This window comes from Streptomyces sp. NBC_01669, from assembly GCF_026339735.1.
Lineage (GTDB): Bacteria > Actinomycetota > Actinomycetes > Streptomycetales > Streptomycetaceae > Streptomyces > Streptomyces yanii.
On record NZ_JAPEQG010000001.1, the window covers coordinates 8,136,684 to 8,194,354 of the forward strand.

Here is a 57,671-nt window from a genome sequence, read left to right on the forward strand (position 1 = left end):
CGTGCCCGCCTGCTGGTTCGGCGCGCGCATGGTCAGGCGCGGAGAGACCGATGTCCCAGCTGCGAACGGCTCAAGTGAGTTTTCTCGAGGACCGTTCGAGGTCGTGGGAGGCGCCAAGCCCAAGCCAATACAGGGGCGGTGGTGAGGACAGACGGGTATGCGATGGGTTGGGCCTGCGAGCACATTGCCACAACCGGCAGTGGGCGAAGATCCCTTTTCGGAGCCGGTCGGGACCTTGTCCCGACGAGCTGTCGCGTGATCGACCGGGCAAGCCCTAAAGGGTCTCGCTCGCCGAGTCGATGAGGCGGCGACGTGCCGTCTTCACGGCGGGCGCCAGCGCGGCCGCGGCGCCGACCGCGGTTGCTGTGACGACCAGGGTCACCAGGACGAGCGGTGAGGGCACGTGAGCGATACCCGAGCCAATGCCGCTGGAGCGGCCCTCCTCGTCGACGAGCCACTGTCCGAGCGCCGCTCCGACCCCGGTGCCCAGGAGGGCGGAGACCAGGGTCCTGAGGGCCGCTGCCGTCACTATCACAGCGCCGATCTGGCGGGGGGTGAGGCCGATGGCCTTCATCGCCAGGAGGTCGCGTACCCGGGCGCGTACTCCGGTACTGATCAGCGTGAGCAGTTCGACGAGGGCGATGAAGGCCAGGACGGCGATGAGCGCCGCGATGACTCCGCGTGGGGTGTCCAGCCGGTCCGCGGGGGTGGGGGTCTCGCGAATCTCCAGAGCGTCGTTGGTCGCCTCGGAGACGGCGGCCGCCACCTCCCTGGGGTCGGCTCCCGGTCGTAGGACGAGCGCGTGGAAGCGTGCCCGCATCGCCGGGGCGCTGTTCCTGAGGCTGTCGAGCGAGGTGGAGATCACCCGGCCGCCCTGGTCGGGTTCGACGCTGCGGCCCACGATGTGCAGGATTTGCGGGCGCCCCTCGACCGTCATCCGGACCCACTCCCCAACCCGTACGCCCAGCAGGTCCAGCAGCCCCTGCCCGGCGACCGCCTCGTCCGGGCCGGTCGGTGCACGACCTTCGACGACGGTGTGGGGGTACGGTCGTGCCTGGCTGCCCATGCCACGCAGAGTGATCGTCCCGGTCTGACCGGGAACCAGCGCGACGAACTCCACGCAGGGGAAGGCGTCTTCGACGCCGGGGACCGAGGCAAGGGCGCGCTCAAGCGCCGGGTCGTCGGCCGGGCCCGGCTTGTCGGCGCGTACGGTCAGGGCGGCGGCGCGGCCCATCTGGGCGGGGTCGCTGCGGAACTGGTCGAGTGTCGACCAGGCGACGAGGGCCACGGTCATCAGGGCGACGGGGAGAGCGAGCCTGGTGATCGACAACAGGCTGCGTCCGCGGCCGGAGAACGCGGAGCGCCAGCCGAGAACCAGGGCCGGCGACAGGCGCAGTCCGATGGCGCGGCGGCCGAGGAGGGTGAGCGGGGCAGCGGTGAGGAGCGCCGACCTGGCGGCGGGGACGGGCGGTACGCGACCGGCCCGCCAGGCGGCGAGCCCGGTGGCGGTACCGATGAGAAGGACCGCGGTGCCAGGCAGCCCGACCACGATCGCCCGGTGTCCGGGCATCTCCGGCCACAGGACCACCGCCTCTCCGATCCTGCCCGGTATCCACCGGCCGAGCGTCAGGGTCGCCACCGTGCCGAGCCCGGCACCCAGGACCGCGAAGCCCAGGTGCTGGACGAGGAACCCCCGTATCACCTGGCCGGGAGTGAAGCCGATGGCCTTCAGCACCGCGATGTCCTTGAGCTGGCCCCGCACGCGTGCCCTGACCGCCCCGGAGATGGCAACCGCCGCCGCGAAGAGGGCAGCCAGGCCGAAGGCGGCGAATATCTGTCCGAGCAGCCGGTCGTCGCCTCCCACGTCGGCCTTGGCCTCCTGCCAGTTCGTCACCTGGTCGACCCGGTCGGCGCCCAGCAGCGTCACGGCTCGCTGGACGACGTAGTCGGTGTCGTCCGGGTCCTTGAGCCGTAGCCCGACGCTCTGTCCCGCACCGGTCGGGGCCATTCGTTCCAGTGCCCCGGGCAGCACCCAGGCGACGCCTGCTCCCTGACCGGCCCGGTAGAGGGGTTCGGCGCTCTCCGCGATGCCCGTGATCCGCAGGGACAACGGTGCGCCGTCCTCGCCGGTGACCGTCACCGTCTCGCCGGGGTCGGCCCACAGGGCACGCGCGAGTGTGCTCTCCAGAACAATCTCGTCCGGGCGGCCGTCGGTGGTCGCCGAGTTCAGCCAGCGTCCCTCGGTGACGAGGGGGCGGGCCACCGTCGGCGGCTGTGGGCCCGTGCCCCGTAGGACGACCCTCGCCCGTGCGCCGGCCACCTCGACGGTGGCGTCGGCCGTCCGGAAGGGACCGGATATCGCGGCGACTTCGTCCAGCGAGGTAAGCGCGGCCGCGTCGAGGTCACCTCGGGTGTGAAGCCAGATGTGCGCGCCCTGGGACTGGTTGAACACACGCTGCCAGGGGTTGACGGCGTAGCTGAGGAGCGCTCCGGACAGCAGCAGCGAGGCGATCACGCCGGCGCTGGCGAGCACGGCGAACAGGGCCTCGCCCCGATGGGCGCGCAGGTCGGAGTGAGCCCACCGCAGAATGGCCCGCACGACGCATCGCCTCAGTCTCTCAGTTTGAGCACGCCGGACACCCCCGGGCGTGCCGTGCCGCCGTTGCCAAGGGTCGCGTCGTCGGCGACCTGTCCGTCGAAGAAGCTGATGACCCGGTCGGCGGCACTGGCCATGCGGGCGTCGTGGGTGACCATGAGGATGCTCTGGCCCCGCCGGTGGAAGCGGGAGAGCAACCGTACGACGTCGCGGGTCCCCTTGCCGTCGAGGCTCCCCGCAGGCTCGTCGGCGAGCAGCAGCGCCGGGCTGTTGACCAGGGCTCGGGCGAGCGCGACCCGCTGCTGTTCGCCCCCGGAAAGCTCTCCCGGCATCGATCGGTCCCTGCCTTCCAGCCCCAGTTCTTCGAGGAGTTCCGCTCTGCTTTCCCTCGCCGACCGGGGCGAGACCCCGGCGAGGAGGGCCGGCAGTTCGATGTTGTCAGCGACGGTGAGGTTGGAGACCAGATTGAAGAACTGGAAGACGATGCCGATGTGGCGTCGGCGCAGCATCGCCCAGCGGGCTTCCGAGTATCCGTCGACCCGCTCTCCGCCCAGCCACAGGCGCCCGCTGTCCGGCCGTTCGAGACCGCCGACGAGGTGGAGCAGGGTGGACTTTCCCGCTCCGGACGGGCCGGTGACGGCGACGAACTCACCCGGCCGCACGGTCAGGTCCACACCCCGTACCGCCTGGACAGGGGCGCTGTCGCCGTGGTGGGTCTTCGTCAGACCCTCGGCATGCACGATCGTCTCCTGTGGGGGCGGTGCGACGGGACCTTCGGTCATTCCAGCTCCTCCTGACAACGCTCCAGCCAGTCGAGGTCGGCCTGCAGGTGCAGCATGGCACCCTCGATCAGGAGTTGGGCGATCTTGTTGTCACGGTCCTCCGAAGCGGCGAGCTTGGAGAGGGTGCGCATGGTGTTCAGGTGTTGGCGCCGCTGCCTGTTGATCAAGGCGATCGGGTCGGCGAGTCCCGACACTGGGGCCAGCGCGAGTTTCATGAAGAACCCGTCGCGTACCCTCGGCTCGTCGGCGGTTTCCTCGAACCACGCGGAGACGGCGTCCCGCCCCGCTTCCGTCAACCGGTACGTCCGCTTGTTGGGGCGACCGGTCTGTTCGACATCCTCACCCTCGATCAGACCGCTCTTCTCCAGCCGCCCGAGGGTCACGTAGACCTGGCCGATGTTCGGCTGAGGGTATGCGGAGCCGAGCAGTTGTTCAAGGCCCTGCTTGAGCTCGTAACCGTGGGCAGGGCCCCGGGTGAGGAGTGCCAGCAGCTGCTGCCGCACACGCTCCCCCTTCTGTGTCGTTCGTTCCGGAACCCGATGCCGGACCTGAGACCGGTGGACCAGGTGACGGCCGTGTCATCTGGCGGTCCAGTATCGCCGATTCCCCGGGCTCGACATATGCCACGATGGTCCACGTCGCGTCCGGGACCACGTCCAGGAGGAACCTATGCGGTGGATACGGGCCGTGAGGAGGGGGATTCTCGCAGCGGCGATCGTGCTGGCCGGGAATTCCGGCGTCGCGCAGAGTCCCGGTGAGCTGCCGGCCGGGGACCGAGGCCCGCTGACGTTCGTCACGGCGGGAGATCTCACCCACTACCTCGCACCGCTGGTCGACGACTGGAACCGCGACCATCGGGCCGAGCGGGTCACGCTCGTCGAACTGCCGGACTCGGCGGACGAGAGCCGGGCACAGATGCTCAGCGAACTTCGTTCCGGCAGCAGCCGGTTCGACGTGCTCAACATCGACGTGGCCTGGACCTCGGAGTTCGCGGCTGCAGGTCTGATCACCCCCCTGAACCGCGGACGATTCGAGCTGGACGCCTTTCTGCGCCCCGTGGTCGACACGGCCACCTTCGAAGGGCGGCTGTACGCCGTCCCGTACGTGACCAACGCCGGGTTGCTGTACTACCGCAAGGACGTGCTGGACGCGGCCGGCGAGAAGCCGCCGCGGACCTGGGCCGAGCTGGCTCGCCAGGCGCGCACCCTCGCCCCGCGGCACGGTCTGGAGGGGTACGCGGGGCAATTCCTGCCCTACGAAGGGCTGACCGTGAACGTCACCGAGGCGATCCAGTCCGCGGGCGGGACCGTCCTCCGTGACGAGGGCGCGCGGGTCGGAGTCGACTCGGACTCGGCGCGAGCTGGCCTCGCGTTCCTCGCGGACGGGCTGCGCGAGGGCTGGATACCCACCGAGGCCCTGCGGTACAAGGAGGAGGAGTCCCGTGCCGCCTTCGAAGAAGGCCGCCTCCTCTTCCTGCGGAACTGGCCGTACGTCTACGCGGACGCCAACGGCCCGGGATCGAAGGTCGCAGGACGCTTCGGAGTTGTTCCTCTGCCCGGTCTCGACGGGCCGGGCACGAGCGTGTTGGGCGGATCGAACCTTGCCGTGTCCGCCCGCTCGAAGAACGCCGCCACGGCCGCCGACTTCATCGCGTACCTGACGAGCGAGCGGGTGCAGCGGCAGGTACTGACGCGAGGCGCTCTACCGCCGGTGAGAGCCTCGCTCTACGACGACCCGTCCCTCGTCGCCTCCCATCCCTATCTTCCGATCCTCCGGCAGAGCGTGCTGGCGGCCGCGCCCCGCCCCAAGAGCGCGCGGTACGAGCAGGTGAGCCTCGCCGTCCAGGCCGTCAGCCAGGATGTGCTGGCGCTGCGCGAGACCCCTGAGGAAGCCGTGCGGCGATTGACTCGCGAGCTGAGCGCCATCTCGGGCGGCTCTTGACACTCCCGCGCTCCTCCCTGCCTTCCCCACTCTACTTGCTTGTTAGGTAGTGGTCTTTCCCTTTTGCTCGTACAGTCTGCCCAATCAGGCATCTGCACAAGCGAGTTCTGCAGCATCGTTGACATCTCGCCTTCATGAGTACTTAACATGAATGCACATCAGAGGCTCCCGTTCGGGCGCTCTCGCATTCACTTCAGACAGGTCGACGCGAGATGCTCAGCACTCTTGCGGCCCACGCCGGCCGCCCTCCCCACACCCGCTCCGCCACCCCCTGGTGGCGGGACGCGGTGATCTATCAGGTCTACGTCCGCAGCTTCCTCGACAGCACGGGGGACGGAGTCGGAGATCTCGCCGGCGTGCGCGCCGGACTTCCGTATCTGAGGAAGCTCGGTGTCGACGGCGTCTGGCTGAGCCCGTTCTACCCCTCGCCCCAGCACGATCACGGGTACGACGTCGCGGACTACCAGAACGTCGACCCCGTGTACGGCGACCTCGCCGAGTTCGAACGCGTGGTGACCCAGGCCCATCGGCTCGGACTCAAGTTGCTGATCGACATCGTTCCCAACCACTGTTCGAGCGAGCACCGGTGGTTCCGGAAGGCCCTGGCCGGCGGCCCGGGGAGCCGTGCCCGGTCACGGTTCCACTTCGCCCCGGGCCGCGGCCCGAACGGGGAGGAGCCCCCGAACAACTGGCACGCCATGTTCGGCGGTTCCGCCTGGAGCCGCGTCACGGAACCGGATGGCTCCCCCGGCGAGTGGTATCTCCACCTGTTCACGCCGGAACAGCCGGACCTCAACTGGCGCGACCCCCGAGTGGGCGAGCACTTCGAGCAGGTGCTGCGCTTCTGGTTGGACCGCGGCGTGGACGGCTTCCGCATCGATGTGGCCGCCGGCTTGTTCAAGCATCCCGATCTCCCGGATTCGGACGACCCGACGGCGGACGAGCGCACGCGTGACTCGGTCAACCCTCTGGCCTGGAACCAGCCCGAGGTCCATGACGTGTGGCGCCGCTGGCGGGCCGTGTGCGAGGAGTACACAGCACGCGACGGCATCGAGAGGTTGCTTGTCGGCGAGGTGTCGGTGCCAAGAGCGCGAGAACACGCGCTGTACGTACGGCCGGACGAGCTGCACCAGGCATTCTTCTTCGACCTGCTCAGTGCCCCCTGGGATGCCGCCGCCTTCCGCGCCGTCATCGACGAGGCCCTGCGTGACATCGCGGGTACGGGTTCGACGGTCACCTGGGTCCTCAACAACCACGACCAGGTCCGCACCGTCACCCGGTACGCGGGCGGCCCCGGCGCCGAGCAAGTGGGCTCCGCGCGGGCCCGAGCGGCGGCGCTCTTTATGCTGGCGCTCCCGGGCGCTGCCTACGTCTACCAGGGTGAGGAACTCGGTCTGCCCGAGGTGCTGGACCTGCCCGACGACGTGCTGACGGACCCCATCTTCCACCGTACGGGAAGTCGCGCGCGGATCCGGGACGGCTGTCGCGTCCCCCTTCCTTGGTCGGGCCAGGCGTCCCCCTTCGGGTTCAGTGACGGCACGGCCGGTGTGCGCACCTGGCTACCGCAGCCGGAGTGGTTCGCCGAATACGCCACCGATCGCGCCCTCGCCGACACCCGCTCGTTCTGGCACCTCTACCGCGAGGGACTCCAGCTGCGGCGCAGCCTGCCCCAGCTGGGCGAAGGGACCCTGCGCTGGCTGGACGCGCCACCTCAGGTCCTCGCCATGGCGCGTGGTGACGGGTTGGTCTGCGCTGTGAACTTCGGTTCCGAAACCGTCCCCGCTCCGGTGCCCGGTTCGCCGCTGTTGTCCAGCGGCCCCTGCCCGGCGGGCGAACTCCCCGGAGCGACCGCCGCCTGGTGGTCCACCGACACCCCCACCTCCTGACCTGCCCCGCCCCGTTCCCAAAGGAAGGATGGACCGTCATGCGACGATCCGCCACGATAGCCCTCCGTACCACCGGCACCGTCTCCACAGTGCTGGCTCTGGCGCTCACCGTCACCGCCTGCGGCGGAGACGCCGAACCCGCCGGCAGCGGCGAACTCAGCGGCAAGACGGTCACGGTCGCCGGAGTCTGGACCGGCAGTGAGCAGAAGAACTTCAAGAAGGTGCTCGACGTCTTCAGCAAGAAGACCGGCGCCAAGACCGTCTTCGTGCCCTCGGGCGACAACGTCTCCACCTTCGTCGGCAGCAAGATCGAGGGCGGCAACGCCCCCGACGTGGTGCTCGTCCCGCAGGTCGGCGTGCTCCAGCAGTTCGCCAAGGCGGGCTGGCTCCAGCCACTGTCCGGGAAGACCACAGAGACCGCCACCGCAGGCCTGGCCCCCGTCTGGAAGAACTACGGAACGGTCGACGGGACCTACTACGGGCTCTACTTCAAGGCAGCCCACAAATCCACTGTCTGGTACGCCCCCGAGGCACTGTCCCAGGCCGGGGTGAACGAGCCGAAGAGCTGGGACGAGCTCCTCACGGCGGGACGGATGCTCGCCGACTCCGGACGACCCGCCTTCGCGGTCGCCGGCGAGGACGGCTGGACGCTCACCGACTGGTTCGAGAACATCTACCTCTCCCAGGCCGGACCGGAGAAGTACGACCAGCTCGCCCAGCACAAGATCAAGTGGACGGACGAGAGCGTCGTCGCGGCGCTCACGACACTCGCCGAGGTCTTCAAGGACAAGCAACTCGTGGCCGGCGGAGCCCAGGAGGCCCTGCAGACCGACTTCCCCGGCTCCGTGGAGAAGGTCTTCGGTCCGGAGCCCAAGGCCGGCATGGTCTACGAAGGCGACTTCGTCGGCGGCGTCGCCAAGGACGAGTTCGGCAAGAAGCCCGGCGAGGACGCCAAGTTCTTCCCGTTCCCTGCGGTCGGCGCGGGGACCCCACCCGTGGTCAGCGGCGGGGACGCGGCGGTGGTCCTGAAGGACGCCAAGAACGGCGAGGCCGGCATGAAGCTTCTGGAGTTCCTCGCCACGCCGGAAGCGGGCGAGGTGTGGGCCGGGGCCGGCGGCTTCCTCTCCCCGAACAAGAACGTCAAGCCCGAGGCCTATGGCGACGACACCACGCGCGCGACCGCCGAGTCGCTCGTCGCCGCCGGCGACTCGGTGCGCTTCGACATGTCCGACCAGGCCCCCGCGGCCTTCGGCGGCACCAAGGGCGCCGGCGAGTGGAAGCTGCTCCAGGACTTCCTGCGCGATCCGTCGAACCCGAGGGCGACCGCGGTGGCTCTGGAAGCCGCGGCGGCCAAGACGTACGGGAACTGAGGCCGCCCCCGTCATGTCCCACACTCCGAAGGCACGCGCCGCGGCGGACCCGCGGCGCCGTGCGCTGCGCAGAAGACGCCTCCTCGGCATGCTCTTCGTCCTTCCGGCCCTCCTGCTCCTCGGGGCGCTGGTCGTCTATCCAGTCGTGTTCTCCGTCGGGCGCAGCCTCTTCGACGCGAGCGGCGACCGTTTCGTCGGCGCCGCCAACTACATGGAGATGTTCCAGGACCCGGCCACGCTGAAGGCCGTCCGCAACAGCGCCATCTGGGTCGTCGTTGCGCCTGTGCTTCTCACGGGGCTCGGGCTCGTCCTCGCCGTCCTGACCGAGAAGGTGCGTTGGGCTACCGCGTTCAAGCTCGTCCTGTTCCTCCCCATGGCCGTGTCGTTCCTCGCCGCGGGCATCATCTTCCGCCTCGCCTACGAACAGAACCCTGACCGGGGCGTGCTCAACGCGGCGATCGTCGGTGTCCACGACGCGATCGACGAACCGTCCCCCTACCCGACGGCACGGGCTCGTGAGGGCAAGGGTCTGAGCGGCAGTCCCGGCGAGGGCTACACGACCGTCGAGGTCCGCCCCGGGGGCGACATCGTCCTGCCCTTCGTCGGCGTCGCGCCCGAGGCCGTGCCCCATCGGGCAGCGCCCGCGTGGACGCCGGAGCCGTCGGCGGGGAGCCTGTCAGGCGCCGTGTATCTGGACTTCACGCCAGGAGCCGGTGGCCGGCAGGGCCAGATCGACCCGAAGGAGAACGGCCTTCCCGGCGTGACGGTCGAGGTACTGCGAGGAGGCACGGTCGTGGCATCCACGAGAACGGGTGACAACGGCTCGTTCCGCTTCGATGACCTCGGCGACGACGCCTATACGCTGCGGGTTCCTGCGTCCAACTTCGCCGCCGGCTACACGGGGGTCGACTGGCTCGGTCCGGCTCTGGTCACACCGGCGATCATCGGCGCCTACCTGTGGGTCTGGACCGGATTCTCCATGGTCCTGATCGGGGCGGGGCTCGCGGCCATCCCGCGCGACGCCCTGGAGGCGGCCCGCGTGGACGGCGCGACCGAGGGCCAGATCTTCCGCAAGATCACGGTTCCGCTACTCGCCCCCGTGCTCACCGTCGTCTTCGTGACGCTCGTCATCAACGTCATGAAGGTGTTCGACCTCGTCTACATCATCGCCCCCGGCCCTGTGCAGGAGGAGGCCAACGTGCTGGCCACGCGCATGTGGCTGGTCTCCTTCGGTGGGGGCAACGACCAGGGGCTGGGTAGCGCGCTCAGCGTCCTGCTGCTCCTCCTCGTCGTACCGGCGATGATCTTCAACATCCGGCGCTTCCGGAAGGGCGGAGCATGAGCAGCCACACCGGACGGACCCGATGGCTGGGCAACTCCGTGGTCCAGGTGTTCCTGGTCCTCGTCGCCCTCGTATGGGTCACACCGCTTGCCGGGCTCTTCCTCTCCTCGCTGCGCTCGGAGCAGGACAACGCCTCGAACGGCTGGTGGACGTCGCTGATCGACCCCGCCCAACTGTCGGTCGACAACTACCGCGCGCTCTTCGAGGAATCCGGTCTTGTCTCGGCCTTCTGGAACACGGTCCTGATATCGGTGCCGACGACGGTGCTCGTCGTCGGCATTGCGGCGCTCGCGGGATACGCCTTCGCCTGGCTGAGCTTCCCCGCACGGGACGCCGTGTTCCTCGTGGTCGTCGGCCTGCTTGTGGTGCCGGTGCAGATCGGCCTGCTTCCGGTGGCCAAACTCTTCGGCGCAGTCGGGCTCTTCGGCACCGTTGCGGGCGTGATCATCTTCCACGTGGCGTACGGCCTGCCCTTCGCCGTCTTCCTGTTGCGGAACTACTTCGCGGAGATCCCGAAGGAGATGCTGGAGGCAGCGCGTCTGGACGGCGGCAGCGAGTGGCGGATCTTCCTGCGGCTGATCCTGCCGCTGGGCCGGCCCGCCATCGCGAGCCTCGCGATATTCCAGTTCCTCTGGGTGTGGAACGACATGCTCGTGGCACTGCTGTTCGCCGACAGCGAGTCGCAGCCGCTGACCGTGGCGCTCCAGTCCCAGATGAGGCAGTTCGGCAGCAACATCGGCGTCCTGGCGCCGGGTGCCTTCCTGTCGCTCGTCGTACCGCTCGTGGTGTTCTTTGCCTTCCAGAAGCACTTCGTCCAGGGGGTGATGGCCGGCTCAGTGAAGTAGCCGCGCAGACTGCTGTGCTCCGGGGCGTGTACCGGCGCCGAGACGGTCTCTGTGTGCGGTCGAGTCGTGTTCCTGCCCGGTGCCGCTGAGAATCTCCGTAGCGACACCGGGTGATGGAAGAAACCCAATGCCGCTTTGAGGTTGAGGTGTTGGTGCTCGGCGGTCGTGCTTCTTGCGCGGCGCCCATCGCGTCGACCTTCGTCACCGGTAACCCGTCGCAATCACGCGATGGGCCAACCACCCCAGCGGCTGCGGCGAACGCGGACATCGAGCGTGGACCATTCGGAGATCAAGGGGCACGGCCGGCAGAGACGGACACCTTGATGGCGCTCGCCCACGACGCAGGGGTCGACTCGGCCGGCCCAGTTCGCTCAAGTCACCGCCGAGCCGATCCGGAGACAGGCGTCGGAGACACACATGCACCCACGCGCGACTTCCCGGACAACGTCTGGCACATGGCCGGCATGCGCGGCACCGGCAGCGACACGGCCATCGCGGACGAGGTGTACGTGCCGGACTCCCACACGATCTCGCTCACCGCCATGGCGAACGCCGCCTATCGGCAACGCCATCCCGACGAGCCGCGGATCACCTTCCACCTCTCCATCAACCTGCCCCTGGTGGCGACGGCCGTCGGGATCGCCGCGGCAGCCCTGGAGAAGGTGCTGAGCGCCGCGGCCCGGGGAAAGCGCGCGGTCTCCCCCCTGCACCGCCTGGTCGCCGAGGCCCCGCCCATCAGCTCAACGTTGCGGACGCCGCGACGCTGATCGACACCGCACGCCTGCACCTGCGCCGCGCCGCCGACGAGGTGGACACGCACGCCCACGCGGGCCGCCGTCCCGCGCTCACCGAGCGGGCCCGGCTGCGCATGGACGCCGCCCACGCCATGCGCTGTGCCCGGAACGCCGTGAGCCCGCTGCTGAACACCGCGGGCGCGGGCAGCTTCGCGGACGGCTCGGACCTGCAACGGGCCTGGCGCGACATCGAGACGGCCTCCCGGCACGCCGCCCTCAGCGTCCAGACCAGCAAGGAGATCTACGGCCGGGCGCTCCGCGGTGCCCCGCTGCCGCCGAGCCCGGTCATCTGAGAGGGGCCGACGATGACGACAGTCGACTCCCGGGTGGCCCTGGTCACCGGCGCGGGACGCGGCATCGGCGCCGCGATCGCCACCCGACTGCACGGGCTGGGACACCGGGTGGCCCTGCTGGACCGGGACGGTGACGCCGTGACCGAGCTGTCCGGCACGCTCGACCCCGACGCGGGCACTGCGCTGCCGCTCCGGGTGGACGTGGACGACACGGACGCGGTCCGGGCCGCGCTGCGCGAGGTCTCCGGCATCTGGCACGCACCCGACGTCCTGGCAAGGTGTTCGCCCGCGAGCTGGCGGCGCACGGCGTGACCGTTAACGCGATCGCCCCGGCCGACGTCCATACCCCCGCGGTGACACAACTCGGCGCGTCGGCGGTGTCCGAGGCGGCGCGGAGTATCCCCGTGGGCCGCATGGGCAGGCCGTCGGAGGTGGCCGCGCTCGTGGCTTATCTGGTGAGCGAGGAAAGCGGATACGTCACCGGCACCACGTTCGACATCAACGGCGGCACCCACATGCGCTGACCGCCCATTACCTTCTCGGTGGCCCCGCGATGGGGCGCCCGGCCTCCAGAGTTGGCATGACTTTCTCTCCCCGTCGAATGCATGACCTGCGCGCGATGTCACCGTTGGGGTGGGCCAGTCGGCTCAGAGGGGGGCTCACCCCGGCCTTCGCCGGTCGCCCGCGCACGTCCGGGCAGCAAGCACCACCCGATCATCGACCGGCATGGCACACCCCTTGCCATCTCGCTGACCAGCGGAAACCTGCACGACGTCACCCAGCTGATGCCGCTGCTCGACGCGATACCCCGCATCCGCGGCGCTCAGGGCGGCCTCACCATCGGCCTCGCCGGCTGTTCGCCGACCGCGGCTACGACTACGACACGCCGACCTCCACCTCGGGCTCCAACTCGTCGCCAGCATCATCTGCTTGAGACACCTCCGAACCTCACTCCGAAGTGACCAGTCAGGCCGGCCGGGTCTCCTCGTGGTAGCCCAGGTCGGAGAGCTTCTGGTACAGGGAGGCTCGGGAGGTGATGCCGAGCTTGGGGAAGAGGTTGTACAGGTGGGTGCTCACGGTGCGCGGGGAGAGGTAGAGCCGGCGGCCGATCTCCTTGTTGGACAGGCCTGTTGCCGCCAGCCGGCCGATCTGCAGCTCCTGCCGGGTGAGGTCGGCCGGATTGCCGGCTGGACCCGCGGGTACTGGCAGCAGCGGGGCCACCCCCGCACGCTCGTGCTCCCGCTGCGGTCGGCGGATGACGGCCCGGACCGCAGCGGTGCGCACCTCGGCCTGCAGGACGCCGCTGCCACCGCCGCCGGGGGTGCGGCGCTTGCGGTCGAAGGCCAGGCGTAGGCGGGCGAATTCGAAGGGGTGCCGCTCCCGCTCAGGGGAGCCCACCGATGCCTCGAGGAGAGACTCCGCCTGCTGCGGCGGGGCGAGCAGGGCACGCGCGCCCGCGACCAGGACGAGGTGCCGGCCCGAGCGGTGGGGGAGTCCCGCGGCCTGGGCCGCCGCCAGGTGCATGTGCCCCTCGTGGGCCCTGCCGGTCAGTACGGCCGATTCCACCAGGGTCAGGAACACCCAGGGGTGCAGGGGGGACAGGGCAGCGCTGTCCGCCGCCGCCCCGGAGGCCCGCAGGGCATGGGTGTAGGCCTCGGCGTACGCGCCCTCGGACAGGGCGGCCCAGGCGCTCGCCTGATGAACCATCAGGGAAGTGAGCCCCGAAAGACCGCTTACCGCGGTCAACTCGCGGATCAGCGCGCGCGCCGTCCCCGCGTCACCGTGGGCCGCCGCGATCAGGGCCGACTGTGCCTTGGCACGCCGGGCCGTGAGCGCGAGTCCGTGCTCCTCGGCGAGCCGCAGCATGCGCGAGGTCGCCTCTTCGGCAGCGTCCCGGAGGCCGCCCAGGAGGAGGTCGAGCCCGAGGACGCCGAGTGCGTCGGCGCAGTCGATGACGGCACCGCCCTCGTCGCTCGCCTCGACCACCCGCCGCAGCCGGTCCTGGAGCGGGCCGAGTCCGTCCAGGGCGAGCGCGAGGTGGGCGAGCCGCAGCACCTCGGCGCTGCCGGCGTCCGGGGGGAGGTCCTTGACGGCCGCGTTCAGCCGCGCCGGGGTCCGCGGGCCCCCGTCGGTGAGCGGCGCGGACAGCTCCTTGACGAGACGGGCCCAGGAGGGCCCCGTACTCAGCCTGGAGGCGATCGCGTGCCACTGCTCCGCGTCGCCCGAGACCATGGCGAGGGAGAAGAGCCGGGTGAGCAGCTCGTCGCGCCAGGCGCCCCGGGGGCCGGAGTCGGCGCCCGGCGCGTCCCCGCACGAGTCGAAGGCGCCCAGGAGCAGGTGAAAGGAGGCCCGGCTGTCACCGTCCCGCTCGGCCAGCAGTTGCGCCTGCGCGAGGGCGAAGGCTGGGCCCTCCGGCCGGGCCGCCCCCGCCGAGGCCTGACCCAGCAGCTCCGCCGCGAGCGCGAGCCGCCCCGCGCGCCCGGCACTGTGGGCGGCGAGCGCCAGCAGTTCGGCGCGTTCGGGGGAGCTTCCGCACAGGTCGGCCGCCCGGCTGCGCGCCGTGAGGGCCAGGTGTTCGAAGCCGTGCCGGGCTGCGCGGGCCGCACCGGCCGCCAGCGCGCCCGCCGCGGCGGGATCGAGCCCTACGGCCGATGCCACCAAGTGCCGTACCTGCTCATCCGGTTCATCGTCGAGTACGGATGCCAGAGCCCGGTGCGCGGCCCGCAGCCGGTCGGGCGCCGCCGCTGCAACCACCGCGGCACGCAGCAGGGGTTCGGTGAACACGAGCCGCCCCCGCTCCCCGGCGACCCGCAGGACGCCGGCGTTCTCGGCGGTCACCAGCGCCTCGCCCGCGGCCTCCCAGCCGTGGCGGTAGGCGGCCCACACCGTGCGCGTGCTGCCGTGCGCCTCCAGGGCAGCCAGCAGGAGCAGCTCCCGTACCTCCTCGGGGAGGGCCTCCACCGGGGGCCCGTACACGCTGCGGAGGGGCTCGCTGAGGGGCAGGAGGGCGGGCAGCGGCTCGCGCCCCGCCAACTGCGCCTCGGACAGGACCCCGGGCAGTTCGGCCAGCGCCAGCGGGCTGCCGTCGGCGGCCTCGATGATCCTGCGCCGTGTCTCGGGGGCGAGCGCGGGGTGCCGCGCGTCGAGCAGCGCCGCCGCGTCGGTCCCAGGCAGCGGGCCCACGGGGCACGCGGCGGTCCGCGCGTCGTCGAGGAAGGGGCGGGCGCTGTCCGCCGTGGCGGCGACGAGCGAGATCCGCGTGCTGGTCAGCCGGCGGGCGAGGAAGCCGAACACCGCGCGGCTCTCGGGGTCGAACCAGTGGATGTCGTCGAGTACCAGCAGTACGGGCCGCTCCCGGGCCGAGTGCCGGAGCAGGGCGAGGACCGCCGTGGAGAGGCGGAAGACATCGGCGCAGGAGGTGTCGCCGGTTTCGAGGGCGGACCGGAGCATGGTGCGCTGCGCGCAGGGAAGCTCGTCCAGCTCGTCCTGGACGGACCAGAGGGCCTGGTGCAGTGCCGCGTACGGTAAGGACACCTCGGTTCGCACGCCCGCTGCCCGGAGCACCAGTGCCCCTGTGGCCCGGGCCTCGGCCGCGCAGCCGTCGAGAAGAGCGGTCTTGCCCATGCCCGGCCGGCCGTGCAGCGTCAACACCTGGCCGGCGTCCTCGTGCGGCAGCCCGTGTACGAGGGCGTCCAGCCGGGCCGTCTCCTTCTCTCTGCCGACCAGTTGCCGGGGGGTCCTCGCCTCAGCGGACTCCATCGTGTTCGCCCCCTTGCCTCGTGTTCCTGTCGGTTCGTCGTTCAGCACAGCACGCGGCTCCGGGGATCCCCGCACCGGCGGCCCGAGTCCGTCCCCTTTGTGCAGGACGTGTGTCCACCCGGGCAGCGGGAGGGTTCGGAGGACCGATTTGATTAGCCAACACATATGCACGCATCTGGCCAGTTGGCTGGGATCACGCATGGTTCAGGTGGTTCCCCATGCCTAACGTGCATCTATGCAAGGCGGGGCACCGTCATCCTGGCCCAGGTGCGCGACACCGTGCCGGCGGGCAGGGTCGGTCGGGCGGAACTGCCGGGCAGCTGCATCCGCTCCCTCATCGACCGGATGCACACGGCGCAACAAGGCGCCCTCGCGCCGCGCGGGCCCTCGTCGGCCCCCAGCGCGTTCTCCTCGCGCGAGATCGACGTACCGCGGCTCCTCGCCGGCGGATGGGACATGGTCGAAGTGGCTAGCCGGCTCTACTACTCCGGGCGGACCATCAAGAGTGTGATCACCAGCATGATGAACCGGCTGGGCCTGCACAAGCGTTCGCACGCCGTGGCGTACGCGCTGCGCCGCAAGCTTCTGTGACGGTGCGTCAGCGCGCACAGCACGAAGGCCTCCGCCCGGCAACTGCTGCCGGACGGAGGCCTTCTTCCTTCCTTGGGTGAGCGCCGCGATCAGTACTGGGTGCCGCTGCCCCAGAGGAACCTGCCGCCGGCCGCCTGGATCGTGACGTTGCCGTCGTTCTGCAAGACCAATTCGGCCCCCGGGTTCCCGTCCGTGCGGGACGACCAGACGGCCGTGCCGTCGGCCGCCAGCACGACCAGGTTGCCGTCGCCCTGGAACACCGCGCGGTCTCCGCGACCGGAGGTGCCCGAGGACCAGCGGGCACGGCCGTTGCTGTCGAGGATGACCAGACTGCCGTTCTGCTGCATGGTCAGCGAGATGCGGTTGGTGGCGACCGACTGGCCGCGCCCGATCACGTAGGTGCCGTGCAGGACCTTGGTCTGACCCTCCTTCGCCGTCGGCGTGGCGCGTACGGCCGTGGTCTTCTTCTTCGGGGCCGAGGCCGAGGCCGGGGCCGGGGCGGGGGCCGGAGCGGCGGCCTTCACCCGCGGAGCGGCAGCCCGCGGGGTGGCGGTCCTCGTCCCGGAGTCGGATCGAGCGGTGCGCCGGACCGCGGGACGCGGCTTCGGGTCGGCCGTCGTGTCCGAGGCCGCCAAGACCGTCCTGGGCGTCCTACCCGAGTCCAGGGTCGTGGTGTCGGGGCGGTTGCTGCTGTCGACGTGGTTGCTCCAGACGGGCCGCGGGATCGCCCCGAGCGGTCTGTCCGGCCGTGCGTCGTCCGCCTTCCGGTCCTTTGCCCTGTCCTTCCCGGTCGCCTTCTCGTCGGTGGGCCTGATCAGCGGCGGCTGGTAGCCGGAGGTGTCCACTGGATCCGGCAGGCCGGGAGCGGTCTTGGACGGCAGGACCCCCGGAGGCTGCTGAAGCCGTTCGGCGGGCTCCGGGAACTCCTTGCCCGTACCGCCCTGCACGCTGGGCCAGGTGGCGCCGCCGCGCTCCCCGAGCGTGGCGACGGGGGCGGAGGCGGGGATGTCGCCGACCGCGCGCGTCGCCTGTTCGGCATTGGAGCGCTGGTTCACCACCAGCGGTACGGAGACCAGTACGGCTCCCGCGATGGCCGCCGCGGCCATCAGCGGACGCCCGCCCTGGCCGCCGCTCCCGCCCGCGGACTGGCGAGCCGGCGGCGTCGAGCTGTTCGCCGCGGCGCGCGGGGGCGCCGCCGTGGGAGCGGCCGCCGCCGTGCCCGTGGGGGCGGAGCCGTCGTCGTCCGCCCGCTCGGCCGTAGCCGGCGAGGCCGGTGCGACCGGCGTCGCCGTGGGGGGCGCCGGGCGGGCCTCCGCGGTGGACCGGGAGCGCCGGTTGGCGCGCCTTGTCAGGCGGGTGGGAGCCGGCTCGGCCGCGGCCGGCCGCGGTGCGGGTTCGGCAGGGGCCGGCTGCGAAACGAACACCGGCCCGGAGGCGGTCCGTTCGGACGCGGTGGCGTCGTGCAGGGCCACCGCCTGCCGTATCCTCAGCCGCTCCGTGCTCTCGGACCGGGCGCCCGGAGGGCCCTGGCTCATGGTCCGTTCCTCTTGTGCCACTGGAATCTCCTCTGTCGATGGATGTCGGGCCTGCCCTTCAGGACAGGACTGGTGCGGGACCGGCTGCCGGCTCCCGGGCACCGGGCCGCTCCGTCAGCCGGCCGACGCAGCGGTCGGGCCAGGCGGCCGCCTCGTCCCACCGCGGTTCGGAGTCCGCGAGCCACGTGAGCAGTCGTTCCTGGAACAGCGCGTCCTGGGGGTCGAGTTCACCGGGTGCGGCCGGTGGAGCGGAGTCGGGCAGCTCCCGGAGCAGGACCAGTCGGCCACCGGCCCAGCCGTCCCGTACCCCGAGGACGCGCAGCCGGGTCCCCGCGCCGAATACGACCTCCTCGACGGCGTCGGCGCCCGCGGCCCCGCCATCGAGCAGCGGCCGGATCCGGCGTGCGGTCGCCGACCAGATCAGGTACCGGTCGCCGCCGGCCTGGGGCAGCGGCCGGTCGGCGGCGAGCGCGCTGATCGGCGCGTCGGAACCCAGTTCCGTACCCGGTACGGGATCCTCCGCCCCGGCGCCCGGGCCTGTACTCCGCAGCGCGGGCCCCCGGTAGGAGGGGAGCCGGCGCAGGCCTGCGTTGACCGCCGCTCGGCGCCGGCCTTCCGGCAGGACGGCCGCCTCACCCGTCAGGTACAGGTGCAGGGCGACGAGGTCGGACCGCATCGCGTCGTCGGCGCGGCTGCGTACGGACGGCAAATGGGTCAGCGCGCGGACCACGGCCTGGTGGTGCCGCTCCCACGCCGGGCCGAGGAGGGTGCGCAGGTCGGTGGGGCCGGCGGCGGGCGCCGCCGGCGGGGGTGTGGGTGCAGGCACCACGGGCTCTGGTGTGGGTGCAGGCACCACGGGTTCCGGTGCGGGTGTAGACACCACGGGTTCCGGTTCGGGGACCTCGACGGCCGCCGGGGCCGGGGTGGGAGCCGATGCCGGCTCCGCCTGCGCTGTCGCTGCTGTCGCCGACTGCCCGGCAGGCTCCGCCGCCGGGAGCGGGGTGCCCGAGGTCAGCCAGCCCGGCAGGGCGCCGGCTGAGGCGGCCGCGCCCGGCCCCTCGGCGATGTCGATCTGCGGCAGGGCCAGTACCTGCGTGGTCTCCGGATTTTCCGCCTCGGGCACGGGCTGGGGCCCGGCCGGGGCCAGCGAAGGGGCTGTGGAGGACATCAGGGAGGCGGGCGCCGAGGCGACGGCGGCCGCGGGCTGCTGCTGAGGCGGCTCCGCGACGGCCGGGGCGTGGCCCGGCAGGTACGCGTTCGCGCCCACACCGGGCAGCCAGCCCCGGCGGGCCAGGCCGATGCCGTGCCGGACCGTGATCCGGCGTAGTTGCGTCAGCTGGTCGTCGGTGCAGTCCGCGTGGATCTGGAGCATGGCGCGCTCGCGGTCCGACGTCTCCAGCTCGGCGAGCATGCCGTCCAGCGCGGGCAGCAGCGAGTCGTCCGTGGCGACGCCGGGCAGTCCGACGTCGATGGCCAGGACCTCGGCCTCGACCGGGCGCTCCCACGCGCTCGTGACCCGGCCGGTGGGGCCCACCCACAGCCCCGCGCGGGTCACCGCCACCTGCCAGTCGTCGGAGAGCCGGTACGTCCCGTCCTGCTTCCCGGGGGCGAGGCCGGCGAGGGGCGGCCGCCAGCGCTTGAGGCGCCCGACCGGGCCGTCGAGGGGCCCGTAGACGACCGATTCCACGTATGAGTGCCAGGTCGGGTCCCCTTCGGAGGAGATCAGCAGGGTCCGCGACTCGGGCGGCTCGCCGTCCGTCGCGTCGAGCAGCAGCGGCAGTCCCCCCGAGACCTCCACCTCGGTGTCGAGCAGGTGGGCGACCGCCTTGGCCACCGGCAGCAGGTCCCCGGACCAGGGGATCAGCCGGGTCGCCCGGCGGATCCGGTCCGGCAGGGCGGCCAGCACGCTGGCGACGGCCTCGGCGGTGGTGCCGCCGGCGCCGGGGCCGCCGACCAGCAGGACCGCGCTGGTCGCCTCCATCGGCACCGTGTGCGCGAGCGCCGGCACCGGGGGAGCCGCGTACCGGTCGGGGCGCAGGATGATCCCGGCCGGGATGTGGTCGATGCGGTGTCCCTCGGCCGTGTCGGCGGCCAGCCGGGAGAACGCCGGCTGCCAGACAGGCGCCGGGAAGCGGCGGCCGACGACCTCGGGGGCGCGGCCGGCGGTGAAGCGCAGCCAGCCGTGGTGGGAGAAGAGGGTGCCGTCCGGTCCGACGACGGGCACGCCGTGGCAGGCCAGCACCTCGACCGGCCAGGCTTCGGTGATCCGCCCGGCGATGCCGGAGCCCGCGCCGTCTGCCATGACCAGTGCCACGCGGCCGAACCGGTGGCCTACTGCGGCGGCCAGGATGGGGGTGAACTGGTCGAGGAGCGTGGAGGTGTCCTCGACCCCGCTGTCCACCAGGAACACCAGGTGGTCCTGGGCCATGGGGCCCAGGACATGGGCGGCGTCGGTCAGGTACTGGGGCGCCTGCTTCGTGAGGTGGAAGAGGTGGACGCCGGGGGCACCTTCAGGCGCGGGCGGATTCTGGGCGCCCGCCGCCGGAGCGTTCCTTTCGCTGCCGGGCATCCGTCGGCCGAGGAAGCTCTGCCACAGGCTCATGAGCGGCCACTCCCGTCGTGCTGGAGGACCCGTTGCCGCTCGCCGCGTGAGACGGCGGACTCCAACACGAGGTCTTCCGGCAACAGTTGGCTCAGTGCTTCGGGGCTGGGGTTGGCGAGGCCTCTCAACCGGCCGGCCTGCCTGGTCATCATGGTCTCCACGACCTGGCGAGCCAGGCGCGCGTTGCCGAAGGACTTGCCGCGGGGCGTTGCCTCGAAGAGCAGGCGCAGCGTCTCCAGGGTCTCGGGGGCGCACTGGTAGCCGAGTTCGAACGTGTGCCGGTCGGCGATGGTCACCAGTTCGTCGGTGGTGTAGTCCTCGAAGGTGACGTGCCGTGAGAAGCGGGAGGATAGACCGGGGTTGGAGTCCAGGAACCGGCCCATTTCGTCGGTGTAGCCGGCGACGATGACGACCACCTCGTCGCGGTGGTCCTCCATCAGCTTGAGCAGGGTGTCCACCGCCTCCCGCCCGAAGTCGGAGGGGGCGTCTAGCGGGGTGAGGGTGTAGGCCTCGTCGATGAAGAGCACCCCGCCCAGGGCGCGTTCGAAGGCCTCGCGGGTGAGCTGCGCGGTGTGGCCGATGTACCGGCCGACGAGATCGGCGCGGGCCACCTCGACGAGCTGGCCGCGGGGCAGCACCCCGAAGGAGCAGAGCAAGTCGGCGTAGAGACGGGCGATGGTGGTCTTGCCGGTGCCGGGAGGTCCGGCGAACACGAGGTGGTGGCTGATCCTGGGCGCGGGCAGTCCGGCGGCCTGGCGTTGCCGGGTCGCCGCGAGGAGGTCGACCATGCCCGCGACCTCCTCCTTCACGGCGGACAGTCCGATCATGCCGTTGAGGCGGGCCAGTACCTCCGAGTCGTCGGGCCGGTCCTCCCCGCCCGAGCTGATCATGGCGGCCTCCGCCTCGCCCACGTCCTCCGCGACGAGCTGCGCGAGGTCGGACTGGCTGATCTCGGAGCGGGACGCGAGCCGGATGGCTTGCCGGTCCACCATTTCCTCGAACACCTTGCGCGCGGCGCGGCCGTTGCCGAAGCTCGCGTCCCGGGGCATCCGGGTGAAGTGCAGGGCGAGAGCCTCGCGCGCCGTCGGGGCCAGCTGGTAGCCGTGGCCGGCGCACATGTTCTCGACGATCGTGACGAGTTCGTCGACGGTGTAGTTGATGAACTCGATGCTGCGGGTGAACCGGGAGGCGAGTCCGGGGTTGGCGGACAGGAAGGCCTGCATCTCCTTCGAGTAGCCGGCGACGATGACGACGACTTCGTCGCGGTGGTCCTCCATGAGCTTGACCAGGGTGTCGATGGCCTCCTGGCCGAAGTCGGCCCCCGAGCCCTTGCTGTCGGAGAGCAGGGTGTAGGCCTCGTCGATGAACAGAACACCGCCCAGGGCCCGTTCGAAGGTCTCGGTGGTCTTGATGGCGGTACCGCCGATGATCTGGGCCACCAGGTCGGCCCGGGAGACCTCCACGATGTGGCCCGAGGGGAGCGAGCCCAGCTCGGCGAGGATGCTCCCGTACAGCCGGGCCACAGTGGTCTTGCCCGTGCCGGGCGGGCCCGCGAAGACGAGATGGCGGCTCATGGGCGGTGCGGGCATTCCCAGGCTGGCGCGTTGCTGGGCCAGCCTGTTGAGGTTGATCAGCGTACTGACCTGGTGCTTGACGCCCTCCAGCCCGACCAGGGCCTCCAGTTCGCCGAGCGGCCCCTTCGGCGCCGTGTCCGGGGTTCCGTCACCCGGGCCGGCCGCCGCCGTGCCCCCGCTCCCTCCGCCCGAGGGGACCTCCTGCTTCGGAGCGCCCTCCCAGATGTCCGCGGCACCGTTGCCCGTGCTCACCAGCCCGTCCACCGAAAGCCGGGTGCCCGGACGCGAATGCCGCAGCCCGGCACCCCGGTTGTTGCGGACCGCGCACCCCGCGATGGTGACCTGTTCGGCGCTGTCGACCCGGATGCCGTCGCCGGTGCTGTCGGCGAACCCGCAGGAGTTGAGGGCGGCTCGGGCGCCGGCCGCGACCAGGATGCCGTGGGCGCCCGCTTCCTTGACGTTCACCCGGGTCATGGACAGCTCGCCGCCGTCCTCCACCGATACACCCTCGGTACCCGTACCGCTGATCTCGCAGTCCCGTAGGGAACCCCGGCCGAGGGACCCCACCGACACCCCGGCCTGCTTCGAGCCGCGGATGGTTGTGTTGCCGACGTGCGGGTTGCCGTGCCCCTCGATGCGCAGGGCCGCCGAACCGGTGTTCTCGACCTCGCAGTGTTCGAGCCTGCCCCGGCCGTCCTCGGCGACCTCGATCCCGAAGCCCTTCGTTCCATTGATGCGCACCCGACGCAGCAGCGGGTTGGCCCCCGAGCGCACCGAGATGCCGTGGCCGCCGGCGTCGAGGACGTCGAGCCGGTCTATCTCCGCGACCGACTCGTCCACGAGGAGCACGGCGACGCCCTCGGTGTCCCGTACCGTCGTGCCGGTCAGCACCGGACTGCTGGACTCGGCGACCCGTACGGCCGCCTGCGCCGAGGTACGGAAGACGCAGTCCTCGTACGTACCGCGGGACTTGCCGGTGACGAGCAGGCCACTGCCCCGGGTGTCGGCGGTGCCGCAGCGGCGAAGCAGGGGATCCGAGCCCGCGGCGACGACCATGCCGTGACCGGTGGTGTCGGTTACCTGGACGTTCTCCAGCACGGTGCGGGAGGTGCTGGTGACATAGACGCCCACGGTCACCCCCGTGACCGTGACGTCCTGCACGGTGACGCTGCTGGAACCCTCCAGCGCCACGGCCGGTTTGTCCGTGGAGGAGATCTCGCTGTTCTCGATGGAGCCGCGGGCCTCCCCGTTGGCCAGGATCCCGTTGCCCCGCGCGTCTCGCAGCCGGCAACCGCGCACGCTGAGCCGGCCCTGGTCCACGACGACGACCGCGGAGGTTCCCAGGTGCTCGATGACGGAGTCCTCCACCGCGCTCGGCTGGGCGGAGGTCACCACGATGCCCGCCCCGTCCGGGTTGGTGATCCGGCAGTCCCGCAGGGCGAGCGAGCCCGTGTCGGAGGCCGATACGGCCGTCCAGCCCTTGCCGACCACCTCACAGTCCTGCAAAGCCAGTTGGCCCCGGGCGGCATGGACCACGGGCACGTCGCTCTCCCCGCCGCGCAGCAGCAGATCGGTGAGCATTACCGCCTCGGCGGCCAGGGTGATCGCCGTGTCACGGCGCGGGGCGATCTCCACGCTCCCCTTGGGGCCGTCGGCGACGATGGTGACCTGCGTGGTCACCAGCAGGTTCTCCACGTACCGCCCGGGCTGCACGCTGATCACCGCGCCCGTGCGGGCGCGGGAAAGTGCTTCCTTGATGGTCCGGTACTCGCCGGAGCCGTTGTGATCGACGGTGAGTACCTGGCGTACCACGACGGTGCCTCCCCTTGTGGCGTGGTGATGCGGCGGTGCGTGACGCGGATCGCGCCGGCTCACAGGCTGCCCGGGGCCGGTGGTCGGCGGCTACCGAACAATGACTGGTTCCCGCGACGTAAGGCGGGCGGTCGATGACGTAGATTTCGGCGCGGCGGGCCTCGGGCATGCCGAACTCCGCTCACGAGGGCACCGGTTGGCGTATGACGCTCCTACGCTGCGTCCATGAGAGCGATGCGACGGGGCGCGGCCCCTTTGATGTCCGCGATGGCCCTGGTCGCCGCAGCGGCCGCTCCCGGCGCGGCCGCCGGGTCCGCGGGAGAGACCCTGCCGGTGGTCGTACAGACCCTGGCGGACGACGCGCCCTGCCGGCCGGCCTCCGGCAAGCGGGCCGATCAGGCGCCGTGGACCCAGGACATGCTCGGCCTGGACCGGGTGTGGCGGATGACCCGCGGACAGGGGGTCACGGTCGCCGTGGTCGGGACCGGGGTCGGCACCACGATCCCGGCGCTCGCGGGCCGGGTGACCCCGGTCGGGGCCAAGGACGGGCAGGACTGCGTGGGCCACGGCAGTTTCGTCGCCGGGCTGATCGCCGCCGCGCCGCGCGAGGGCTCCGGCTTCACCGGCGTGGCCCCCGCGGCGCGGATCCTCGCCGTCCGGGCCACCACCCAGAGGGGCGCGACCACCGCGGCCACCGTGGCGCGGGGGATCGAGGCCGCGGTCGGCGGCGGGGCCAAGGTGATCGCCGTCCCCTACGCGTTCGCCGGTCGCAGCGCCAAACTGACCGCCGCCCTAGCGCTGGCCCGGCGTGCCGACGCCCTGGTGGTGGCACCCGCCGCGCCCGACCAGCCGCCCCGCCAGGCCGCCGCAGACGCCGCGCAGCCCCAGGACTACTGGCCCGCGGCCGAGCCCGGTGTGCTCTCCGTCGTGGACTTCGCCGCCGACGGCTCCCGCCCGCCGAACGCCGCCGTCCCGCGCCACGCCGACCTCGGGGCCCCCGGGGACCGGGTCGTCAGCGTCGGACCGGGCGGCGAGGGTGCCTTCACCGGGTCCGGCTCCTCCCTCGCGGTGGGCTTCGCCGCGGGCGCCGCGGCCCTGGTCCGGTCCTACGAGCCCGGCATCGACGCCAACCGCACCCGGACCCGGCTGCTGGGCGGCTCGTACACGGCCGCCGTGCCGCGCCTGGACCCGTACGCGGCCGTCTCGGGGGTGCTGCCGGCCGACTCCGCGGCGGCCCTGGCGCAGGCCCGTCCGGTCACCCTGCCGGTTGCGTCCCCGGATGGGGGCGCCCGGTCGCGCAGCATGCTGATCGCGATCGGCGGCATGTCCCTGGTCCTGATCCTCGGAGCCCTCGGCTGGCTGCTGCCCAAGGCACGGGCGCGCGGCTGGCGGGCCGGCTGAGCGAAATCCGCTCGGCGGGCCCGCCGGCCGCGCGCCCGCTCAGTCCTCCAGGAGCGCGGTCTGGATCATCCGGCTGCGCCGCCTGGCGATCCGGATGGCACGCCCCGGCGGCAGCAGCTTCGGCTTCACGTTCCCGATGAAGGTCCCCTCGCTCGGCGGGCAGGACATCATCAGCGCCGTGCTGTTCGCGTCGAGCAGGGTCCGGACCACACTGTCCGAGGTGCCGCGCACGGCGCCCGACGAGGCCCTCGCCACGACCATGTGCAGGCCCACCTCGAAGCCGAGGGGGACGTGCGGGAGCAGGGATTCCAGCGGCGAGTTGAAGCCGCTGCCGACCATCTCGTAGTCGTCCACCAGGACGAACAGTCGCGGCCCCTCCCACCAGTCGCACAGCCGCATCCGGGCCGGCGGGATGTCCTCGCCCGGGGTCCGTTCGGACATGGCCTGGGCCACGCCCTGGGCGTACTCGCGCAGCGCGTCCCCCGACACGGCGTGGCCCAGCCGGTACTCCGACGGCACCGCCTCGACCAGTTCGCGCCGGAAGTCGGCGATCAGGATCTTCGCCTCCGCCGGGGTGTACCGGGAGACGATCGACCGGGCCAGCGACCGCAGCAGGTTGGTCTTCCCGCACTCGGTGTCGCCGACCACCACCAGGTGCGGGCTCTCCTCGAAGTCGTGGTGGACGGGCTGGAGTTCGTTCTCCTCGATGCCGATCGGCAGCCGGTGCCCCTGCGGCGCGGGCAGTTGCCCGTACCCGAGGCGGGCGGGGAGCATGCGGACCGCGGGCGCCCCGGGACGCCCCGCCCAGCCGTCCGCCACAGCGCTCACCAGGCCCGCGACGCCGTCGGCGAGGTCGTCCACCGACTCGGCGCCGTCGATCCGCGGCAGCGCCGTGAGGTAGTGGAGCTTGGTCTGGGCGGTGAGTCCCCGGCCCGGCGCGTTCGCGGGGACGGTCGCCGCCTTGCGCATGTCGATGACGGAGTCCATCGGATCACCCATGCGCAGCTCCATCTTGGTGCCGATGGCCTCGCGCAGGACGGGGGTCAGCTCCATCCAGCGGGCGGTCGACAGGAGCACGTGGATCCCGTAGTTGAGCCCGCGCTGCGCGATCTTGTTGATGTCGTCGACGAGGTGGTCGAAGTCCTGGCGCACGGTCGGCCAGCCGTCGATGACGAGGAAGACGTCGCCGAAGGGCTCGTCGTCGAACTCCCCGGCCGCCCGGCGGCGCCGGTAGCTGGTGACCGTGTCGATGTCGTGGTCCAGGAAGAACTGCTCGCGCCGGCTGAGCAGCACGCTCACCTCGCTGACCGTACGCCCCACCCGGTCCTCGTCAAGGCGGCCCGTCACCCCGCCCACGTGCGGGAGCTTGGCCAGCCCCGAGAGCGTGCCGCCGCCGAAGTCCAGGCAGTAGAACTGGACTTCCCGCGGGGTGTGGGTCAGCGACAGCGAGGCGATCAGGGTGCGCAGCATCGTGGACTTGCCGCTCTGCGGCCCGCCCGCGACCCCCACGTGCCCGCCCGCCGCCGACAGGTCGACGGTGAGCAGGTCCCGCAACTGCTCGAAGGGCCGGTCGACCACCCCGACCGGGACCCGCAGCCGCGGCTCCCCCTCCACCGCGGTCAGCCCGCGCTCGTGGTGCGGCTCCAGCGGCGGCAGCAGCATGTCGAGCGGCGGGGAAGCGGCCAGCGGCGGCAGCCACACCTGGTGGGCCGCCGGCCCGGAGCCGACCAGCCGGCCCACGGCCACCGACAGCAGCGAGTCGGACTCCTCCTCGCTCGCGGCCCGCGCCGCCGCCGCCGCCTCCTCCTCTGTCGGCTCCACCGGCTGCCGCGGGACGACCCAGGTGGTGCTCCACGGCACGATCTGGTTGGCCACCCGGGAGGTGGAGACGGCTCCCGTCCGGCCCCGGTACGTTCCGGACACGTACGCGGCGCGGAACCGGGTCAGCTCCTCCACGCCGGTCTTCAGGTAGCCGTTGCCCGGCTCGGGCGGCAGCAGATAGGCGTCCGGCACGCCCAGCACGCCGCGGCTCTCCATCGCCGAGAAGGTCCGCAGCCCGATCCGGTACGACAGGTGGCTTTCGAGCTGGTGCACCCGGCCCTCGTCCAGCCGCTGGGAGGCGAGCAGCAGGTGCACGCCCAGCGAACGGCCCAGTCGGCCGATCATGACGAACAGGTCCATGAAGTCACGGTGCGCGGAGAGGAGTTCACTGAACTCGTCCACCACGACCACCAGGCTCGGCAGCGGGGCGAGCGGTGCGCCGCCGGCCCGCGCCTGTTCGTAGTCCAGGGCCGAGGCGTAGTTGCCGGCCTGCCTGAGCAGCTCCTGGCGGCGCATCAGTTCACCGTGCAGGGCGTCCTGCATACGGTCCACGAGGGCGGCCTCGTCGGACAGGTTGGTGATGACGGCGGAGACGTGGGGGAGGGTGTCGAGCCCCAGGAAGGTCGCGCCGCCCTTGAAGTCGACGAGGACGAAGTTGAGCCGCTCCGAGGAATGGGTCAGGGCCAGCCCGAGCACGAGGGTGCGCAGCAGCTCGCTCTTGCCGGAGCCGGTCGCCCCGATGAGCATGCCGTGCGGCCCCATCCCGCCCTGCGCCGACTCCTTCAGGTCCAGCTCCACCGCTACGCCGTTGCCGGCCAGCGCGATCGGCACCCGCAGGTGCTGGTGGGCACTGCGCCGCTGCCAGAGGGTGGCCGGCTCGTGGCGGCGCAGGTCGTTGATGCCGAGCAGCCCGGTCAGCTGGATGTCGGAGGCCAGCGGCTCGGCCGACTCCCCGCCCGTCGTCGCCCGGAAGGGCGCCAGCTCCTTGGCCAGTGCCCGGGCCGCGTTCGGCCCCAGCGCGTCGGGTACGCCGAGCACCGTCGACTGCTCACGCCGGTTGCTGTCCGTACGGACCAGCTCGACACGGCCCTCGGTCAGTTCCAGCCGCAGGACGGTGCGGCCCGGACGCCAGCGCAGTTCCTCCGAGAGGTCGATGACCACGCAGTTGCGGAACCCGGCGCCGTCAAACCGGTGACCCGAGGACACACTGCCCCCGTCGATCAACACGACCACCAGGGGCTCGTCCCGGGTGGGCGAGGCCGTCGGATCGAAGGGCGGGCGCTCGGCGAACTCGGCGCCGATCAGGTCGGTCAGCTCACCGACCGCCGAGGCGGCCATCCGGGTCGGCCCCGCGCCGTCCGTGGCCTGCGGGTGCAGCGCGTGCGGAAGCCACTTCGCCCAGTCCCATTCCTCTTTCACCTCGTCCGAGACGCACAGCGCGATCCACAGGTCGTCGGGGCTGTGCAGGGTCGCCAACTGCCCCAGCACGGCCCGCGCGAAGGCCCGCGCCTCCTCCGGCTCCCCGCGCACCAGCACCCGCGACCACGCCCGCAGGTACACGGCGATGGGCTGGTCGGGTATCTGCGCGTACGCCTCCACGAAACAGCGCAGCGCGTGCGCCGTCAGCGGTTCCAGGTCCTCCACCGGGCGGGTGGTCACCGGAGCCAGGCGCAGCCCCAGCCGCTGCGATCCACGGGCGATCCGCACCTCGGCGAAGTCCTCGTCGCTCACCCGCCGTTCCCACAGCCGGCTGGACCGCGCGAGCGACCACAGTGCCCCCGGTGCGGGATGGCGCCAGGCCAGGGCCTCGCCCTGCTCCACGATGGTCCGGCGCACCCGGCGCCGGACCTGCGACAGATAACGCAGGTAGTCGCGCCGTTCCCCGTTCATCTTCGACTTGCGCTCGCCCCGACGCTGCATGGCCTGACCGACCAGCATCGCCACCAGGCCCGTGGCCATCATGCCGACCGCCACGTACATGAACACGCCGCCCGCGCCCGGCCGCAGGAACACGAACATCATCGACATGGACATCATGCCCATGGGCAGGAACGTCCAGATGCCACCGGCGTTCGGCTGGGCCTCGGCAAGGACCGGCGGCTCCTGGAGGCTCAGCTCACCGTCCGGCATCTCCGGCCCGCGCCTGCGGGCCGGCCTGCGGTAGAGGGTCACGCTCACGGACTGCTCCTTCGTCTGCGCGTCGGCGCGGCGCTACGGGTTTCAGACCCTAGGCGGCGGCCCGGTCCACCCGGCCGGCCCCGGGGAGAACACCGTCATCCGGGCCGGGGAATTGCGTCATTCGTCGGAAGGGCGGAGCGCTCATCCGCCCGTAGTGTGCGGCCCATGAGTGAGAGTCCCCTCGCCGGGCTGAGCCGCCTGACCATCCAACTGCCGGATCGCAGAGTCGAGTTGGCAGCCCCGACCGATATCCCCGTGTCCGACCTGCTGCCGGCGCTGCTCAGCTTTGCCGGCAGTGCGGCGGAGGAGACCACCGTCGAGGGACAGGGCTGGGTGCTCCAGCGTCTGGGCGAGGCGCCGCTTGACGAGGAGGGCACGCTGTCCACCCTCGAGGTGCGCGACGGCGAGACCCTCTACCTGCGGTCGGCCGCCGACGCCATGCCCGAGGCCCATTTCGACGACATCGTCGACGGGATCTCCACCGTGATGGGACGCCTCGGCGGCGACTGGACCGAGTCCAGCAGCCGCACCTTCGTCCGGGCCGTCGCCGCCACCCTCCTCGCCGCCGTGGCCCTGGTCCTTGCCATGCCCGGACTGCCGCCCGTCGACCGGGGTCTGACCGCCGCGCTGTGCGGCGTACTCCTCCTGGCCGGCGCGGGCACGGCGAGCCGGGCCGTCGGCGACGCGTTCACCGCGGTCATGCTGGGCTGCGCTGCCGTCCCCTTCCTGGCCCTGGCCGGCTGGCTGCTGCCCGGCGGACCGCCCGGCGCGGACCTGCTCGGCCCCCGGCTGCTCTCCGGTGGCGCCGCCGCGACCGGTGGCGCCGTCCTCGCCCTGTCCGTGGTGGGCGCCTCCGCAGCCGTCTTTCTCTCCGTCGGGGTGGTCGCCGCCTTCGCGACCGCCGCCGGCGGGCTGATCGCCGCCACCGGATTCCCGGCCCCCGACGTCGCCGCGGTGGTCGCCGTCGGGGCCGTGGTCCTCGGCGGGTTCGTCCCCGCACTCGCCTTCCGGATGTCCGGCATGCAGATGCGGCCGTTGCCCACCTCACCCGAGGAACTCCAGGAGGCCATCGAACCGCATCCGAGCGAGGAAGTGGCCCGGCGCGCGGCGACCGCGAACGCCTGGCTGACCGCCCTCTACGCCGCGACCGGCTTCGTCTGCACCATCTGCGTCACCGTACTCGCCGACCACTTCGGCCTCGCCGAGGCCGTCACCGCGACCACCCTGACGGTGCTCCTGCTCCTGCACGGCCGCAACCTCGGCAGCGTCTGGCAGCGGGTGTCGATCCTCGCCCCCGGTGTCTGGGGTGTCGCCGTCCTCGCCATGGCCTGGGCCCGGGCCCTCGGCGACAGCGGCAGGCTCGGCCTGGTCGCGGTCCTGGTGGTGCTCGCCATCATCCTCACCATCGCCATCTGGACCGTACCCGGACGACGGACGGTGCCGTACTGGGGGCGCGCGGCGGAACTCCTGCACTCCCTGGTGGCGCTCGCCCTGCTGCCCCTCGCCCTGTGGGTCCTGGGCGTGTACGGCCTCGCACGCGAGATGACCGGCTGACACCCGGTCCGCCGCCGTCCCGCCCGACCCGCCGCAGACATCCCGAACACCGACGACCAGGCCGGAGGGCCACGTGCAGTCAAGGCGCGACCAGGTACAGGCCCATCTCTTCCAGATGGGCCGGCTCACCTCCGGAATGCTCCGCGCCAACCCGGACCACCTGGAAACCCCCGGCGGGCGCACCAACCGCGGTATGACCTTCGGGCTGGCCATCGGCGTGGTAGTGGTCCTCGTCTCGGCCCTCTGGGGCCTCTTCTCCCCGGGCGCCTCGACCAGCTGGCGGGCGGAGGGCACCCTGGTGCTGGAGAAGGACACCGGAAACCGGTACGTGTACGCCCAGGGGCGGCTGCGCCCCGTCCTCAACTACGCCTCCGCGCGCCTGCTGCTCGGCGGCGACATGAAGTCCGCGACGGTCAGCAGCAAGGCCACGAAGGACGCCCCGCACGGCCCGCCCGTGGGCATCCCCGGCGCCCCCGACTACCTCCCCGGCCGCGCCGCCCTGCTGTCCTCGCCCTGGCAGGTGTGTGCGTCCACGACCAAACAGACTTCAGGGGAGGTGGACGTACGGACGCGGCTCGCCCTCGGCGCCGCCGCGGACGGGCGGCCGCTGGGCCCTGGTCAGGGGCTCCTCGTCCAGGGGCCCGACGGGCGCCGCTCGGTGCTCCTGGGAGGGGAGCGTCACCTCTTGGACGAGGCCACCGGCGCGGTCACCTCGCTCGGTTACGGATCGGCCCCGGTCCACCCCGTTTCCGCGGCCTTCCTCTTCGCGCTCCCCGCCGCCGCCGACCTCGCCGCGCCCGCCGTACCGGGCCGCGGGGAAGCCGGACCCGCGCTCGACGGGCGCCCGACCCGCATCGGCCAGGTCTTCAGGGTGGAAGTCCCGGGCGCCGCCAGCCAGTTCCACCTGCTTCTGCGCGAGGGGCTGACCCCGCTGACCGAGACGGAGACCGCCCTCGTCCTCGGCGACCCGGACACCCGCAAAGTCGCGTACGAGCGACAGACCCCGGCCGCGCGTCCGCTCGGGGCGGAGGCCGCCCGCGGCCACCTGGCGCCCGCGACGGTCCGCCCGGCCGGCGCCGGCCTGCCGGCCTCGCCGCCCCGCCTGGTTTCGATCCCCGCCGGCACCGAGCCCTGCGCCGTGGTCCGGCCGAGCGACGGCACGGGCTTGGCGGTCAGCGTCTCCTTCGCCCCTGCCGCCGTCGCCGAGGACCACGTGGCGCAGCCGCCGGCCGTGGACGTGGCCCCGGCCTGCCTGCCCGTGGACCGGGTGGAGGTGCCGCCAGGCAAGGGCGCCCTGATCCAGGCCCTCAGCAGCGCGGGCACCCGGATGGGCGACACCGTCTTCCTCGTCACCGACTCGGGCGTACGCCACCCGGTCGCCTCGGGCGGGGCCCTGGAGGCGCTCGGCTACACGGCCGCCGACGTACGCGGTCTGCCGTCGGCCCTGCTGATGACCCTGCCGACCGGCGCGACCCTGGACCCCGCAGCGGCCGCCAAGGCCCCCGCCGCGGACGCCGGAGCCCCGCGCAGAAGCTGCCCGGGCGCCGCCACAACCCCGGCGCCGGCCCTGGGGAGTTGACGTAAATCCAGGTTCGGAGCGGCAGGTACGTCACGCGACGGATCCGCCCGGGGCGCGGGTGGAAACACACTCGAACCTCAGGACGAACTCACCACGGAAAGGGTGGTCCCGATGCCCGACAGCATTCCCGGCGGAGGATACAAAACCGAACGCGAGGCGAACATCAAGATCGCCGAGCTGATGCAGAACGCCCATGACGACATCACCCGAATCCGGGGCATCGTCCGCTCCTCCGCCAACGACCTGGTCGGCCCGAGCGGCTACGGCGGCGCAGACGGCAAGGCGTACCAGGACCTCCTGGCCTCGTGGGACGCCGACGTGATGAAGGTCGAGCGGGGCCTGGAAGGCGTCAAGGAGACCATGATCAGGAACTCCGGCCGTCAGTCGGACCTCCAGGACACCACCACCAGCCAGATCACGCGGATGCAGGACGCCATCTCCGGCCTCAAGGGCTGATCCGTCCGGAGCTCCCGGCGGACCCGGAAACACCCTGAAGGCCCGCCGCCGCGCCGCAGCGCATCCAGCAGCAGGCGAAAGCAGACGAAGAAGGAGGACCTCGTGCCCGAGGCCAGTTACGACCACGGATCCATCAACATCCACTACGGCACAACCGATGGTGTGACCGCCCAGCTCATCAACGCGAGCGAGGCGATCGACACCGTCCTGAACAACCTCCAGCAGGCCATCGCCCAGTGGGCCGACAGCTGCATCGGTATGGACAAGGGTGCCTTCAACGACAAGTTCGTCGAGTGGCACGGCTACGTCGACCACGCGGCGCAGGCCGTCGCCGGCAGCGGCAAGCTGCTCAGCGAGATCGCGGAGGGCTACGGCGTCCTCGACCGCGGCCTGGCCCAGGACTGGGGCAACCTCCAGGTCTACTGACCACCCCTCCGGACCCAGGGAGCATCCCGGTGCCCACTCAGGCGCAGCTCACCAAGCTCGACACCCCGGCGATCAACGCCTTCATCAACGGGCCGCTCACCGAGTTCCTCGCCGTGATCGAAGAGCTCGGCAAGGACTCGGGCACCGCCCTCTCGCCCCGCAACATCGCCCGGGGCTACACCAACCCGGACACCTTCTCGCTCACGAAGCCGCTGGCGATAGGGCTGATGTCGGGCGGGGACACGGTGCACGGATCGACCCTCAACAGCACCACGCTCAAGTTCACACAGAGCATCGACACGATGCTCCAGAACATGACGAACCTGTCGCAGGAGATCAAGGACACCCTCCTCAAGATGGTGGAGGAGTTCCTCAAGAAGCAGGGGGGGACTCTCGACGACATCAAGGCGCAGGAGTTCCTCAACACGATCAAGTCGGCCGGCAGCCCCACGAACGACCCGACCAAAACGTCGACCGACCCGACCAAGACCGGCACCTGAGCGACCGGACCAAGACCGGCGCCTTCAGCGACCGGACCGCACCAGAAGGAAGAGCGGAGGGTATCCATGCCTGCCGACCTGTGGGCCTCGGCGGTCCAGCTGCTGACGGGCTATCCGATGCCCGACCGCTCGACCCTTTTCGAGCATCTCAACGGTACCGACGACAAGACGCCGTTGATGAACGTGAAGGTCGAAACGCTCGGCGATTTCGCCGTAGTGGACAAACTGTCGACCGTCGGCCCCAACGTGGAGGGCCACTCGTACGTACTCGCCTACTACACGGGTCCAATAGGCCCACGCGGCTACGCCGAACTCAAGAAGATCACGATCGACTTCCTGTGGAACCCGTCCGAGCGCCCTGCCCAGCCGGGCACCCCGCTCGACCAATACATCTTCGGCCCGTTGAACATGCTCAACGGGATCGTGAACAACCCCTTCTCCACGCAGGGCCGTTCCTACGGCGGTCTCGTGATCGAACCGCAGAACGCCGTAAACCTGCGGTCGTTCTCCGACGTCGCCGGCGCCTACGACCGCACCTTCCAGTACTTCAATGACGAGGAGGCCGTCCTCAAGCAGTGGGCCGACTCCCTCGGGCACAAGGACGCGGACATGAAGGGAACGGCCGCCGACGCGTTCGCCGCCCTGATCAGGCGGATGGAGGAGAACTACAAGGGTTACAAGGAACAGCTCCTCCCGCCCGGTTTCTCGGCCAAGAACTACGCCCTGCTGCCGGTGAACGGGCGGGGCGCTTCCCTCACCAAGCAGGGCGATTCCCTCATCGGTGCGGCGAACGCGGTCCACCAGTCGGCTTACGACCTGGTCATGGCCTGGTACCAGTGGGGCGCGAACCCGGTGTCCAACCCGATGCTGGCGTTGTCGAACCTGATCTACGACGTCGCCCTCTGGATCCAGGCGAACAACATCAGCCAAGTGTTGCTTGACCAGAGCGGCAATGACGGCTACGACGTGCTCGCCGGCCCCTCCTTCCAGCAGAACCACCCCACTTGGGGGGATCTCACCCAGATCGACAGCTGGGGCAACATCGGCAAGCTGGCGATCAAGCTCTGGAACGACGCCGTCGAGTCGATGCTGCTGCCGGCGGGCAACAGGGAACTCAGCGAAGTGAACAACGCCTTCGTCGACGCCACCGCCGTCCTGACCAACCCGCTGGTGACGAGGAACACCTCGCCGATCGGCAGCGACGCCAAGGACGGCAAGGACGGCAAGGGCGGCGACGGCTCCGACCAGAGTTGGGAAGACATCCTGCGGAAGCTGGGCCTCGGCGGGGACGACGGCAAGGGCGGCAAGGACGGCAAGGGCGGCGACGACGGCAAGGGCGGCAACAACGAGACGAAGATCCCGCCGCCCCCCAAGCTCAACGACCTGAACGACAAGGGCGGCAACGGGGCCGACGGAACCGGGGGGAAGGACGGTACGGGCGGGAAGGACGGCGGGATTCCCGACCCGAAGGAGTTCCTCAAGAACGCGCCCCCTCCCGATCTCAACAACCCCGGCGGTAACGGCTCTGGCGGCGGGCTGAACAACGGCTCCGGCCTGAACGTGCCGGGCGGGGTTCCCGGCGGTATACCGGGCATCACCGGTTCAGGAGGTCCCGGCGGCAGCGGCAACCCGAACACGACCACCCGGGTGCCCGCCCCGAACGTCAACCTCGCGGGCCCGCCTGGATCGGGTCTCCCCGGCTCTGGCCTCCCCGGCAGCGAGCTCCCCGGCGGCACAAACCCCGACGGCAGCCCCATCATTCCCGGTCTGCCGAACTCCACGCTCCTCGGATCCAAGCCGCCCACCCTCCAGAACCGGGATGGCTCCGGTACGCCGGTCGCCTTCCCCGACGGCAGTACCCGGACCGTCCTGCCCGACGGCAGTGTCCTCACCACCAGCCCGGACGGTACGAAGGTCACCCGCAGCCCCGACGGCACCATCCTGACGGAGAAGCCCGACGGTACGAAGGTCACCGCCAAGCCCGACGGGACCACCACGACCGTCAAGCCCGACGGCACCAAGCGCGTGCTGCACCCGGGCGGGGTCGTCACCCTGACCGATCCCGACGGCAACACCTCGTACCTGGGCCCGGACGGCAAGCCGCTGGGGGGGTGCCCCGACCTCCCCCTGACCACCCCGCAGCTCCCCGGCCTCAACAGCCCCGGTTTCGACCTCCCCGGGGTGTCCGGAGCGGGCGGCGGAGTACCGGGAGGAAGTGGCGGTACGTACGGTGGCGGCGGCGGGAACTCGCTCCTCGCGAACCCGCCCAGCTACGAGGAGGCGGGCTACGACCTGTCCACCGACTTCCCCGCCTACGGCGCGGACGCCCTCGGCAGCGACCCCAACGCCCTCGGTGGCGTGCCGGGCGGCAACCCCGCGACCGGGGCCCCGCCCATGATGCCCCCCGGCATGGGAGCCGGCGGTATGGGCGGCGCGGGTGGCGCCCTGGGCGGTGGTGACCGGGTCCGCGAGTTCGTCGGCGACCCCGCGGGCTCTCCCAACCGTATGGCCCAGGGCCCCGGCGGCCAGGGCACCGGGGGCACGCCCCCGTACATGCCCCCACCCGGCGGCCAGCAGGGCGGCCAGCAGACCCAGAGCTCCGACCGCGAGCGGGCCAACTGGCTGGCCGAGGAAGAGGACGTCTGGGGCACCGAAGACGAGGGCAACCCGGCCGTCCTCGGCCGGGAGGAGCCCAGCACCACCGGCGCGAAGCGCAACGCATTCATGACAGGAGAGGGCTGATGGGCTCGCCGCACCACTCGATCGAAGAACGCCTCGCCATGGCGGTCGCGGATCTGGAGGCCTCGGAGCGCGCGGCCGCCCAGGCCCAGGAGCAGGTCCGCGGCATGCGGCTCTCGGCCACCTCCAAGGACCGCAGCGTCGAGGTGACCGTCGCGGGCACCGGCGAGGTGACGGCCGTCCGTTTCCTGGAGAGCCGCTACAAGAGCATGGCCGCCCCGCAGCTGGCGGCCTCCGTCATGGAGGCCTTCAACAAGGCGCGCTCCCTCGCCTCCCGGGACGTGGCCGACGCGGTCAAACCGCTCACGGAGAGCGTGAACGCCCTCAACTCCATGCCGGGCATGCCCGATCTGCCCGGCATCCCGGGCACGACGGCCGACTGGGGGGCCCTGATCGGGCAGTTCCTCGGCCCGGCGGCGCCCCCCGAGCCCGAGCGGCCGGCCGACGGCGCGTCCGGCCGGCGACGGGGGCGGGGCCGTGCGCTCTACGACGAGGTGGAGGGCGACCCGAACGACTGAGCGGCCGTCATCCGTGATCAACATGTACGTCAACTGACGCAGGCGCCCGGGCATTTCCGGGCGCAGAATTCCCGCACCACCGCGCGACACCGGGAGTAGGCATGCCCTCAAGTTTCGAAGCGTCCGCCAACGACGTCCTCGACGCGACCAAGGTGTTGCGCAATCTCACGACGCACATCGACGAAGTGGTGCAGAGGTACAACGACGGCGTGAACCAGACCAGGACCTGGTACGGGACGGATGACGACGACTTCGCCAAGAAGGCGGGCCCGCCCTACGAGAACACGGTCAAGAACGTCACCAAGGGCATGCTGGCCTTCACGGAGGCCCTCTCGGCGCTGGCGAACGGCACCGTGAAGAACGCCAACGAGTACGTCAACCACCAGGACGACGTCCTCTCCTCGATCAAGAAGGGCAACGACGGCCGGTCGGGATCCCGCGGATGAGCCCCGCGATAGACCCCGGACTCGGGGGCTGGCCCGACTGGGCCAGAAAGCTCGTCATGATCCTCACGGGCGACCTGCCCCCGAGCGCGCTGCCGCAGAAGGCCCTCGAAGCGGGCCAGGTCCACGAGCGGCTCGCCCAGGACCTCGACACGATTGTGGAGATGGCCCGCAATGCCAGCCTGAAGATCGGCGACGGCATGCCGGAGGAGGCCCGCCGGCAGTTCCAGCAGACCGTCGACAGTCTGACCACCGGCCGGGGCAAGTCGCGCCTGGACGAGTTCAAGGCACAGCTGCACGGTGTGCGGGCGGACCTGCAGGACAAGTCCCAGCAGATCTACGAGATGTACTGGCAGGTCATGGCCGCCCTGCTGCAGATGCTGGCGTTGCTGGCCTGGGTGGCGTTCCTGGCCGTGTTCGGCTTCGGCGGTCTGGGCGGTCTCTCGGAGGCCATCTTCAACCGTGCCCGCGTGGCCGTGCTGGCGAGCATCGCCACGCTCCTCCAGCGCGTCAAGGTGCTGCCGGGCGTCTTCGAGGCGTTGGAGGAGGCCCTGCTCTCGTTCGCCGTCCAGCTCGGCAACAAGCTCTTCGGCAACAAGCTCTTCAGGCGGAACGACCTCGACTGGGGGTCGATCGGCAAGGACGGCCTCTTCGGGTTCTTCGCGGGCGGCATCGGCGAGATCCTCGGCGGCGCCTTCCACAAGGGCAAGGACCTCCTGTCCAAGCTGGGCAAGAACGCGAACGACTTCGGAGGCGTGAAGAACCCGCCGGACTTCGGCCAACGTGTGCTCAAGGAAGCCGGCGACAACGTCAACGACTTCGTGTCCGAGGGCTTCGGCGAGAGCCTCGGCGCGGCGGCGATGGGCCTGTTCTTCGAAGGCTTCGGGTTCACCTGGGCGACGTTCCTGGGGGCCGGCAGCAGCGGCGTCGTCGAGCGCAACCTGGAGCATGGCGCGGCGGGCGGGGCGAGCTGGCTCAGGAACAAGTTCCTGAAGCCGCCGCCGACCCCGGACGGGGTGAACTCCAGCTCCCACAACTGGCCGACCCGAAGCGCGAACCCGGACTCGACCCCGAACTCGAACTCGGACTCCGGGTCGTCCCGGAACAACGATCGCAGCAACGGCACGAACGGCCGCACGGGCCCTCGTACGGACTTCAACCCGAGCGGGCCGACCCGGCGTCCGCCCCTCACGACCTCGAACGGCGACGCCAACGGAACCGGCGGGGGAGACCCCACCCGCAACGGCGGCGGAAACCCGAACGGCAGCGGGAACCCGAACGGCACCGGTAACCGGAACGGCAGCGGATCCGGCCGCCCGCCGGTCGTGGCCACCAGCACCCAGGACCTCCCCGACATCTCCACCTACCAGCCCGGCAGTGACACCCCTCCGTCCACACCCTCGACGCCCACCCCGGACGTCGTCCGGAGCGGCGCGGGCCAGGACACCTGGCAGCTCCCGAACCGGCCCCAGGGGTTCGTCGCGGACCCGGCGGGCACCCCCGGCACGCTCCCGCCGAACGGCAAGGACGGCCCTCCCCGCACCGTGACGGGTCCGGGCAGCACCGGAGTACTGCCTGGTACGGGACCTGTGAGCGGTGACGCCACCCCCGACGGGCAGCGCCCCGGACCGCAGTCCGTGCGGATGCCGGTCCCCACCGTCGAGGTGAACCCGGTCCAGGCACCCGGCACAGACCCCGCTCCCGGTACCACTCCGGTGAACCCGTCGGACCCGGCAACGGGGACCGGGCCGCGCTCCATGCCGGAGCCGAGCGTCTTCGAGACCGGCGACCTGACCTTCCCGTTGGAAGACCTGAACGACACCGGCACCATCGACACCGGCACCATCGACACGCGCACCAGCGACACCGGCACCGGCACCACCGACACCGGCACCCCCTGGTCCGGACCGGCCTCTCCTGACCAGGAGGTGCGCGGCCAGAACGAACTGACGATGGATCAGCAGGAAACCCTGATCGTGCAGGGAGTCATCCCGCGCGCTTCCGGCATGGGCGAGGACAGTCTGGTCCTCGCGCTCGGCGCCACCGCCCCCGACCTCGTCACGGGAACGCCGGCGGAGATCCGCGCCCACCTGTCGCAGGCCCTCGTCGCGGAGCTGGAGGCGGACCCCGGCGCCGGCACGCGCCCGCTGTGGACCGCCGTCGACGCGCAGGCGCAGGCCTCCGTCGCCAGCGACCGCACGGCGGACCGGCTGCGCATCGGGGACCCGCTGCCGCGGTCGGAGATCTACGCCCAGGAGCTCCGGGCCGTCAACAGGGCCTGGGGCGACGACGAACGGCGCTCGCTGGCGTACGCGATGAGCACGTACACGTCGGCGTCCGACGCCACGGACGACGTCCTGCCCCTGGTGGCCGGACAGGTCTACGGGCTCACCGTCAACGTCGTGCAGCCGAACGGCACCACGACGCTCGTCGGCTCGCCGGACGGACGCTCCGTGACCGTCGCCCGACTGCCGAGGCCCCGCCGCGCCCGAAAGTCCAGCAGGGACCGTGACCGGTGGCTGGCGGCGGCCAGGCCCGAGGAATCACCGGAGAAGCACAGGCTGTCGGACGAGGCCTTCCAGCACCACTGGGAGCAACTCCCCACGGACACCGTCGGATTCGTACGCGCGGCCACCGCGGCGCGGTCGCTGCTCGCCGATCACGGGCGCGCCGCCGGCCCGCTCACTTCCACCCCGTTCTCCGAACTCGACGCCGACGACCGCGCCGCCCGCCGCCTCGCGGTCATCCTCCACGGCGACAGCGACCTCTACAAGGACCCGGCCCGTCGCGACGAGGCCCTGGCCTGGGCCCTGCACCTGCTCGGCGACCCCGCTCCGGCCCGTCCGGTCACGGAGTCCTCCGTGGAACCCGAAGCAGTGCCCGCCGCCGTGTCCACGACAGAGACGGACCCGGACACCTTCGTCAACGACCGGGACGACGACAGTGACGGCACTCGGGTGCCGGAGCGCTCCTTCCAGATTCGCTGGGACAAAATCAAAGCGGACACGGCCGAGTTGGCGCGGGCCGCCGCGGCGGCGCGGTCGCTGCTTGTTGAGCACGGCCGGGTCACCGACCCGCTCACTGCCACTCCGTTCTCCGAGCTCGACAACGACGCCCGCGCTGCCCGCCGCCTCACGGAGCTTCTCTACAGCGACGCCGGGCTCCGCACCGACCCCGCCCGCCGTGCCGAGGCCCGCGCCTGGGCGGTGCAATTGCTCGAAGACCCGCTGTTCCCGCACACGGCGACGCACCCCGCACCGGCCCGTCCGGTGATGGAGCCGGGCACCGTTCCCGACGACGACTCCGACACCTCCTCCTTCATCTCCTCCGTCTCCTCCGTCTCCTCGGACGAGGGCTGGGATCGGCTCCCGGACGACGAGAGCTCGGACCTCGCCTACGCGGACTCCGACGCCGTGGACCTCGCGGAATCCCTTCCGCTCCTGCCTCAGCCGGACGCCGCCGAGCAGGTCGCTCAGAACGAGACCGCTACGCCGCCCCCGCCGGCGTACGAGGAGGCCGGCGCATCGCCCGCGCAGCAGCAGCCGGAGCCGCCCTCCTACACGGCGGACCGTGCCGGCTCAGTGGAGCAGCAGTCGGAGCTGCCCTCCTACAGGGCGGACCCGGCCGGCTCACCGGCCCTGGTCTCGTTCGTCTCCAAACACCTGCGGGCGAACCGGCAGCGCACGGCCCGGCTCCTCGCGTACCAATGGTTCGACGTCAAGGCCGTGGACCGGCTGCGGCGGGAGTTGGGGTTGCGCAAGGCCGACGACCTCCTCGAACTCGCGGATACCATCGGGCGGGTCCCGGAGGACCTGCCGAGGATCGCCGTCGAGATGGGACTGACGCCGGTCCGCCTCTACAAGATGGCCCGCGACCTCGGTGCGGATCCCCGCCACATCTCCGTCGTTCTCGGGCCGACCCTGCGCGAGGGCGGAGACCGGGCGGCGCGTGATCTGGCGCGTTCGGCGGACTGGACGCTGGGGGCCCGCGACAGGCACCCCGAGGCAGGGGCCCACCCGCAGGGCAAGGGCTGGCTCCTGGCGGTCGCCGCCCACTACCGGGTGAGCTGGGAGGGACTGACGTACCCCGGGCAGGGCCTGGCCCACTATCTGGCCAGACGGGCCTCGCAAGCTCCTGTCCTGACTCGGCCCGACCACATCAACATCGCCGAGCTGGTGGAGGAGTGGGGCTGGGATCTGGGGTTCGGACCGCGGGGCGGGAGCCCCGGTACCGCCGCGTGGGAGCTCGACACCAAGACCCCGCCCCCCGGGGAGGAACCGGCTCCGTCGGTGCGGGAGCAGGCGGAGCAGGCAGCCGAGGCCTCCCGGCAGGCCGGGACTGTGGTGGACGGCCTGCTCACGGACAAGGGCGCCACGGTCACCCCGCAGCAGCGCGCCACGCTCACCGAGACCGCAGCAGCGCACCTCTTCCTCGATCCCGCAGACACCGAGGGAGCCCGGACGGCCGCCGCGCGACTCCTCGACGAGGCGAACGACGCCGCCGAGACCGCCGCACGCCGCGCCGACCTGCCGTTCGACCCGGCGGCGTTCGACCGGCTCTGGGAGAGCGCCCGGCAGGAGGCCGTCGGGGAGAACCTGGAGTCGGCGCTGGCCGACGCGCGCGGCCTGGTGGGCCCACTGCGCAGGCTCCCCGTGTCGTTCGACCGCGACACCGCCCCGTACCTCCGCCTCAAGCCCGAGGACCAGGTTGTACGCCGCGTCGCGCACCACCTCTACACCTGGCCCGGTGACAGCGAGGGCGCCCGCGCCCTCGCGCAGCGCCTGGTGGGGGACCTCCCGCCGGAGCGGCCGGGCCTGTTCGCCGGAGCCAAGTCCTCCGCCAAGAAGAAGGCGAAGAAGAGGGCCACCGCGGCCGAGTCGGGGAGCCAGGAACCCGGAACCTCCACCGGGCCCGGCACGGCCACTGCGGCCACCCCGGCCGCCGCCGGCTCCGCAGCCGCCCCGAACTCCGAGGCAGGGGGGCTGTTCAACGGCATTCGACTGTCCCCCGAGAATGCGCACGAACTCGTCCGCGACGCCTACGACCAATGGCGCGCGTGGAACCCCGGCAACGATCGCTCCACCCCTGAGTCGCGCGCGGAGTTCGTCGCCGAAGCGGTGCCGTCGTTGCTCGGCTACGCCGATGAATTGTCCCGGAGCCATCCCGAGTTCGTCCTCGACGGGGGCGTCGTCGCGTTCCTGCTCTCCCACCAGCTGCATCCCGACAGCCCCGACAACCTGGGCCCGGCCACGTTGACCGGGCTCGCCCGGGAGCGGGGGGTCATGGACGCCGCCGGCCGCTCTGCGGACCTCGCGAAGGCCGTCGACGATCATCCCTGGCTCATCGCGCTGCTCGCTGCCCATCCGGATCTGCTGGACACGCTCGGAAACCCGGATCTGCAAGGCGAGGTCGGGCCATTGCTGCGCGACGGCGCCGCCGTGGAACGGATCCTGGGCGACGGGTACATGCTGCGCGAGCTGGAGACTGACCGGAATCTGCGCCACATCGTCCTGCGCAACCACCGGGTGGTCATGGGGCTGGACGGCAACCTCGAGCTGGTGAGGCTCGTCATGGGGCACGACCAGCTGTCCCTGACGAACCACCTCGTGGCCGACGTACCGCACTTCGCGGCCCTGCTCATCGACCTCGATGCCCAAGGTACGGACGGAAAGGCCGAGTTGTTGCGGGTGCTCGGCGCCATCAAGGACAGCCTGGACCTCCAGTACGAGATGTTCGACCATCTGGAGGCCTTCGCCGACTCGAACGAGATCCACCGGCTCCTCACCGACAGGCCCCTGCTGTCCGCGATGCGAACCCACCCGGCGCAGATCAAGACCGTGCTGGGCGTCCCCGGCATGCTGGCAGCGGCGCACCTCGACCCCGGAACGCTGTCCGTCCTCGACAGCGACCCCTTCCTCTCGGACGTACTCCTGGACGTGCCGAAGCTGGGCAAGGAGCTGGCCGCCGACCCCGGGCTGCTGCGGGCCGCCTACGCCAACCCCCAACTGGCCGCGACGCTCTCGGATCAGCCGAGCGCCCTCGCCCAGGCCCTGACCACGAAAGACCACGGAACCCTGGAGCGGGCGCTCGCCTCGGCCGCCCCGAAGCCCACCGAAGAGGAGTCCACGTCCCGGCCGGACGTCGATCAAGGGACCGAGCCCGCTTTCCATCGGGTCCTGCGCACCGCGCTCACCGGGCACCAGAACCTCGTCGGGAGCTTGATCGCAGAACCGGAACTGACGAGGATCCTGACGCAGAGCCCTGATCTGCTCTCCGCACCCCACGAGTACCGGCGCCTGCTGCACCCGGCACACGGTGTGGACGCCCGCTCCCTGCTCCTGAACCACGAGGACGCACTGCTCGTCCCCGGCATGCTCCGGGCGATGCTCCGCCACCCGTCGGTCCAGGGAATCAGCCCCGCGCTGACCGACGAACTCCTCGTGCTCGCGGAGAGGTTGCGTGGCCGCCCCGAGCTGGCGGAGACGTACCACCGGAGCGGGGCATGGATGCTCCGGGCCATGGTGAGCGCCAACTCCTACGCCGTCGCGACCGCGACGGAGGGGTTCGTGGCGGCTGCCGGCCGTGACGGCCTGCTGCTCTCGGTGTTCAACGAGAACCAGGACCTCATGCGCTTGCTGCACGAGGTGCCGGACGCCCTGGCCGCGCTGACGGCGGGCGAAACGGCGCTCCTGGAACTGGCGGCGCGATTCCCGCTCGTCGTGAACGCGCTGCTGGGCACCCCGGCCGCCACCGGGGCGGGCGGGCGGCACGGTCGCGTACTGAAGGCGCTCGCGGCCGCCGCCGCGCAGACGCCCGAGACGGCACACACCCCGGGCGCCACCACCACGCGCACGGCGGGACACTGGTCGCGCTTCCTGCTCGGCGACGAACTGCTCGATGCCCTCGCCACGGAGCAGGCCGCGCCGCTACTGCCGCTCCTCGCCACCGACGCGGAGATCTTCAACGCCGTGGTGGAGCGGCCGGCCGTCACCCAGATCATCCGGCAGCACCCCCAGCGCCTCACCGAACTCGTCGACGACCGCGTCGCCCTGCTGAGCGAGGTCAAGGCCGCCGGTGTACGGACCATGACCGAGACCGGCCTCGATATCTCGGTGCACGACGCCGCCCGGTTGCGCACCCTGGCCCTGTCCCACGAGGCCGCCCGGAACGTGCTGCGCGGCGCCCAGGACGAGACCGGCCTGCGCGTGCTCGACTCCCTGCACGACGCGTACCAGGAGATCCCCGGACTGCGGGATGCCGTCGCAACCGACGAAGGCCTCCTCCACCTGCTGTACGCGAACAAGGAACTGCTCCCCACCCTCCGCCACCGGCCGGACCTCCTCCCCGTCCTCACCGACCCCTCGAAGCACGCCCAGCGCGCGCTCCACCTCAACACGGCGCTGACCGCGGCGCTGCGCACCAACGGCCCGCTCCATCACGCCTTCGTCCAGGACTCCTTCCTGGTCGAGGAACTGGCACGGGACTGGGACTCGGGGAATCAGATCGCCCGCAACCGGAATCTCTTCCGGTTCGTGCGGATTCCGCACCTGCAGGGGGCCTTCGGCTACAAGTCCCCGGCCGAGCGCTTCATCGAGGTCAGCGAGGCCATGACCGACGCGCTGCTGCGTGACGGCCTCCGGCTCCTCCCGTCGCTGCGGGACAACGACCCCTTCTTCGAGGAACTGTTCGACCTCTACGGGGACGGTGCCCCGGAGCGGGTCCACCGCGTCGACGCGGTCGTGCGCGCCGTGACGTCCGATGCCGACAGCCCGCTCCTGGCAGCCGTCGCAGGCACCCCGGGCCTTGCCCGGATCCTCTACGACGCGCCGATCCTGGCGTCCGCGCTCACGGCGCACCCCAACGCCTTCCTCCATGCCGACGAGGTGCGCGGCCTCCTGTCCGACGCCGACCTGGTGGCCGGCCTGGAGCAGGCGCACACCGTGACCGAGCAGATCCTGGCCTCCCGTGACCTGCTGACCGCGGTTGCCGACGAGCCGCGGCTGCCCGAGGCCATGCTCAAGGTCCCCGGATTCGCCGACCTGCTCGCCCACCACCCCGACCTGCACCCCCTCGGCGCCATGGGCCTGGCGACCGACGTCCTCGCCGACCCGAACCTGGTGCCCGCCTTGCACGGCCTCCAAGGCCTGGCCGAGGCCCTGATCGCCGTACCGGCCCTCTCCGGCCAGTTGCGCAAGCCCGGGGTCCTCTCCCTGGTCCGTGCCCACCGCGTCCTGGTACGCGACGCTCATCGGCAGACCCGGCTGTGGCGGGCCCTGGACCACCTGCCGGCGCTCGTCACGGCGGTGAACGCCGATCCCGCGCTCCTGGCCAAGGCGGCCCGCCGGGCGAACCTGCTCGACAGCATGGCCGAAGCCTCCCCGGAGCTGACTGGCGAGGATCTGCGCCACCTCTTCGCCGACGAGGCGTTCACCACCCTGCTGAACACCCAGCCCGCGCTCGCCAAGGCCGTCCTCGGCGACCCCGAACTGCTGCGGTACGGCCTCGGGCAGCCGCACTTCGAGGCCGCCGTCCTCGCCCTCGGCACCGGCAAGAAGGGAAAGCTCGGCAAGACCGCGAGGGCCGGCTCCGGCGCGCTCCGGCGCGCCGTGGACGAGTACGGTGCGAAGCTCCCCGCTTCCGCGACCACATCGGAACCCGGACCGGACGCCGATCCCGTACCGGCACCCGCCCCGGCACATGTGGCCGCCCTCGAACCGGCACCCACCCCCGTGCCGTCGCCCACGCAGGCGCGGCCCGGGACGGGCGAGACACCGGCGCAGGCCGCACAGCTGGCGGCCCTCGCCGAGGCCGTCCCGCCCGTCGCCGCACTCCTGGCCCAGGACCAGGCCCTGACCGACTGGCTCGTGGACCGTCCCGCGATCCTGACCCGACTGCCCGGCCAGCCGGAACTGGCCGCCCTGCTGCTCCTGCGGCCCGACCTCGTCGAGCTGCTGGAGGAGCAGCCCGAGGACGCGCCCACTCTCACCTTCGCCCACTACGCCGCGAGGGAACCCCTCACCGGGGACCTGGACCAGGACGTGGACGGGTACCTCGGCTCCATCGACGTGGCCCTGGCGGACGACAACCGCGCGCTCGTACGCGACGCCGTCCGGCCGGCCTGGCGCCGGGGCGACGACGAGCGCCGTGCTGCGGTGGAGGAGCGGGTCGAGCGGGTGCGCGCGCGCTTCACCGCACTGGACCCGGTCACCCCGGCGACCTGGGAGTACACCGGCCGCGTGCGGTACGCGAACCGGATGCACGAGGGCCTGCTCAGCGGACACGAGGGGCTCCTGTCCAGGCTGGCCTCGGGAGCAAAGAATCCGGAAGAGGGCTCCGCGTACCTCAACGGCGCCCTGCACGCCCACCTCGGCTCGGGCTGGGGCGGCATCTCCTACACGTACGTCGCGAATCCCGAGGACGGCACGGTGGACCTGCTGGTCTACGCGCGGGCCACGCGCCGGGCCCGTTCGGGAAACGGCTACGTGTGGGAGAACAGCGGCGCCCGGCCCAAGGACGGCCCGCTCCCGATCGAATACGCCGAGGAGGCCCCCGAGCTGATCCGCTCCCGCGAGCTGGTCGAGCGGCTGCGGACCCGGGCCGGCATCGACACGCTGGTCGACGCCTTCCGCGCCAGGCAGGGCAGGGCGGGACTCCGGACCTCGCCGGCTCCGCACTCGGAAAGGGTCAGCCGAGGCCCCTGGACGCCCGAGCCCGGCCCGTCCGCCGTGCGTCGCGACGCCGCCTGGGCCGCGCGCCGGGACGACGCCCCGGTGGTGCACCTCAGCACGGAGCGGTTCGACCCGTCGCGCACCATGGCCGAGGGGCACACCACTCTGATCCGGTCGCAGATCCGGCGGATCCAGGTGACCCCGGAGGCGTGGGTCCGCGACGTGACGCTGGAACTCCCCGTCATCGGCCTGCGCACCGCCGACCGGGAGGTCTTCGAGCAGCGGCTCCAGGGCATCCTGGACCAGGCGCTGAACGACCGCGGGCACAGGTTCAAGGACTCCGGCGACCGGCTGTACGTACGCGTCGAGCTGAAGCGGGGCGCCACGCACGAAGAGGCGATCACCGTCACCTCGACCCCGAAGGGGGAGCTCCTGCCGGACGCGGACCAACTGCACCTCGACCTCGGGGAGACCGACGAGATCCTGCTCCACGAACTGCTGCACTACCTCGGTGAGTCCGACCGCTACGCCTCCGAGAACGCGGTGTTCCGCTCCTCCGCCGACTCGACGGCGGTGAAGGAGCACGGGGTCATGGCGGACCCCGAGGGCGGGCTCGTCGTCACGGAGGACTCGCTCGCCGCCATCGAGGCCGCGCACGCCACCGGGCCGGTCCTCCGGGACCACCCACTGCCGTCGCCCGCGGGGACACCGACCCCCGGCCCGGACGAGACCCACAGCGTCCTGTTCGCCGAAGGCGTCCGTGTCGGCGGCCCGCAGACCGATGCGCTGCGCCCACTGGCGCGGCGGCTCGCGACGTACGCGCACGAGCACCGCGCGATGCCCGGGGCTGTGCCGGACATCCGGATCGTGGGGTACGGCGACGGGCAGTCGCTCGCCCTCTCCTCGGCCGCCGCCCGGCAGAAGGGGCATCGGCGCGCCGAGGCCGCGGGTACGGTGCTGCTCCGCTTGGTGTCGGAGGAGCTGGACACGCTGGGCGCGGAGCAGGGGCTCGCGGACCGGTTCAGGTTCACCACGACCGGGTCGGCCACCTCGCACCGGGCGAGCGCCCTGCTCGAGCCGGAGCTGCGTACGAGCGGCCGCAGCGCGGTCATCACGGTCGACTACCCGGCGACGCCGGAATCCGTCACCGCCGAGCCGCAGCCGCAGCCGCAGCAGGAGCCGGAGTCCCGGGGAGAGGCGCAGTCCCCGGGCGAGCCGGAGTCCGGCGCGGTCCCGGAGCCCGGCAGCGTGGCCGATACCCCGGTTGTCCAGGAGGACCCGGAGCACACCCTCGAGGCGGCCGACCCGAGCCCGCAGGGTCTGTTCCGGGCCCTGGAAACCCGGGACGCCCTGGAGCCGGGGATGCGCGACGCCGACGGACGGCCCGACCTGGCGGCGCTGAGCCGTTGGGTCGCCGCCGCCATGACCGAGGCCGACCTGCCGCCCGGGCTCGTCGACCTCAGTGGCCCGGCCATCGCCCTGAGCCAGCTCGACGGCGCCGGGATCACCCTGACCCCGAAGCAGCGCACCCAGGCGGTCCTCACCGGCAAGCTCGGCCCGGCCTCGCTGGAGGGGATCCAGCGGACCCGCTACGCCGTGGCCACGGCATCCGAGTGGCCGGAGCCGGTGTCCCGGGCCGCGTTCAACACAGTCTCCCGCATCCAGGGCATCCCCCTGGCGGACCTCAATCGCGGCTCGTCCCTGCCGGAGCCCGCGCCAGAACCCGAGCCCACACCCGCGCCCGAACCCGGCCCCACGCCCCGGCCCACCCTGCTCCCCGCCGGGACCGTCCCCGCCGACGCCGACACCGATTCGCTCGGGGCGGTGGCCAGGCCGCCCTCTGAGAAGTCCCTCGGCAAGCGCCGGTCCACGGACGAGGCCGGTAGCGAAGGGTCCGGCGTTGACGTAGAGCGGGATGCAGCCGGCGAGGAGGCGGAGTTCGAGGGAGCGGAGGAGCTGAGCCCGCTGGCTGTGGCGGCTCTGGCCCGGCTGCGCCGTGAGTCTCCCGCTTCCTGGCAGGAGCAGTTGGGTAAGGCTTCCAGGCTCCTTGCCCTGTCCCTGGCGGTGACGGCGGAGGGACGGGTCGCGCAGCGTGAGGCGACGGTGCTGACCGCCGCGGCCCTGTACGACACTCCGCGTGAGACGGCGGCCCTCCTCGATCACCATGGCTCCCGGCAGCCGGACAAGGGTGAGCCGCCCGCTCGGGGAACCGTTCTCCTCACGGCCCTGCACGAGGTGCTTCACGACCTGCCGGTGGGCGAGAGCCCCCGCAAGGGCGGCTCGCTGCAGGGCACCGGCTCGGCGGAGGACGGCGTCGACACCCCGGGCGCCTCAGGCTCCGGCTCCCAGCCCCTTCCCGTAGCCGTCCCGGTTCAGGTCTCCGAGATGTCTACGGTGGACTGGATACGTGACCGGGATGCCCTGGATGAGGGGCTCCTCTTCGCCCCGCCCGAGGCCCTCACTGCCCCGAGTCTCAGGCAGTCCGCCGGGGCGGGTACGTTCGATCTGCCTGACGGGCGTCTTCACGGGGAGATCCGTGAGGCGATTGTGCAGGCGGTCCCCGAGGGCGTGCGTGAGGGTGTGCGGCGGGCGCTCGATGACCGGTTCTCGGTGGAGAGTTTCATCAGTGAGTTGCCGCAGGCGATCGGTGACCGTCTCGTTCTCGGTCTGCATGTGGACGGCAGGTACTTTGAGGCGGCTGTGCGGGTGCGGGTGGGTGACTGGCGTCAGATCACCGATCCGCACGGGCGCCGTCTTTCCGGAACCGAAGGGCTCCTCCCGCCTTCGGTGTCTGCGAAGCGGGAGCCGCGTACCCGTCAGCTCCTGGAGTCGGGTGAGTCGGTGGGTAGCAGCCGGGCCCGGGCCCACGGCATTGCGCTGCCTGCCGCGATGTTGCTCAATCACACGCTCGATGCGATTCCGCATCTGAGTTCGGTGGCGGCGGTGTTCAGTTCGGTGCTTGCCGGGTACAGCGCGGCCTCGACGAGCACCGTCTCCTCGGGAGCGACCACTGCCCGCTATACCAAGGGCACCTACCGGGCTGTCGATTTCCTGTATGACGTGCTGTACGACGTCACCGTCCAGGGCGCCAGCGGATCGATGGTGCCGAGGCAGAACCAGGCCGTTCTGGAAGGGGCGTTGGTGGGGCGGCACGACCGGCGGTTGTTGCGGAGCCGGCCCAGGCCGTCGCAAGGGGTCACCCACGCGACGTCCGGGTGGTGGCAGGCGCCTGTGCCGGCCACGCCGTCCAGCGGGGATGCGGGCACTGCTCTGCTCCGCAACGCTCTGGAGAATTTGGGGCAGCACCGGGCGCGCACCGCCCGGGACACCACGGCCTACCAGGAGTGGTGGCCGGTGGAGCAGGGCGGTCCCGACCTGGCAGCCACGCAGGTGGCCCCGAACCAGCGGGACATCCCGCTGCGGGTGCCTCGTACCTCGGTCGTCGAGTCCTTCGATCACACCGAGGAGTTGCGCCGGGCTGTGTTCTCCGTGCTGCCTGAGTCGATGTCACGGGTCGGGACGCCGGAGAAGACCGCGGTTGACACCTTCACCGCCGTCCATTCGATCGCCGGTGCCCTCCACCGGGCCATGGCCGGCGGCTATCTGTCCGTCCCCTTCAACACCGGCGGCGGAGCGACCGAGTTCATCGAGCTGAGCACCGCTTTCCACGATGCGGAGCTGGTCACCGAGGAGGATGGCACGCCCCGGGTCGACTGGATGATCCATATCGATACTGAGGATGTGAACGTCGACAACGTCGCTCACCGGCACAGCGGCAGCGATGCCCTGTCGATCTCAGCGGCGGCGCTGTTCGGCACGGGCACTGGGCAGTTCGGATCCACCGTCTCCGTTCCGGCGCTGGGGGGCAGCCGTTCGGTGGGGGTGTCGGATCCCGGGCAGCAGGCGGGTTCGGTGACCCTGCACAAGATCAAGCTGGAAGAGCCCAGCGTGGTGCTCGCCGGGCGCACCCGCACCACGGTCCGAGGCCGCGGCCAGGCGGAGACCGTGGAGGGCACGGCCCGGCTGCGTATCCTCTTGCAGGATGCCATGCGGCTGGGGCTGATTGACCCACGACACGCTCCCCGTGCCGTCGTGGACGGGCCGCACGCGGGGAACGTCGAACTGCACGCCCGCACCTCTCCTGGTCGGCGGTTGCGTTTCGCTCCGGTGCTGGACGGCTGGCTGCCGCAGCTGAGCCGGGTCGATTCCGTGGACCAGGATGATGCCCGGCGTCTGATGGAGCGGGTGGTGCGGGAGGTGCGTGCGGTGGCGCCGGACATGCTGCCGCCGGACGAGGACGGGGTGAAGGCCCATGAGTACACCAACCTCATGACGATCGCCAATCTCGTGCGTCCCGAGCCGCTGGCGGCGCGGCTGCATGACATCGTCAACGGTGGGATTTCTGTCGTGCTGAGCAGGCCCGGGCTGACGGGTCCGCAGGAAGTGGTCCTGACTCTGTCGGGCACGCTCGACCCGGGCCGTTTCACTCACCGGGGGATGTGGGACGGCAACAGCGAGACGTATTACGGCGGTTTCTACGAGCTTCAGGGTGACCGGTCCACCGCGTCCTCTTTGGAGGGCGGTTTCGATGTGCCGCTGAACTACAGCTCGACTCCTGACCAGTTCACGTTCCGTGGTGCGGGCGGCCGTATCGGGCCACGGGTGGGGACCGGCTGGGTGGCGACCACGGGCGGCGGTTTCTCCGTGGGTGGCGCGTCGGGTGGCGGGTCGCGGTTCATGGCCGGTTTCGAGGGCACGGTCGGCGTGCACGTTACGGTGACCCCGTCCGGGCGGCGGCCCGCGCCCGCGCCGGCTCAGCTGCCCGTGGCTGTCACGGACGGCGGCAACGTCATCGAGTTGACGCCCGTCCGGCACGTGACTAGCACGGCGGCGCAGGAGACGGCGCTCACCGCCGTGGAGGAGGGCCGGGCGGGACGGGACATCGCCGCGCCGGTCATGCTGAACCTGCGTTTGATGGTTGCCGACGATCTTCTGGAGGAGTTGGGGCCGGACGGGGAGTGGCACGACTCGGTCGGTATGCGTTCGCATCTCGACCCTGACACGCGGATGGCCAGCCGGGAACTCGACCCGGACCAGCAGGAGCTGGTCTATGTGCCGGGTGAGAACGAACGGCCGCCGTTGCACACGCTGTTCATGGCGGACACCAGTCGGATGCACACCGCGGTGGACGGACTCCTCGGTGAGCTGGGCGTGGATCTGGAGCCTTCGGAGCGGGTTGGTCTGCATACGGCGCTGAATGCCATGGGCTCGCGGGTGGAGGACTTCATCGGCGGCAGCCGCCCGTTCTGGACCCGCACGGTGGGCCGGGACACCTTCGGTATGCCGGTCCGGCTCGAGCTCCAACTCCGGGCGGTCGTGAGGGAGATGACGACCAGGGGAGTCAGCCAGACGTCGTATCAGTACGACCACACGCTGACGACGGCGTCGGTGAGTGACAGCGCCACCCGTGACCTGATCAGCGTGAGCGGATCCATCGGTGTGAACGCCTCCTTCACCTCCGACCCCCGCCCGCAGGATTACGGTGGCACCGCCGAGGAGCGGAACGCGGCCACCGACAACTCGCACACTCCGACGGCCGGTTACCGCTACGGGACGGGGGCGCCGCGCACTCTGACGGTGAGTGCCGAGGGGCAGAGTGACCGGGTCGATATCGTCCTCGGTGCTCAGGAGCACATCTATGCCCGGATGGAGTACCGGCTCGTCGCCACGCTGTCGTCCCGGAGCCCGGTGCCGCTGGGAGCTGATCCGGCCACCGCGCGCAATTATGGTCAGCGCACGGCCCGCCGTACGATCGAGGACGCCCACGCTCTGCTTGTGATGCCGGCCGGGCTCGCGGAGCGGATGCGCGCGCAGGGCCACGGCCGCGTGTCGGCCGAGACGGCCGAGCCGGGGCCCTCGCGGCTGTCCCCGGGGCTCCCGGCGCTGTCGGTCACGGGCGCAGACAACCGATTCCCCACCACCCATCCGGCCGATGGTCTGGGTCACGCGGTGCTGCACGACATCCCCGACCTGACGCCTGTGGTCGAGCGGACCCGGGGAACGCTTTTCCGGCAGCTGGATGCTGATCACGCTGAGCTTGTGCTGACGCGTCTGCGTGCCGCTCTGGCCACCCGGCAGGGCACCAAGGCCGCCATGGAGCCCATGGCGTCCGGTGTCTTCCGGATCGTGGTGCCCTACCGGGGTGCTGTCTCCACGGCGCTCGCCGTGGTCACGGCCCGGGTCGACCTGTCCAACCCCATCCACACGGGCGACACGGACTCCCTCCATGTCATCGAGGGTAAGAACGTGCGCCGCGACGACGTGTCGTACTCGGCGTCCTCTTCCTGGTCGCATTCCGGCAACGCCGGCTGGAACTACGGGCACGCGCTGCACGACCCGACCCAGCCTGTGGTGGACGGGGGCGGTGGTGTCGGTTTTGGCGCCGCCTATGGGCAGGGACGCTCCCTGGGTTCCTCGCTCGGCCAGACGCGAAGCTCCGGTCTGCTTCACGTGGAAAGGCCCGCCCTGGTGGCCTACGACGTGCGGGTCACCCTCTCTCTCGACCATTATTGGGGGGCGACCGCCTCGACCGGTGTGATCGGCCCGGTGGTCTCCCTGGTCGGTAAGCACACCCGGCATCAACTCGCCGCTGAGGACCTGCCCAGGGCGCTGACGCTGGCGCATTCGCAGCAGTTGATGCAGCCCGAACCTCCCACGGGCCCCGGCCGGCCGGCGCCGCAGACGACCCTCGCGCACAGGGCCGGGCCGCGCACCGGTCTGCGGCCCGGACCCGAGGACCTGACCGAATCGTTCATCGGCACCATCGGCGGACTGCGCGAACTCCTGGCCCAGGCCGAGAACCTGCTGGAGCACAACGTGTCCCCGGCGCTGGGCAGCAACAGCTGGCACGGCGCCCGCGCCCACCTCGAAAGCCGTCTGGCCGCCGTGTTCAGCATGGCCTTTATGCACCAGCGAGCCGTCCACCTGCTGGGCGGCAGCACGCTCCGTGTCCCTCTCACCGTCCCCGGCATGTTCACCAACGACCGGCTCACTCTTGTCCTGTCCCTCGACCACGACGACCTGAGCCGTATGTCGACGCATGGCGAGGGAGCGGGGACCCTCACCGGAACCATCGTCAAGGACTTCCGGCGCTCGCACCGCTCGGTCGGCGGTGCCGTCGACGCCGCTCTGCGTCTGACGGGCTCGGCATCGCTGCGTTCCGGCATGGCCACGGAGGGCCCGGACGTCCTGCGGCCCGGTATCACCGCGGAAGTCGGACGGAGCCGGGGGACCGGACAAAGTGGCGGCGGCCTTTCCAGCATGCTGGAGAGCGGGGACAAGTCGATGGGCACCCTGGGCGAGGAACTGGCCGACCCGGACCAACGGAAGTACACACACCTGTCCGTGGGGCGGGCCCGCTGGAACATCGGCCTGGAACGGTCGGACGGAACCGGGGCCGGCATCCAGGTCACCGTGGAGCAGGACGCCCTCACCTTCTTCGCACCCGAGGAACGGGCCCAGCAGCTCCTCGCACTCCACCCGACGGCCATCACCGAGCCCCGCGTGGGCGCGCAGCCCCCGTCACGCGGCCTGCGTGGCCTGATGCCGGGAGCCTGGCAGACCGGCCCGGACAACGACACCGAATCCGACACAGGGCAGCAGCCGGGGACGACCTCCACACAGCGCCCCGAACCCACCGGCGAGCCGACCCAGCTGAACCTGCCCACCACCGAGGCCCTGACCGACCTACGCACAGACATCCACGAACAAGTGGGTCCCCAGGTCGGAACCCGGCACCTGATCCAGGACACGGACGGCGCCACCCAGACCCAGACCGTCGACGGCCTGTTGTCGGCCGTGACCGACGGGGCCGGGCGGGACGGCCTGTCCGGGCAGTTCTCGGAGAGGTCTCTCGGTAAGCGTCGGGCCACGGGCGAGGCTGGTATCGAAAATTCCGGCGTTGACGAAGGGCCGGACGCGGTCGATGAGGATGGGGAGTTCGGGGCAGCGGAGGAGCTGAGCCCGCTGGCTGTGGCGGCCCTGGCCCGGGTGCGCCGCGAGTCTCCCGCTTCCTGGCAGGAGCAGTTGGGCGAGGCTTCCAGGCTCCTCGCGCTGCCCCTGGCGGTGACGGCGGATGAACAGGTCGCGCAGCGTGAGGCGGCGGTGCTGACCGCCGCGGCCCTGCATGACACTCCGAGTGAGACGGTGGCCCTCGTCGACCATCACGGCTCCCGGGACCCTGACAAGGGTGAGCCGCCCGCCCGGGGAACCGTCCTCCTGACGGCCTTGCATGAGGCGCTCCATGATCTGCCTGTGGGCCAGAGCCCTCGCAAGGGCGGCTCGCGTCCGGCCACCGGCCCGGATGAGGACGGCGTCGACACCCCGGGCGCTTCAGGCTCCGGCCTCCGCTCCCCGGAGCAGTCGGCTCCCGCGGACGTGGCGCTCCCGCCGAGTCCCGCGGTCGGTGCGCTCATGAGCGGCGAATCCGATGACCTGGCGACCGGGCTGGGCCCGGTGCCCCGGCCGGAGCGGACCCCGGTGCACCAGGATCCGGCCCCTGCGTCCCCTTCCGAGCCTCTCCCCGCGTCGCTCCCGGCCTCGCTCTCCGAGTCCTTCCCCGTGACGGTCCCCGTTCCCGTCCCCGACATGACCCCGACGGACTGGGTACGGGCCCAGGATGCCCGGGATGAGGGGCTCCTCTTCGCCCCGCCCGAGGCCCTCACCGCCCCGAGTCTCAGGCAGTCCGCCGGAGCCGGCACCTTCGACCTGCCCGACCGGCGCCTCCACACGGCCATCCGCGACGCGATCGTGGAAGCGGTCCCCGAGGCCACGCGCGACGGCGTGCGGCGGGCGCTGGACGACCGCTTCTCGGTGGAGAGCTTCATCAGCGAGCTTCCCCAGGCGATCGGTGACCGCCTCGTCCTCGGCCTGTACGTGGACGGCAGGCACATCGAGTCCACCGTGCGCGTCCGGGTGGGTGACTGGCGGCAGATCACCGACCCGCACGGCCGCCGCCTCCCCGGAACCGAAGGGCTCCTCCCGCTCTCGGTGTCCACGAAGCGGGAACCGCGCACCCGCCAGCTCCTGGAGTCGGGCGAGTCGGTCGGCAGCAGCCGGACCCGGGCCCACGGCGTCGCGCTGCCCGCCGCCATGCTGCTCAACCACACGCTCGACTCGATCCCGCACCTCAGCTCGGCGGCGGCGGTGTTCAGTTCGGTGCTCGCCGGGTACAACGCGGCCTCGACGAGCACCGTCTCCTCCGGAGCGACCACCGCCCGCTACACCAAGGGCACCTACCGGGCCGTCGACTTCCTGTATGACGTGCTGTACGACGTCACCGTGCAGGGTGCCGGCGGGCCCACGGCACCGAGGCAACGCCAGGCCGTCCTGGAAGGGGCACTGGTGGGGCGGCACGACCGGCAGCTGTTGCGGAGCCGCCCCAAGCCTGCGGCGGAGGTCACCCACGCGACCTCCGAGTGGTGGCACGCACCCGACCCGGCAACCCACGAGGCGGATCCGCAGGAAGCTCCCGCGCTCTACGCCCCGGCCGCCCCGGACCGCCGGGACATCGGCACCGGCCTGCTCAGGAGCGCCCTGGCGACCCTGGGGGAGCACCGGGAGGACCGGGAGCACACCGCTCCGGACGCCATGGCCTATCAGGAGTGGTGGCCGCTCGGACGGCCGGAGGAGGAAGCAGACGACACCGACCCGGCCGTCACGGAGGGGGCCCCGAACCAGCGGGACATCCCGCTGCGGGTGCCTCGTACTTCGGTCGTCGAGTCCTTCGATCACACCGAGGAGTTGCGCCGGGCTGTGTTCTCCGTGTTGCCGGAGTCGATGTCGCGGGTGGGGACGCCGGAGAAGACCGCGGTCGACGCGTTCACGGCTGTCCATTCGATCGCGGGCGCGCTTCACCGGGCCATGGCGGGTGGTTATCTGTCCGTCCCGTTTAGCACCGGTGGCGGACCGACCGAGTCCGTCGAGCTGAGCACCGACTTCCACGACGTGGAGCTGGTCACCGAGGAGGACGGCACGACCCAGGTCGACTGGATGATCCATATCGACACCGAGGATGTGAACGTCGACAACGTCGCCCACCGCCACAGCGGGAGCGATGCCCTGTCGATCTCAGCGGCGGCGCTGTTCGGCACGGGCACTGGGCAGTTCGGGTCCACCGTCTCCGTTCCGGCGCTGGGGGGCAGCCGTTCGGTGGGGGTGTCGGATCCCGGGCAGCAGGCGGGTTCGGTGACCCTGCACAAGATCAAGCTGGAAGAGCCGACCGTGGTGCTCGCCGGGCGCACCCGCACCACGGTCCGAGGCCGCGGCCGGGCGGCGACCGTGGAGGGTACGGCCAGGGTGCGCATCCTCCTGCAGGACGCGATACGGCTGGGGCTGGTGGACGGACGATCCGCTCCCCGGGCCATCGTGGACGGACCGCACGCCGGTAACGCCGATCTGCACGCCCGTACCTCTCCCGGCCGGCGGCTGCGTTTCGCCCCGGTGCTGGGCAGATGGCTGCCCCAGCTCAGCCGGGTCGACTACGTGGATCACGATGATGCCCGGCGCCTGATGGACCGGGTGGTGCGTGCGGTGCGTGCGGCGGCGCCGGAAATGCTGCCGCCGGACTTGGACGGGGGGAACCCGCCGGCCGACCCGGTGCGTGGCA

At 71.6% G+C, this 57,671-nt stretch carries 29 protein-coding genes and 1 pseudogene (2 of these 30 cut by a window edge); 21 read left to right on the plus strand and 9 right to left on the minus strand.

Going from position 1 to position 57,671, the window contains the following annotated elements; translation table 11 throughout:
• From OG972_RS36525 to OG972_RS36540, 4 genes are all read right to left on the minus strand, one after another.
• Nucleotides 1-30, minus strand: the 5' portion of a protein-coding gene (locus tag OG972_RS36525) for a 2OG-Fe(II) oxygenase family protein (RefSeq protein ID WP_323135919.1). Its footprint begins 813 nt before the window's first position; the window shows 30 of its 843 coding nt (coding positions 1-30); the start codon lies at nucleotides 28-30; its stop codon lies beyond the left edge, outside the window.
• 244 nt (nucleotides 31-274) lie between these two features.
• On the minus strand, nucleotides 275-2,599 hold the full coding sequence (locus OG972_RS36530; protein WP_266988801.1) for an ABC transporter permease: 2,325 nt from the start codon (nucleotides 2,597-2,599) through the stop codon (nucleotides 275-277).
• A gap of 11 nt (nucleotides 2,600-2,610) precedes the next feature.
• Complete coding sequence (locus tag OG972_RS36535; protein WP_266988803.1) at nucleotides 2,611-3,378, minus strand: ABC transporter ATP-binding protein; 768 nt, start codon at nucleotides 3,376-3,378, stop codon at nucleotides 2,611-2,613.
• The gene (locus OG972_RS36540) at nucleotides 3,375-3,881 is read right to left on the minus strand and encodes a PadR family transcriptional regulator (protein WP_266988805.1); all 507 of its coding nucleotides are present in this window, start codon (nucleotides 3,879-3,881) and stop codon (nucleotides 3,375-3,377) included. Before OG972_RS36540 ends, OG972_RS36535 begins: the two co-directional genes overlap by 4 nt.
• A gap of 166 nt (nucleotides 3,882-4,047) precedes the next feature.
• Between OG972_RS36540 and OG972_RS36545 the strand changes: the two genes are divergently transcribed.
• The 10 genes and pseudogenes from OG972_RS36545 to OG972_RS36590 all read left to right on the plus strand — a co-directional run.
• The gene (locus OG972_RS36545; protein WP_266988807.1) at nucleotides 4,048-5,319 is read left to right on the plus strand and encodes an ABC transporter substrate-binding protein; all 1,272 of its coding nucleotides are present in this window, start codon (nucleotides 4,048-4,050) and stop codon (nucleotides 5,317-5,319) included.
• A gap of 212 nt (nucleotides 5,320-5,531) precedes the next feature.
• Complete coding sequence (locus tag OG972_RS36550; protein WP_266988809.1) at nucleotides 5,532-7,205, plus strand: glycoside hydrolase family 13 protein; 1,674 nt, start codon at nucleotides 5,532-5,534, stop codon at nucleotides 7,203-7,205.
• A gap of 38 nt (nucleotides 7,206-7,243) precedes the next feature.
• The gene (locus tag OG972_RS36555; RefSeq protein WP_266988811.1) at nucleotides 7,244-8,575 is read left to right on the plus strand and encodes an ABC transporter substrate-binding protein; all 1,332 of its coding nucleotides are present in this window, start codon (nucleotides 7,244-7,246) and stop codon (nucleotides 8,573-8,575) included.
• Nucleotides 8,576-8,588: 13 nt separating this feature from the next.
• A complete protein-coding gene (locus tag OG972_RS36560) occupies nucleotides 8,589-9,917 on the plus strand; it encodes an ABC transporter permease subunit (RefSeq protein WP_266988813.1) in 1,329 nt (442 codons plus the stop codon).
• Complete coding sequence (locus OG972_RS36565; RefSeq protein WP_266988815.1) at nucleotides 9,914-10,762, plus strand: carbohydrate ABC transporter permease; 849 nt, start codon at nucleotides 9,914-9,916, stop codon at nucleotides 10,760-10,762. Before OG972_RS36560 ends, OG972_RS36565 begins: the two co-directional genes overlap by 4 nt.
• A 455-nt stretch (nucleotides 10,763-11,217) precedes the next feature.
• The gene (locus tag OG972_RS36570; protein ID WP_266988817.1) at nucleotides 11,218-11,529 is read left to right on the plus strand and encodes a hypothetical protein; all 312 of its coding nucleotides are present in this window, start codon (nucleotides 11,218-11,220) and stop codon (nucleotides 11,527-11,529) included.
• A gap of 20 nt (nucleotides 11,530-11,549) precedes the next feature.
• Entirely contained in the window at nucleotides 11,550-11,849 is a 300-nt protein-coding gene (locus tag OG972_RS36575) for a hypothetical protein (RefSeq protein WP_266990949.1), read from the plus strand.
• A 12-nt stretch (nucleotides 11,850-11,861) separates the two neighbouring features.
• Complete coding sequence (locus OG972_RS36580) at nucleotides 11,862-12,161, plus strand: SDR family NAD(P)-dependent oxidoreductase (RefSeq protein ID WP_266988819.1); 300 nt, start codon at nucleotides 11,862-11,864, stop codon at nucleotides 12,159-12,161.
• Nucleotides 12,158-12,373, plus strand: coding sequence for an SDR family oxidoreductase (locus OG972_RS36585; RefSeq protein WP_266988821.1), 216 nt, complete (start codon nucleotides 12,158-12,160; stop codon nucleotides 12,371-12,373). The genes OG972_RS36580 and OG972_RS36585 overlap by 4 nt, the downstream gene beginning before the upstream one ends.
• 144 nt (nucleotides 12,374-12,517) lie before the next feature.
• Nucleotides 12,518-12,732 (plus strand): annotated as a pseudogene (locus OG972_RS36590) (transposase); the annotation flags it as partial.
• 83 nt (nucleotides 12,733-12,815) lie between these two features.
• On the opposite strand, the gene OG972_RS36595 reads toward OG972_RS36590, so the two are convergent.
• A complete protein-coding gene (locus OG972_RS36595; protein WP_266988823.1) occupies nucleotides 12,816-15,608 on the minus strand; it encodes a LuxR family transcriptional regulator in 2,793 nt (930 codons plus the stop codon).
• 267 nt (nucleotides 15,609-15,875) lie between these two features.
• Between OG972_RS36595 and OG972_RS36600 the strand changes: the two genes are divergently transcribed.
• Entirely contained in the window at nucleotides 15,876-16,199 is a 324-nt protein-coding gene (locus tag OG972_RS36600; protein ID WP_266988825.1) for a response regulator transcription factor, read from the plus strand.
• An 89-nt stretch (nucleotides 16,200-16,288) separates the two neighbouring features.
• On the opposite strand, the gene OG972_RS36605 is transcribed toward OG972_RS36600, so the two are convergent.
• The 3 genes from OG972_RS36605 to OG972_RS36615 are packed head-to-tail and all read right to left on the minus strand — an operon-like array spanning nucleotide 16,289 to nucleotide 23,722.
• Complete coding sequence (locus tag OG972_RS36605) at nucleotides 16,289-17,734, minus strand: hypothetical protein (RefSeq protein WP_266988827.1); 1,446 nt, start codon at nucleotides 17,732-17,734, stop codon at nucleotides 16,289-16,291.
• A 58-nt stretch (nucleotides 17,735-17,792) separates the two neighbouring features.
• Nucleotides 17,793-20,336, minus strand: a complete 2,544-nt coding sequence (locus OG972_RS36610; protein WP_266988829.1) for a hypothetical protein — start codon at nucleotides 20,334-20,336, stop codon at nucleotides 17,793-17,795.
• The gene (locus tag OG972_RS36615; protein ID WP_266988831.1) at nucleotides 20,333-23,722 is read right to left on the minus strand and encodes a right-handed parallel beta-helix repeat-containing protein; all 3,390 of its coding nucleotides are present in this window, start codon (nucleotides 23,720-23,722) and stop codon (nucleotides 20,333-20,335) included. The genes OG972_RS36610 and OG972_RS36615 overlap by 4 nt, the downstream gene beginning before the upstream one ends.
• 225 nt (nucleotides 23,723-23,947) lie before the next feature.
• Here OG972_RS36615 and OG972_RS36620 point away from each other — a divergent pair, with 225 nt between their 5' ends.
• Nucleotides 23,948-25,123: a S8 family serine peptidase gene (locus tag OG972_RS36620; protein WP_266988833.1), complete on the plus strand. Its 1,176-nt coding sequence runs from the start codon at nucleotides 23,948-23,950 to the stop codon at nucleotides 25,121-25,123.
• Nucleotides 25,124-25,162: 39 nt separating this feature from the next.
• On the opposite strand, the gene eccCa is transcribed toward OG972_RS36620, so the two are convergent.
• Nucleotides 25,163-29,122: a type VII secretion protein EccCa gene (gene eccCa, locus OG972_RS36625; protein ID WP_266988835.1), complete on the minus strand. Its 3,960-nt coding sequence runs from the start codon at nucleotides 29,120-29,122 to the stop codon at nucleotides 25,163-25,165.
• 165 nt (nucleotides 29,123-29,287) lie between these two features.
• Between eccCa and eccD the strand changes: the two genes are divergently transcribed.
• From eccD to OG972_RS36670, 9 genes are all read left to right on the plus strand, one after another.
• Nucleotides 29,288-30,676 (plus strand): type VII secretion integral membrane protein EccD, encoded by a 1,389-nt coding sequence (gene eccD, locus OG972_RS36630; protein WP_266988837.1) that lies wholly within the window; start codon nucleotides 29,288-29,290, stop codon nucleotides 30,674-30,676.
• Between the two features lie 73 nt (nucleotides 30,677-30,749).
• The gene (gene eccB / locus OG972_RS36635; protein ID WP_266988839.1) at nucleotides 30,750-32,255 is read left to right on the plus strand and encodes a type VII secretion protein EccB; all 1,506 of its coding nucleotides are present in this window, start codon (nucleotides 30,750-30,752) and stop codon (nucleotides 32,253-32,255) included.
• Between the two features lie 111 nt (nucleotides 32,256-32,366).
• Nucleotides 32,367-32,711 carry a WXG100 family type VII secretion target gene (locus OG972_RS36640; RefSeq protein WP_266988841.1) on the plus strand — a complete coding sequence of 115 codons (345 nt, stop codon included), beginning with the start codon at nucleotides 32,367-32,369 and terminating at the stop codon, nucleotides 32,709-32,711.
• Nucleotides 32,712-32,813: 102 nt separating this feature from the next.
• On the plus strand, nucleotides 32,814-33,137 hold the full coding sequence (locus OG972_RS36645; RefSeq protein WP_266988843.1) for a WXG100 family type VII secretion target: 324 nt from the start codon (nucleotides 32,814-32,816) through the stop codon (nucleotides 33,135-33,137).
• A gap of 29 nt (nucleotides 33,138-33,166) precedes the next feature.
• The gene (locus OG972_RS36650; RefSeq protein ID WP_266988845.1) at nucleotides 33,167-33,637 is read left to right on the plus strand and encodes a type VII secretion system-associated protein; all 471 of its coding nucleotides are present in this window, start codon (nucleotides 33,167-33,169) and stop codon (nucleotides 33,635-33,637) included.
• A 66-nt stretch (nucleotides 33,638-33,703) separates the two neighbouring features.
• Complete coding sequence (locus OG972_RS36655) at nucleotides 33,704-36,379, plus strand: AAWKG family protein (RefSeq protein WP_266988847.1); 2,676 nt, start codon at nucleotides 33,704-33,706, stop codon at nucleotides 36,377-36,379.
• The gene (locus OG972_RS36660) at nucleotides 36,379-36,894 is read left to right on the plus strand and encodes a YbaB/EbfC family nucleoid-associated protein (protein WP_266988849.1); all 516 of its coding nucleotides are present in this window, start codon (nucleotides 36,379-36,381) and stop codon (nucleotides 36,892-36,894) included. The genes OG972_RS36655 and OG972_RS36660 overlap by 1 nt, the downstream gene beginning before the upstream one ends.
• A gap of 101 nt (nucleotides 36,895-36,995) precedes the next feature.
• Nucleotides 36,996-37,340: a hypothetical protein gene (locus tag OG972_RS36665; RefSeq protein WP_266988851.1), complete on the plus strand. Its 345-nt coding sequence runs from the start codon at nucleotides 36,996-36,998 to the stop codon at nucleotides 37,338-37,340.
• Nucleotides 37,337-57,671 carry the 5' portion of a hypothetical protein gene (locus OG972_RS36670; protein WP_266988853.1) on the plus strand. The gene runs 10,967 nt beyond the window's last position, so the window shows 20,335 of its 31,302 coding nt (coding positions 1-20,335); its start codon is at nucleotides 37,337-37,339; its stop codon lies beyond the right edge, outside the window. The genes OG972_RS36665 and OG972_RS36670 overlap by 4 nt, the downstream gene beginning before the upstream one ends.

Bases quoted from the DNA above. Each gene is read 5' to 3' on its own strand.
- OG972_RS36535 (WP_266988803.1), bottom strand. From the start codon at position 3,378: ATGACCGAAGGTCCCGTCGCACCGCCCCCACAGGAGACGATCGTGCAT.
- OG972_RS36545 (WP_266988807.1), top strand. From the start codon at position 4,048: ATGCGGTGGATACGGGCCGTGAGGAGGGGGATTCTCGCAGCGGCGATC.
- OG972_RS36550 (WP_266988809.1), top strand. From the start codon at position 5,532: ATGCTCAGCACTCTTGCGGCCCACGCCGGCCGCCCTCCCCACACCCGC.
- OG972_RS36555 (WP_266988811.1), top strand. From the start codon at position 7,244: ATGCGACGATCCGCCACGATAGCCCTCCGTACCACCGGCACCGTCTCC.
- OG972_RS36560 (WP_266988813.1), top strand. From the start codon at position 8,589: ATGTCCCACACTCCGAAGGCACGCGCCGCGGCGGACCCGCGGCGCCGT.
- OG972_RS36565 (WP_266988815.1), top strand. From the start codon at position 9,914: ATGAGCAGCCACACCGGACGGACCCGATGGCTGGGCAACTCCGTGGTC.
- OG972_RS36570 (WP_266988817.1), top strand. From the start codon at position 11,218: ATGGCCGGCATGCGCGGCACCGGCAGCGACACGGCCATCGCGGACGAG.
- OG972_RS36580 (WP_266988819.1), top strand. From the start codon at position 11,862: ATGACGACAGTCGACTCCCGGGTGGCCCTGGTCACCGGCGCGGGACGC.
- OG972_RS36595 (WP_266988823.1), bottom strand. From the start codon at position 15,608: ATGGAGTCCGCTGAGGCGAGGACCCCCCGGCAACTGGTCGGCAGAGAG.
- OG972_RS36605 (WP_266988827.1), bottom strand. From the start codon at position 17,734: ATGAGCCAGGGCCCTCCGGGCGCCCGGTCCGAGAGCACGGAGCGGCTG.
- OG972_RS36610 (WP_266988829.1), bottom strand. From the start codon at position 20,336: ATGAGCCTGTGGCAGAGCTTCCTCGGCCGACGGATGCCCGGCAGCGAA.
- OG972_RS36620 (WP_266988833.1), top strand. From the start codon at position 23,948: ATGAGAGCGATGCGACGGGGCGCGGCCCCTTTGATGTCCGCGATGGCC.
- eccD (WP_266988837.1), top strand. From the start codon at position 29,288: ATGAGTGAGAGTCCCCTCGCCGGGCTGAGCCGCCTGACCATCCAACTG.
- OG972_RS36640 (WP_266988841.1), top strand. From the start codon at position 32,367: ATGCCCGACAGCATTCCCGGCGGAGGATACAAAACCGAACGCGAGGCG.
- OG972_RS36655 (WP_266988847.1), top strand. From the start codon at position 33,704: ATGCCTGCCGACCTGTGGGCCTCGGCGGTCCAGCTGCTGACGGGCTAT.
- OG972_RS36660 (WP_266988849.1), top strand. From the start codon at position 36,379: ATGGGCTCGCCGCACCACTCGATCGAAGAACGCCTCGCCATGGCGGTC.
- OG972_RS36665 (WP_266988851.1), top strand. From the start codon at position 36,996: ATGCCCTCAAGTTTCGAAGCGTCCGCCAACGACGTCCTCGACGCGACC.